Genomic DNA, 56,927 nt, shown 5'->3' on the forward strand with positions numbered 1-56,927 from the left:
GTCCGGGGGCAGCGCCCCCGGCCTCTCCACCAAACGGAGACGCCGGTTATGTCCGACATGATGACCACACAGGCCGGAGACGCCGGTGCCTTCCGCAATTTCAACCTCTCCCGTGTACCCAGCCCTTGCTTTGTGGTCGACGAAAAAGCGGTTGAACGGAACCTGAAAATCCTCGCTGATGTCGGAACCCGTTCCGGCGCGCATGTTCTCAGCGCGCTCAAGGCGTTTTCAATGTTCTCACTGGCCCCGTTGGTGCGCCGACACCTTGTGGGCACCTGCGCCTCGGGTATCTATGAGGCCCGGCTGGGCCGCGAGGAATATGGCGGAGAGGTCGCCACCTTCTGCGCCGGGTACAAAGACGCGGATTTCGACGAAATCCTGTCGTTGTCCGATCACGTCATATTCAACTCCCCTGCCCAAAAGGATCGGTTTCTCGCCAAAGCCCAAGCCGCCAAAGTGCACGTTGGCCTGCGCATTAATCCGGAACATTCCGAAGGCGAGGTTCCGAAATACGATCCCTGCGCCCCGTGCTCGCGCCTTGGCACACCGGTCAGCCAACTGACCGCCGACACCCTGCGCGGTGTTGACGGGTTGCACATGCATACGCTTTGTGAACAAGGGTTTGCGCCTTTGCAGCGCACCTGGGACGCTGTCGAACCGAAGCTCAAACCGTACCTTGATCAGCTCAAGTGGCTGAACTTCGGCGGTGGCCACCACATCACCCGCGACGATTATGACCGCGACGGGCTGGTGGCCTTCATCCAAACCACCCGAGAAACTTACGGTATAGATGTCTATCTCGAACCCGGCGAGGCTGTGGCGCTGGACGCAGGTGTTCTGATCGGTGAAATCCTCGACCTGCCGACCAACGGCATGAACCTCGCGATCACCGATATTTCGGCCACATGCCACATGCCCGACGTGATCGAGGCCCCCTATCGCCCTGCCCTGATGGATGAGGCCGAAACAGGCCATACCTATCGCCTTGGCGGCCCGTCCTGCCTGGCGGGTGACGTTATTGGCGACTACACCTGGGACAAGCCGCTGGAGATCGGGCAACGTTTTGCCTTCCTCGATCAGGCGCACTACTCGATGGTCAAGACGAACACTTTCAATGGCGTCCCCCTGCCCACAATCGCCCTGTGGAACAGCGAAACGGACGAGCTGAAGATCATCCGGCAGTTCGGATATGACGACTTCAAGGACAGACTCTCATGAGCATTTTTCTCGACAGCGAATTGACCACATCCGAACGCACCGAAGATGCCCGCTTTCGCGTGATCCCGGTGCCTTTGGAGCGCACGGTCTCTTACGGTTCCGGCACGGCCAAAGGCCCCGAAGCGATTATCGAGGCCAGCAATGAACTGGAACGCATCACCGGTCACGCGGAGCCCTGTGTCGAAGGGATTTTCACCGAAGAACCGCTGAATTGTGACGGCCCGTTGCCCGAGGTGATGGAACGCCTTGCGCACCGCACCGAGGCTGCAATTCGGGCCGGAAAGGTGCCGGTCACTTTGGGCGGCGAGCATTCCCTCAGCTATGGCGCAGTGATAGGTGTAGCCCGTGCACTAAACCAACCCATCGGCATCGTCCAGATCGACGCCCATGCCGACCTGCGCAACGCCTATCAGGGCGAAAAACACTCTCACGCCTCAGTGATGCACCTGCTTGCCGAAGAAGGCGTGCGGCTGGCCCAGTTCGGTGTCCGCGCTTTTTCAACTGAAGAGGCCCAAAGCCGACTGAAAAACCACGTTTTTCACGTGGATGCCGAGGAACTGGTGACAGGTAACATCCATTCGGTTGACCTGCCTGCAGACTTCCCCGAGCTGGTCTATGTCAGCTTCGACGTTGATGGGTTGGATCCATCGCTGATGCCCGCCACCGGAACACCGGTGCCCGGTGGGTTGGGCTATTATCAGGCACTGCGACTGGTCGAACACGCGCTCAAGGGGCGCAGATGCGTGGGCTTCGACGTGGTTGAGCTGGCCCCGGACGGCAATGCCGCCTGGGACTTCACCACAGCTCAGATTGTCTATCGCCTGATGGCCGCCTGTTAATCTTCGGCAGTTTCGTTCAGCTCCATATGGCCTTCGCCCTTGCTCAGGATGCGGCGCAGCATGGGTTCAAAAAACTCCAGCGGTTTCGTCGGATAGTCTGGGTCAAACGCCTTCTGATCATATTCATGGCAGAAATAGCGACAGTCTTCCCAATGGGGGCTGTCGCGATACTTGTCGCGCGCGTCGCGGTCGCCGCCAAGGTGGTGGTTGTAGTAGTAACCCTGAAACACGCAATGGTGTTTGAGTATCCAATAGGTTTTCTCGCTGACATACGGCTTCATCATCGCCGCTGACAGCTCTCCATGGTTGTAGGGTGACAGAATATCGCCGGTATCGTGGATCAGAGCGGCGACCACCAACTCCTCATCCGCGCCATCCTCATAAGCCCGGGTCGCGGCCTGAAGGCTGTGCTGATACCGGTTGACCGGATAGGGTGTCCATTCCTCGTCCAACGACCGAATAGCGTCGAGGATGCGATCCGGCAGAGCCGCATTATACGCCTCTTCATAATCCATAACGGCGTCCCAGTCGGCCTTGGTGGCATTCTCAAAACTGGTCCAGGTCGGTTTGTGGCTTTTGTCCAGCATGGCTGATCCCTTGGCGTGTTTCCTGAAGTCGACAATATTACGAGTCGCAACTTCAAAAAAATAAATTGATTTCATCACAATGATCAAAAAATACTCTCGGTATGCGAACCAAAGCTTTGGAAACCTTTCTATGTGTGGCTGAAACGGGTGGTTTTCATGCCGCTGCCCGTAAGCTGAATGTGACTCAAACGGCCGTCAGCGCGCGCATTCATCTGATCGAAGAAGAAACCGGCAGACCACTGTTTACCCGCGGCGCCGGTGGTACAGCGCTGACCGAATTTGGCAGACAATTCAAACCGTATGCAGAACAAATATTGTCCCTTTGGGCCTTCGCGTCGCGCGACTTACCGTTGCAGACGCAAAACCGCCCGGCACTTCGGTTGGGTGGTCAGCTCAGCATCTGGGACCCTTTGCTTGTGGATCTGGCTGTTCGGTTCGAACAGCGCTTTGACAAACTGCTGCTGACACTGAATTACGATCACGATCTGAACATGGTTGAAGCTGTGGCGACCCATGTGCTGGACGTGGCGGTCACGCATGAAACGCCATCAGACCGACGCGTCACCTATCACGAACTGGAACCGGAGCTTCTAACCCTCGTCAGAACCCCGCAAGCAGCAACGGCAGAAAACGATTTGGTCTTCGTCAATCTTGAACTTGGAGAGATCTACCAGGATCACGTTAGATCGGCTGTGCGACGCGCCTCAGGGCAGACCTTGTTTCTTGGCAATTGCATGATGGCGCTACGATATGTCCTGCAAAGAGGCGGATGCGGCTACTTCCCCGACTACGTCATTTCGCAACATCTGGCTTCGGGTGCGCTCGAACGGGTCGAAGACAGTGTAAGCCTGCCGTTGCCGATGTGTTTGGTCGCCCGTGGCGATCGCGAAGAATTCGACGACATTCGTTGTTGTCTGGAAGAACTTCGAACCTGAAATCAAGCGGGTGTTGGGATGACCTCGGACCCGCGCGCACGTTTCCGCAAAAGCGGACGACCTGCGACAAGCAGAAAACAGCACGAGATCAACACACCCATAACGGCAGGAAGGTAAAGCAGTGCCCAAAGCTTCGGGTCATCGATCACAACCGGGGACACAAACCCGCGTACGCCTTCAAGCAGCACAAGAATGGTAAAGGCACCCAAAATCTGAGGCCACAATCCAAACCGTGAAAAGCTGCCCAGCATCAGGGTTGAATACCCCGCCAGCGACACGGCGATGCAAATGGCTATCCAGGAAAATCGCTGATGCAGTTCTTCGATCAACTTACCCTGGCTGAACCCCTCGGTTTCTGAAATCGTATCCCGGTTGAGGATCAAATCAGAGGTCGGAATGGCTTCGAGGCTGCGGTTTGCCAACGGGCTTGAGTTCGTCAGTTGCGAAATGTCGTATGATGCGTCCTGAAACAGGGTCGAGGAGAGAACTCTGCCCGCCTTGTTCAAGCGCAGCGCCACCCCGTCGACCATCACCAGATGAATTCCCGCGTCGTTATTGACCAGATAGGCCGTCACACTGGAATAGCTGACTGCGTTTTCCGGGTCGCGCCGATCGGATACGAACACCTCGTGCAACGTACCGTCCAAATCGATGCCACCGATGTAAACCGTAACATCTTCGGCGGGGTGCAGAAATTCGCCTTCATTCAACAACTGCGCTGTCACATCTCCTGCTACTTCGGCTTGCCGGTATTCCAGTTGTTGGACCGATGCAGGGCGCAGGAACACACTGATGGCAGCCATCATCAGACCGGTGATCACACCGAACAAAACAACGGCCCGCGCCAGTCGCCACGGGCTTGACCCGGTTGCCAGCATCACTGTCATCTCGCTTTCGCGACTCAATCTGTTAGTCGCATAGACGGCAGCCGCAAATACCGCCATCGGCATAACCGTACGAACAAGCGTTGGCAGGGTAAGCGCGGTGAATTCAAGAAACACCATAGCGGACTGGCCACCGCTGATGACTTTGTCAAACAGGCTGACAGAACGGGTGATCCAGAAGACACCCACCAGGACGAGGGTGAAGAAGCCGAATAAAACCAGCAATTGCCGCAGAAAATATCCATCAAAACGCGACATTTATCCTCATCCGGCTGATTGCGTCGTGGCCGGACAATAAGTCAATCGCCCACCCAAGGAAACCTCGATTACCGCCTCAGAACCGGCATCGGCGGCAACCTAGTTATTCGGACATAGGAAGGGCGCGCTCAACCACAAGCGCGCCCCGGCCACAGGAGGGAAAAACAAAACAGCGTCATGTACCGAACGTGAGCGCCAACTCGTAACAGTTGTAAGTAAAGCGGGATTCTAGTGATTGGTCTGTGATTTAGTTCACCTTTGAACCGGTCACATGAACACTCTTATGGACAAGAACCCCAGCAAAAAGTTAACGACACGTTAACGCCTTGTTTCCAGCCCATTCACTGTTCTACCCACATAATGATACCTGTCGGTTTTGGTGAATGTCCGTGACAGGACGATTGCAAATAACAGTATCAGTTGGCACAAGGGGTCCGATGGCAATGCATAAACCTTCGACATCAGAAGCCGCTGCACTGAATGCGCAATTACTGAAAAAGACCGACTCGGATTACGATGTCGCTATGTGGGCCGCGTGTGCATTGATGGCGCTCCACTCAGACAAACCAGCGGTGTTTCAAGAATATCAGAATATGTGGGCTGAAAAACTGGATGCGGTACGCCCGCACGAAAAAACAGGTGCCAACAAAAGATAACAACAGGTCACGATGGCCTCGCGCCATTGTAGCAGTGTTGTCGAAGCCAATGCTGCGACTAGTATTGATCCAAGCGCGAAATAGCTGAAGACAGGTATAGCGAACTCAAAGGCTGAAACCCGTTCATCCTTGGAAATCACAACTTAGTATTCGGACAATTTCAATGGCAGGGGCAGCAGGGTTCGAACCCGCGACCTACGGTTTTGGAGACCGTCGCTCTACCAACTGAGCTATACCCCTGTAGTGAGCCCCAGATATGCCAGCCGCGCGGCGGACTCAAGAGGCTTTTTCAGATTCCGATCCACGAAATGTCCGGACAAACAAGTTGCGCAAAATGCGTGGTGCGCTAAGACAAGGACCGGTTAGCAGAAGGAACCCGGCGTGAACCTCCGTAAGAAGATTGCAGACAGCGAAGCTGTGCTAAACTGGGTGGCGCGTCGGATTGCAAATTATATTCGGCTGGTACACCGCAACACACGTTGGCAGCGCATCGGCTATGAAGAACTGGACCAGTTGGCTGAACAGGGTGAGCCGGTCATCGTTGTTCTCTGGCATCAACGGCTGGCGCAGTCGCCTTATTTTTTCCCGCTGGACAAGGGGCGCATCTGTTCGATTACATCTTCTGCGCGGGCTGGCAGCATGGTGGGTCGCGTGCAAAAGTTGTTTGGAATGGACACCATTGCCATGGCCAGCAAGGCACGCCATGTCGCCCTGTCGCGACAGGTATTAGGCAAAATGAAACAGGGGATATCCATTGGCATAGCGGCGGACGGCCCCCGTGGGCCAGAGCGGGTTTTGTCGACGGTTCCGCTGGTTTGGGCGCGAACATCGGGTAAACGTGTTTTTGGTATTACCTTTTCGGCGAAACATGGGCGAGAAGCAGGAACATGGGATCATCTTTTGATGCCCCGCCCATGGGGTAACGAGGGGGTTTTTCTGTGCCGAGAATGGACAGAAACAGTTCCGCGGAAAGCCAGCGAAGACGAAATAGAAACGCTGCGTTTGAGTCTCGAACAACACATGAACGATATCACGGCCGAAGCAGACCGAATGGTCGGGCGCGAGCCTTGGTCGCCTGACGCTTAACCGCCCCTCAGCCTTTGCATCAAATAGACTTCACTGCCTTCGGGAATCGGTTCGGTCAGCCCGGTCGCGATCACGCGCCCGTCGACAGCGATAGATACGCCAGCGTCGATGGGTGCTTGAAGCTGCGGATACGCACGCACGAGCGCACGCAGCAACTCTCCGGTGGTTTTGGCCTCGACCTCAACCACCTGCTGGCCCCCGGTCAGTGACCGGAGGCCGGACCAGAGGTGAACCTCAACCATTGCCCTTGAGAGCGGCCAGAATGCGTGGCGGCGACATCGGCAGCCGCTTCATTCGCACGCCAGCCGCGTTGGACACAGCGTTGGCGATGGCGGCCAGTGGCGGCACGATACCCGTTTCGCCCACACCGCGAACTCCAAATGGGTGGCCCGGATTCGGAACCTCGACGATCACGGTGTCGATCATCGGCAGGTCGCTGGCCACCGGGATGCGGTAGTCGAGAAAGATCGAGTTCTGCAATCGACCGTCTTCGCCGTAGATATATTCCTCGTTCAGGGCCCAGCCGATACCTTGCGCGGCACCGCCCTGATACTGGCCTTCGACATAGGTCGGGTGGATCGCTTTGCCCGCGTCCTGAATGACCGTGTAGCGGGTCACACTGGTCTTACCGGTTTCCGGGTCAACCTCGGCATCGACGATGTGGGTGCCAAAGGACACGCCAGCACCTTCGGGGGTTGCCTCGAAATGGCCCGAGATCGGACCACCGGTTCGGCCCATATCAGCGGTGATATCGGCCAGCGGCATCGGATCGAAATCGCCTGCATTCGGGCCTGAGGGCACCGCACAGCCGTTTTCCCATTTCACCGCATCAACCGGGATGCCCCATTTGGCCGCAGCCCGTTCGCACAGTTTCTCGACCGCGTGCCTCGCAGCCTTGATAGTTGCCAGCCCTGACGCATAGGTCACGCGAGAGCCATGGCTTACGTCATTGTAGCCCAGTGTGGCCGTATCGGCGATGGTCACCCGGATATTCTCATACGGGATGCCCAGAACCTCGGCCGCCATCAGGGCCATCGATGCGCGCGAACCACCGATATCAGGCGTTCCGACCATCACCTGAGCCGAGCCATCCTCGGACAAGGCAAGCGACACGCTGGTCTCGCCACCATGGTTGAACCAGAAGCCACAGGAAATACCGCGCCCCTGCCCCGGCTTCAGCGGAGCCGAATAATGAGGATGCGCCTTGGCTGCTTCTAGCGTTTCGACAAGACCGATGCGCTCGTAGGTCGGTCCATAGCTGGCCTTCGTGCCCTCATGCGCGGCGTTTTTCAGGCGTACCTCAACGGGGTCGAGACCCAGCTTGTTGCACAACTCGTCAATCACCGACTCGACCGCAAAGGCACCCATCGGTGCACCCGGCGCGCGGTACGCTGCCTGCTTTGGGCGGTTGGCCATAACGTCATAGCCGATCTGCTTGACGTTGGTCAGGTTGTACGGCGCAAAGGCACACATGGCAGTCATGTCGCCCGGCGCGCCGGGAAAGGCTCCGCCCTGAAGGCGGAAGATGCCCTGAGCCGCCGAGATCGTGCCGTCTTTCTTCATGCCGATTTTGACGTCCATCGAGGCAGACGAAGTCGGACCAGTAGCCCGGAACACCTCGGACCGGGTCATCACAAGCTTGACCGGGCGATTGGCCTTACGGCTGAGCGCTAATGCGACGGGTTCGATGAAAACGGTTGTCTTACCGCCAAACCCTCCGCCGATCTCAGACGCAGTGACACGCAACTGCGAGGTTTCGATCCCCAGAAGCGCGGCACAGGTTTTCTGCGCAATCCAATGCCCCTGCGTCGTGCACCACAACTCACCCTTACCGTCATTACCCAATATGGCCAAACAAGCGTGCGGTTCGATATAACCCTGATGCGTCGCTTCGGTGACGAAACTGTCTTCGATGACCAGATCAGCTTCGGCAAATCCGGCCTCGACATCGCCGTGACCGCTTTCATGGTAGCGGACAACGTTCGGGTGCATTCCTTCCGGCACGGAATAATCCGCAGCTCCTTCGCGGATGACAGGCGCATCCGGTGCCATCGCCTTATCCACATCGGTGACGTGGGGCAGCACTTCGTACTCGACCTCGATCAGCTTGAGCGCGTCACGAGCCGCCAATGCCGAAGTCGCAGCAACCGCTGCAACCGCGTGCCCGTCATATAGCGCTTTCTCACCGGCCATAACGTTTTCCAGAACGTTATAGAATTCGCCTTCCAGACCGGGTTTGAACGGCACGTCAGCAAAGTCGGCACGCGTTACAACAGCTTTGACATCCTTATGCGCCTCGGCTTTCGACGCGTCGATCTTCACAATCCGCGCATGAGCATGAGGTGAGCGCAGGATCGCGCCATGCAGCATTCCCGGGGCGTAGGCATCCGCACCGAATTTGGCGCGACCTGTCACCTTGTCCAGACCGTCCGGGCGGTTGGGGCGGGTGCCGACAAAAGTGAAATCTGATTTACGATCGTCCAGAGCCATTACGACGCCTCCCGCATCTCAGCCGCCGTATCCATCACGGCGCGAATGATCTTGTCATATCCAGTACAACGGCAGAGGTTGCCTGCCAGCCAATACCGCGTTTCTTCCTCGGTCGGGTTCGGGTTTTTCTCCAGCAGAGACTTGGCCGCCACCAGAATGCCTGGCGTGCAGATGCCGCATTGCAGGGCGGCGTATTCGATCATCTTCTTTTGCAGCGGATGCAGAATATCACCGTCGGCAATGCCTTCGACGGTTTCGATCTGCTTACCCTCGGCCTCGACACCCAGCATCAGACATGAACAGACCAGACGGCCATCAACGGTGACCGAGCATGCGCCGCAATCGCCGGTGCCACACCCCTCTTTCGCGCCTGTCAGGTTCAACTTGTCACGCAGACAATCCAGCAGGGTTTCACGCGGATCACACAGGTATTCGACCGCATCGCCATTCACGGTGGTGGTTACGTGGAACTTTTTCATGCGTCTTCTCCCTTCGCGCGGGCATAAGCAATTTTTGCGGCGCGCTTGGCCAGAACGCCTGCGACCTCGGTACGGAACGCGATCGTGCCGCGCTTGTCGTCAATCGGGTTACAGGCGGCAGAGGCGGCGGCGGCCAGCGCTTCCAGGGCTGCATCATCCAGCGTGCTGCCGATAATGGCCTTGGCACAGTCTTCGACCAGCAGAACGGTCGGGGCCACAGCGCCCAGTGATACACGGGCCTCGGTGATGGTGTCGCCGTCAAGACGCAGGTTCACGCCAACGCCAACCACAGCGATGTCCATTTCGGTGCGGGGGATGAACCGCAGATAGGCATCGCCGCCGTTTTCTCCACGTGCCGGGATATTGACCGCCGAGATCAGCTCGCCTTTGGCCAGCGAGGTTTTGCCGGGGCCGGTCGGAATATGCTCGACCGCGACTTCGCGAGTACCGTCCGGACCGGTCACGGTGACGGTCACACTAGCTGCGACCATGGCGGGCACGGAATCAGCCGCAGGTGAGCCGTTACACAGGTTACCGGTCGGTGTTGCGCGCCCCTGCACCTGGGTTGATCCGATCAGGTCCATCGCCTCGACCACACCGGGCCAGTCACGACCCAACTCAGGATGCTCGCTCATTTCGGCACCGGTTGCGGCAATTCCCAACGTCCAGCTTCCATCAGCGTTGCGGGTGATGTCGTGTACACCGTTGATTTTCTTGATGTCGATCAGCGTATCAGGCGTCACCAACTCCGAGCGCAGCTGCACCAATACGTCAGTGCCGCCCGCCAGAAAGCGCGTGATGCCCGTCGCATTTGCGGCCAGAGCCGAAGCCTCGGCAAAGCTGGCGGGGCTGTGATAATCCATAATGCTACCTCGCACCTGTTGGTCAGGGATATCTGGGTTCCGGGCGACGTTAATTCACCACCCACCTGACGTCCATGGGCCGAGCGACCAAATTTCACCGTCCAAAGGTCGCTTTCTGACCATGCTTACAGATCGAGCTCGATCACACCATCCGGCGCCACAGCGCGGCTTTGGCACAGAATCATGGCCCCTTGGCGCTGCTTTTTGGACAGCACGAAATCCCGATGCTCGACCTCGCCCGAAAGGACACCACATTTGCACACACCACAGATACCATCGGCACATTTCACATCCACGTGGAAACCCGCCTCGTTCAGAACCTGCGCGGCATCCTTGTCTGCGGGCACCGGCAGCGTTCTACCAGAACGCGCGAGTTTCAGGGTAAATGGGTGATTTTCGTATTCCGGGGTTTCCGGGACAGAGAAATATTCAAGATGTCGGGCCTCTTCGGGGAAACCCTGATGTTCGGCCGCCTGCATGACGCCATCCATGAACCGATCAGGCCCGCACGTATAGACGTGCCATCCCTGCTGATACCCCGAAAGGATCGCATCCAGATCAGCGCGCGTGCCTTCATCCGAGAAATGGTAGTGGACGCGGTTCGCCCAGGGCATCCCCGCCAGATCATCCAGATACCCCGCACCGCCCCGCGTCCTGGCCGAGTAGTGCAACTCGAAATCCATGCCCAATGCATGCAGGCGATGAGCAAATGCGATCATCGGAGTGATACCGATACCACCCCCCATCAAAATGGTTCTGGACGCCTCTTCGTCCAGTTCGAAATGGTTGATCGGTTTCGATATGAAAACCTTGCGCCCTACGTTGAAAATTCGGTGCAGCAATGCCGAGCCACCCCGCCCTTCATCCTCGCGCAGAACACCGATCTGATAGGTTCCCCGTTCTGACGGGTCGCCGGACATGGAGTATTGTCGCAGGAACTCTGGCGCGACAAGCACATCCAGATGCGCGCCTGCGGACCATTCCGGAAGCGGCGCACCGTCAAGGGAGGCAAATTCATACTTGGTGACGTCAGCGGTCATCTTGTCGACCTTAGTCACAGCGACCCTCATCACCGGCGCATCACCTGCGACCTGATAGCGATGAATGATCGACATATCCCCCGCAGCTTTGCGCGCCTTGTACTCTTTGGCTGTCACCAAAGCCTCATAGGCGGCAATTCCTGCCTCGCGATCCATTGCAAACGGATAGGGCCAAGGGTGCGGGGCCAAATAGGCCGGGTAGACCGCCAATGTCTGATCCTCGTATCTAAGGTCCAGATCCTTTTGCAGATCGCGCCGGTTCAAAGGGTGTGTTGTTGGCCGATACGCCCCGTCGGGCTGCAACTCGATATCCCACCACCATTTCTTGGTGTCGTTCAGACCGCCATTGCCAACCGCATCATCCAGCTTGGCCAATGCAGGCGCCGCAGAGGGGATGTTCATCGCGGCCCAGCGGAACGGGCGTTCCTTGAAGATACCCTCAAGGTTCCAGGGGCAGGTCTTCATGCACCGCCCGCACATCGCGCCGCCCGGAGTGGTCACGCGGTAGGTCGCGCATTTCTGGCTGTCGGATTTCCAGATTTCATAGCCGTTGAACATCAGCTTTGGCCCGGCCGTGATCGCGCCCGATGGGCATTCGCGCGCGCATTTGTTGCAAGACTCACAAAAGCTTTGCAGACCGAAATCAATGGGCCTGTCATGCGCGATCGGCATATCGGTGGTCACCACGCCTGATTTCAGGCGGGGCCCCAGATAGGGGTTCAGGATCACTTCGCCGATCCGGCTGACTTCGCCCAGACCGGACAACAACAAAAGCGGAGGTTGCAGAACTTCGCCATCCATCACCGTGTGCGCCTTGGCCTTGTAGCCCAGATTGCGGATCTGCTGTGCAATCACGCCGCCCAGCAAGGAGAATCTCAGATAGGCGCGCATCGATTGGGCGACGCTGATCCAGTCGTCGCCGCTGGCACCCGCCATAGTCTCATATCCCTGATCGATGATCATGCTGACGGCCTGATCATGGGGCGGTACGATTTCTTCGCCGGTCGCGTCATGGGAATACCAGGCCCATTCCGGGCAGCGGCTGAGACCCACCGCATCGACCCCCAGAAAATAAGTCGCAGCCTTGATGTTTGCTGCGTTGCGTTGCGCGTCAGATTGCTTGGACGCGTCAGCGCTTTCACCGTCCTGCAACAGCACAAACGCACCCAAAGCGCGGCGTTGGGCAAAACTCGGTGCTGCCTTGCGTACGTAGTACCCACCTTTGGCCGCGTCCTGTAGCGGCTTGCCCATATCTCCGAACTGCGCCCGGGCAAACATATCCGCACGCTTGGGCACGCGAGCGACATTCTCTTCGTCAATAAAGGTCGTAGGTGTCTCGACCCGTTTGAGTTTCTCAAACGGATGTGCCCCGTCCACATAGCGCCGCTTGGCATAGGGGTCACGGTTGAGGGCGTTCTTGGCAAAGCCCGTTCCCAACCACCATGCCGGCCCCTGCGTCCGGAACCAGGGCTGATCGGCCATAGGCTTGAGCGGTTTGTCATGGGCGATCGGCATCTCAGTCGTCACAGCGGCCAAACAAAAGCGCTTGCCCAGCCAGGGCACGACGACCTCGCCATTCTCGACCGAAGCCAGCCCAGCGGCAACCGCCAGCTTGCCCAAATCAATGTCGGTCGACATCATGCTGTGCGCCCGCGCGTCAAAGCCCAATAGGCGGATGTAATTGGCGATGACCACCGCGTTCTCGGTCGCCAGCAGACAGGCACGATGATCCTGGGCGTCGACAATCCAATCAGCTCCGGGTTCGGACAGGTCGGGGTCGCGGTTGTGTTCGTAAAGAAAGACAATGCTGTGCCGATGGCTGTCGATTGGCTTGGGCGCGGCCTCCATACTGTCTTTCAGATCAGCCATGATGACGTCGATCCCGGATGCCAGCGTTTTGGTCTGACGGGTGCGCAAAGCGTGGGCAAGCCGGTCAATATCGGGATTGCGGCGGGCCTCGGGCAACAGCGCATCAGATGGCAGCGGTCCGCACCCCATCATCGACGCATCGTTGAAATAGCCGAATGCTTTAATGTGGTTGGCCCGTTCCTGCGGGTTCGATGGAATCTCCGAGGCAACCGGGTTCACCATTCCGTCGCGGATGGCGTCCATCATCGCCTGAAACTCACCCATCGCATTGACGATGCTGTCAGGGTGTTCCGGTCGGCGGAAACTCAGCTCGGCCAAAGGGAGCACAAGCGACAGATCCGGCATGTCATTTTGCCGTGCCAAACGCTCCAGCGGGTAACCGCCCATATGAACGGGCCGGTTTCTGTCCGAGAATAAACGGATCCCCATCGAATATCTCCTGTTGATTCCCGTCCCGTACCCCTCCTTGGACAGCAAAACCATTCATGATTAATCATAAATAGTATGAGCAAAATTGATTTCACTGACCTTGATGGCAAGGTTCTACGCATTTTTTTGACGATACTCGAGGAAAGCTCGGTCTCGAAAGCCGCAGATCGGCTGGGGGTTACGCAATCTGCGATCAGCCATACACTGGCCAAACTGCGGCAGGTTCTGGGCGACCCGCTCTTTGTTCGTTCAGGTCAGGGTCTAACGCCTACCGAACGCGCCCTGTCCCTGAAGGAGCCTGCGCAAAAGGTACTGGACGGGATGCGCGCGCTGACCGACGGCCGACCGTTCGATCCGTTGTCGGAACAGATCAACATCCGCATCGCCTCCAATGACATGCCACGCGAGCTGATCTTTCCACAGCTGCTGCGTGACACCCGCGCCGAAGGCGTGCGCCTGCGGTTGGAATTCATCCCATCGGGTGTGCCCGATCCCGAGTTGTTGCGCAGCGACCGGTGCCAGTTGATGCTAACCCCGCTGCCGCCCGACGGACCGGATATTTTCCAGAAAAGACTGATCGAAAGCCCGCTGATGGTGTTCTACGACGCCACGCAACGCCGACCACCGGGCAGCTGGCAGGACTATTGCCACAGCGACCATGTCGAGGTGCGATTTGCCGATGGCCGAAACGCCCGTGCCGTGATGCGCGGCGTTGATCAAAGCCAGATCAATCCTGCGGTTGTAACCCTGCCGCATTTCAACGCGATCCCGGCCTTTGTGCAGGGCAGCGACCTGATCTCGACAGATACGGCACTGATGAAACAGGGCCCACTTGCCGCGCTGGATTGCGCACCGTTACCTTTCGCCTGCCCGCCTGTGTCCATCTATATGGTCTGGCATCAAAGATCGACCAATGACCCCGCCCATCGCTGGTTACGCGGCCGGATAGAAGCCATCGCAGCGTCCCTTCAGACCTGAGACAGCCGTCAGCTGCGCATGACCCGGGCCAGGTTCGGCTGCGGGACACGGTCACGAGTACTCAACAAAACTGATTGGTCAAACCGCAAATCATTCGCCATCCTGAAACCAAATGAAAACGGAGACGTCAGATGGAGAAAGTAGCACTTATCACCGCAGGCGGCAGCGGCATGGGCGCAGATTCCGCTCGGCGGCTGGCCGCGGACGGTTTCAAGGTCGGGATATTGTCATCCTCGGGCAAGGGCGAAGCGCTGGCGCATAAGTTGGGAGGCGTCGGTGTAACCGGCTCGAACCAGTCCACGGTGGATCTGCAAAAGCTTGTTGATACGGCCATGGCCCATTGGGGGCGCATTGACGTCTTGGTCAATTCCGCCGGCCACGGCCCCCGTGCTCCGATCCTTGAGTTGACGGACGAGGATTGGCACACCGGTATGGACGTCTACTTTATGAATGCGGTCCGCCCCACGCGGCTTGTGACACCGATCATGCAGGCGCAGGGCGGTGGATCGATCATCAATATCTCGACCTTCGCTGCATTCGAACCTGACCCGGTTTTCCCGACCTCAGGTGTGTTTCGCGCCGGGCTGGCCGCGTTCACCAAACTGTTCTCGGACAAATACGCTGCCGAAAACATCCGCATGAACAACATCCTGCCCGGTTTCATTGACAGCCTGCCCGAAAAAGAAGAATTCCGCGCTCGCATTCCCATGGGGCGCTATGGGCGCAGTTATGACGAGGTCGCCTCGGTCGTGGCCCTGCTGGCATCCGAAGGCGGTGGCTACATCACCGGGCAGAATATCCGGGTTGATGGTGGCATTACCCGCTCGGTCTGAATTCAGATCCGCGCCTTTATCAGATGCGTCAGCGCCGCGCCGGATTCAAAAAAGGCGCGGCGCACGCGCGTCCAGCTTTCGCGATGCTCATGCACCGCAGGAACGGGCAAAAGCGAAAGCTCACCTGCAAGAAGACTTTCGGCCATCATTCGCCCGAACACCGTGCCAGGGCCGATACCACGGCCGGAATATCCGTGCGCGGCCAGAGCGTTGGGGCCAATCTGCGTGATTTTCGGGATATGGTCCGAGGTCATGGCAATCCGCCCGTGCCAACCCTGTTCAAACGGCTGATCGGCAAGCTGAGGATAAAGCTCAGCCAGTTTGCGTCGGACCCATCCGGTATGCGCGCTGCGTCCTGCATTCCCCAGATCACCCATGCCGCCAATGATCATCCGCCCCGCCTGATCCAGCCGGAAGGACGTCATGATCAGCCCGGTATCCCAGCATCCTTCTGCCTGCGGCAGAATGCTGGCGCGCAGATTATGCGACAGCGGGGCCGTAGCGTATTGAAAGTAATAAACGGGAACATAGGCAGGCGCAGTATCTGGCAAGCCAAGGTGATAGGCGTTGGTTGCCTGAATGACGGACTTGGCCCTTACAGTCCCGCTCGGTGTGGTCAACACCCATTGCCCACCTTCGTGCCGAAGGGTCTGCACCGCGCTTTGTTCATGGATCTGCACCCCGGCCTGAGACGCGGCACGCGCCAATCCCATGACATAAGCCAAGGGTTGTATTGTTCCTGCGCGAGGGTCGAACAACGCCCCATGAAAAGCATCGCTGCCGGTCCGGTCACGGGCCTGATCCGCCGACAGCAGCGCTACCGGCGCGCCAGACCCGCTTAGCTGCGCATGTCGCGTTTGCAGGTCCTTCAGGCCCGAGGCGGAATGCGCGCAATGCAGGGTTCCGTTGCGAATGGGCTCACATGTGATGCCGTGTTCTTCGATCAGGGAAAAAACGTCTGACGGTGCTTTGCCCAGCAGATCGATCAGGCGATCACCAGCCTCTGCACCGATATGCGCGCGGATCTCATCCGGTGGCAGCCACAGCCCGGCATTGACCAGACCGACATTGCGCCCTGACCCGCCAAACCCGATCTTCTGCGCTTCAAGCAAACAGACCGAAGCGCCGGTACGGGCTGCCGTCAAGGCAGCTGAACACCCGGTATATCCGCCACCTATAATGGCCAGATCGACAGTTTTGTCACTGCTCAGCGGCAGAGCAGTGACTGCTTCGGTACATGTAGTCCGCCACAAGGCTTGTTCGGGATCGTTCACGTCAGACCTCTGAGTCTTTTCGGCGGATCATCATACCGCTGCACGTCCTTTGCAAGTGGGCAACTGTGGTCGGGTCAACAACGAAAAAACCCCGCAAGCACGGGCCTGCGAGGTCCAACAGAAGCGAGCATTCCGTCAGGAATGATGACATCAGGCAAGAGGCCGCCCGGATACCTTCAAACGTCAAGCGACCGTGCGATCACCTCTTTCATGACCTCGTTGGTGCCGCCGTAAATCATCTGCACGCGGGCGTCTGCGTAGAGACGGGCAATTGGGTACTCCATCATAAAACCGTATCCGCCGAACAGTTGCAGGCACTCGTGCATGATTTCGTTCTGCACCTCCGAGCCCCAGTATTTGGCCATCGAGGCGGTGGCCGCGTCCAGTTCGCCTGCCTCCAGTTTGCCGATACAGTCATTGACGAAACTGCGCAGAACCTCGGCCTTGGTCTTGCATTCTGCAAGTTTGAAACGCGTGTTCTGGAAATCCATCACCCGCTGACCGAACGCTTTGCGCTCCTGCACGTACTTTACCGTTTCGGCAATGGCAAAATCGATCGAACCCAGCGCCATGATCGCGATATTCAGCCGTTCCCATGGCAGTTGCTTCATCAGCTGATAAAACCCCTGACCTTCCTCAGCCCCCAGCAGGTTCGTCATCGGTACTTTGACATCTTCAAAAAACAGCTCGGCCGTGTCGTTGCCCTTCATCCCCAGTTTTTTGAGGTTGCGCCCCCTGCGAAACCCCTCGGCCCCTTCGGTTTCGACCACGATCAATGACACACCCCGCGCGCCCTCGGACTTGTCAGTCTTGGCGGCCACGATGATCAGATCCGCCGTCTGGCCATTCGTGATGAAGATTTTCGAGCCATTCAGCCGGTAGGAGTTTCCGTCTTTCTCGGCCGTTGTGCGCACAGCCTGAACATCCGAGCCGGTGCTGGGTTCCGTCATGGCAAGTGCACCGACCATTTCGCCCGAAGCCAGTTTGGGCAGCCATTTCCGTTTTTGATCTTCGCTGCCATAAGCGGTAAGATAATGGGTCACGATCGACTGAATACCATAGCCCCAGCCGGCGTCGCCCCGTGCGCCCTGTTCGTACGCGGTGATGGCGTCAAAGCCCATACCACCGCCGACGCCGCCATATTCTTCGGGGATTGCACCAGCCATCAGGCCGGTTTCACCCGCTTTGCGCCAGAAGTCGCGATCAACGGCCCCGTTTTCAACCCAGGTTTCGATATTCGGCGACAGTTCGTCATCCATGAACCGGCCAGCCATATCCGCGAACATGCGGTGTTCGTCGGTGACCCATGCCGCGGTCGAAGTGAAAAGTGACATCAAAGGCTCTCCAAACAGTCTTTCGCAAAAGCCTAACGGTCGGCCCGATTCCCGCCAATCCACGTGACGTGGCGTTCCGACTTCGAACAACGCAACGTTTCTTTGCTAAGTAACTAAAAGAACCTGCTTGTTTTTAAGGAAATTAACTCAGCGCCAATGCCAGCAATTGCTGTGCTGCATCCCTGGCGTCTTCCGCAGGATCACAATTCTTGAGCAAAACCGCGGACACGATTGCCCCTTCCTGCAACAACACGATCTGGCTGGCGAGTTTCTGAGGATCACGCGCACTAGCCTGTTCAGCGACGGACGTGAAATGCTCCAGCAACAGCTGCTTATGTTCGGCAGCCTGCACATGGATCGGATGATCTGTATCCTGATATTCAGCCCCGGCCTTGATGAACATGCAGCCCCGGAACCCATCCTCCTCGAACCATTCCTTCAAGGCATCAAAACTAGCGATGAGTTGCTCGGCCGGTGTTTCTGCCATCTCTTCGATGCGCCGATAGAACCACTCGCGAAAATTCTCATCCCGCAGGCGCAGAGCGGCTACGATCAGGTCTTCCTTGGTGCGGAAATGTTTGTACATCGACGTTTTCGACACGCCCGTTTCCGCCACCAGCTTATCCATGCCGGTCGCGTGAAACCCGTCGCGGTAAAAAACCTTCAGGGCTTTGCTGACAAGTTCATCCCGTTTGTTTGGACGCATGATTCGGCTCCATGGTGTACCGTTCTGTACATATTACCCCGAAACATGAAGTACAACCGACCTAACACAAATCATTGTTTTCATTAGGATTCATTGCTCGCCTTGAAACGCGCGGAAAATTTTCTGCTTTTCCCCTTGCAAAAGTTAACAGATCGGTACACCTTATTAGAAAGTTAACCGATCAGTACACCAGAGGATTTGACCGATGAAACGTCGCGCCAGCATATTCCCCCCTCAGTACGTTCCATTTCTTTTGACACTGGCCATCCTTGCCGCCTCTCTGACCTGAAAGCCCCCTGCACCATGTCCCGCCCCCCACTTCCCCCCTTCACGTTCGAAACTGCCACACAAAAAGTACGCATGGCCGAAAACGCCTGGAACAGCCGCGATCCCGACCGCGTCACCCCCGCATACACAGATGACAGTCAGTGGCGTAACCGGGCGGAATTTCTGTCAGGACATGGCGAAATTCACGCCTTCCTAAGCCGTAAATGGCACAAGGAGCTGGACTATCGACTGATCAAGGAACTCTGGGCCTTTACCGGTAATCGCATCGCCGTTCGTTACGCTTACGAGTGGCACGACGATAGCGGTCAGTGGTTCCGGTCTTATGGCAACGAGAATTGGGAATTTGCCGAAGACGGGCGCATGTCGCATCGGCATGCCTCGCTGAACGATCACCCCATAGCCGAAAGCGACCGCTTGTTCCATTGGCCATTGGGTGAACGCCCCGATGACCATCTCGGGCTTTCTGATCTGGGTCTTTGAAAGGACATACCGTGCCGCGTGCGTTTTCCGAACTGACCTTCACCCCTACCGTCCGTGCCCATCAGGAGCGGATGGGATCGGCAAAAACCTATGCCAAATTCATTGAAAGTGGCCCGCAACAGGGCCATTTGATCGGCGAGCCGGAAAAACAGTTCATTCAGGCGCGCGACGGGTTTTATCAATCCTCGGTGTCTGAAACAGGCTGGCCTTATGTGCAGTATCGCGGCGGGCCGGTCGGGTTTCTGAAAGTACTGGGGCCGCAAACCATCGGATATGCCGATTTTTCGGGTAACAAACAGTATATCTCGCGCGGGAATCTGGACGGCAACGATCGGGTCGCGTTGATCCTGATGGATTACGCCAATCAACGTCGTTTAAAGATCCTGGGGCGTGTCGAATTCACGGAGGGTCAAGCCGCCGCTGCCAGCTTGTATCCAGAAGAGGCCGAAGCCCCTGCAGAGCGGGCGGTGATCATACGTGTTGAGGCGCTTGACTGGAACTGCCCGCGCCACATCACGCCGCGTTTCACCGAAGCCGAACTGCGACCGCATCTGAACAGTTTGGGCCAGCAACTCGCGCAGTTGCAGGCTGAAAATGAAAGGCTGAAACAAGAGCTGTCAAAGCTCTCGTGACGCGTAAGACACCACAGATTTTATTGAGTATAAACAGGGAATAAGCCAATGGTTCGTTCGGTCTTTCAGCTTTCTGCGGCGTGCCTTGCCGGAGCGGCCCTGATCCTTATGATAATGATGTTTGGTTTTTTTGCTTCGCCTAGCGCCGTCCGAACATCACCACCTTCTGTGTTCAGCACCATCCTGTTCAACCATTTGCAGCAATAGCAATGCCGCGCGTTCAACCGCGACTGGTCTGAACCATCGCTTCGATACCGGCTGCACAAAAATCGATCAGGCGTTCCACTTCTGACACCCTGCCGCCTTGCGACAGGGCCCCGACCCGCCAGCCACTGTTGAGATGCGCCAGCATTGCCGAAACGGAATAGACCTGGCCGCTGGCCAGCAGCGCAGGGTCAACATCTGGATAAAGAGCAGCGATTTCGTCGATAAAAAGCCGGGCGGTCGGATCGAAACACTCTGCCGCGATTTCGCGCCAGCGGGGATCGACCGAGACATGCGCCACAAGGCGCCCATAGGCCATCCATCCCGAACCGCCTGTTTCTGCCAATTCCACATAAGGCCGGATAAAGCTGTCCAAAATGCTGCGCAGTGTCAGTGGACCCGCCCCTTTGGCCCTGTTCAGCGCATCGGTTCTGATCTGTGCCAGCTTGCCAGCACGACGTGCTATGGCGCGAAAAAACAGCTCCTCCTTGCCGCCGCCATGGTGATGAACAAGGCCAACCTGAACGCCTGCAAGCGCAGCGATATCGCGGATCGACGCACCTTCGAATCCGCGTTCAGCAAAGACTGTTTCGGCGGCATCCATGATCCGCGCTTTGGTTTCCAAAGACCGCTTGGACGGTGCCCTTTGTCTTGGTTTTTCTACGTTTTTCAGCGTCATGAATTTCATCTTGCCTTATTTTGGTCGTTCGTTCAATTTAAACCTCACGAACTTTGGGAGGGTTCATGACAGAAACGCGCGACGAATTCGCCCTGATCGGGGCGGGACCAATGGGTTTGGCCGCGGCCAAGGTGCTGAAAGAACAGGGGATCGCATTCCAGGGGTTTGAGTTGCATTCGGATGTTGGCGGTCTGTGGGATATCGATGCCCCAAGATCAACCATGTACGAGTCGGCGCACCTGATCTCTTCCAAACGCATGACCGAATTTGCGGATTTCCCCATGGATGACGCAGTCGCCGAGTACCCCTCGCACCGGGCGATGCGCGACTATTTCCGCGCATTTGCGGATCGTTTCGGGTTGCGTGAGAATTACAAATTCCATGCAGAAGTCACTCAGGTCTCTCCGCTGGGCAATCCGGGTGACGGTTGGCGCGTGTGCTGGCGGGATCAGGATGGCGACCATCAGGCCGAATATGCCGGCGTACTCATTGCGAACGGCACCCTGTCGGAACCGAATGTACCCAGCTTTCCGGGTACGTTTGACGGCGAGTTGATCCATGCCTCACAATACCGGTACCCCAGTCAGTTCGACGGCAAGCGTATGTTGGTCGTGGGCGCAGGTAATTCCGGCTGTGACATCGCAGTGGACGCGATCCATCACGCGAAACGCTGCGATCTGTCGATGCGGCGCGGGTACTATTTCGTCCCGAAATACGTCTTTGGCAAACCCGCTGACACAATGGGCGGAAAGATCCGTCTGCCGATGTGGCTGAAGCGTAAGGTCGACAGCCTGATCCTTGGCTGGTTTGTCGGCGATCCGCAGAAGTACGGCTTTCCCAAACCGGATTACAGGCTGTACGAAAGCCACCCCGTGGTGAATTCGCTGGTTCTGTATCACGCAGGCCATGGCGATCTGAGAATCCGCCCGGACATTAAACGGCTGGAAGGCCACACCGTGCATTTCAAGGACGGCTCCTGCGACGACTATGACATGATCCTCGCCGCGACCGGATACAAACTGCACTACCCGTTTATCGACAAGGACCTGCTGAACTGGCAAGGCGATGCCCCGCATCTGTATCTGAACACGATACATCCCGAACGGGACGATCTGTTCGTGCTGGGCATGGTCGAGGCCACAGGTCTGGGCTGGCAGGGCAGGCACGAGCAAGCCGAGATGGTGGCGCGCTACATCAAGGGGCTTCGACACGGCTGCCCCGTGGCAGCCGATCTGCAAGCAGAAAAGCAAAAAGACTATACGCGCGCCACCGGAGGCATGAACTATATCGACCTGCCCCGCATGGCCTATTACGTGGACAAGAATACGTACAGAAAGGCTGTCACCGGCTGGATCGACCGGCTGCGGAAGGCCATCGCATGAGTGGCATTGACCAGATCACACTGAATTTCAGTCCGGCGTCTCTGACGCTGTTGAATGCCATTCTGGCAATCGTGATGTTCTCGATCGCCATCGACCTGACGCCTCGGGATTTTGACCGTTTAAGGCGCGCGCCCAAACCAGTGGTTGTCGGATTGATTTCACAACTCGTCGTCCTGCCTGCGCTGACCTTTGTGATGGTGTGGATTACCGCACCGCAACCTTCAGTTGCGCTTGGCCTGATCCTTGCCGCGGCCTGCCCAGGGGGCAATATCTCGAACTTCATCACCCACCGCGCGGGCGGGAATGCAGCGCTTTCGGTGTCGATGACAGCCTTCGCCACCATCGGTGCAATCTTTATGACACCATTCAACATTGCGCTTTGGGGCGGGCTTTACCCACCGACCCGCGCAATCCTGCAACAGACCCAGATCGACCCAATGCAGATCGCAATCCTGGTCGGTTTGATGCTGATCCTGCCGCTGGTTCTGGGAATTACGCTGAATCAACGCCTCGCCGCCTTGACGGCACGGTTGCGCACACCGCTGCAACTTCTGTCGATGGGTATCTTTGCTGGGTTTATCGTACTTGCTCTGGCTGCCAACTGGGGGTTTTTCCTTGGGTTTGCCGAGGCTGTTGCCGGGCTTGTAATCCTTCACAATGCCCTGGCGCTGGGGGGCGGTTGGGTTGTGGCCACTCTGACCGGGCTGTCCCCCTTTGACCGCCGCGCCATCACCATTGAGACCGGAATTCAGAACTCTGGACTTGGGCTTGTCCTAATCTTTGCATTTTTCAACGGTCTTGGCGGCATGGCCGTGGTCGCCGCATTCTGGGGAGTGTGGCACGCTATCTCGGGCCTGGCTTTGGCGTCGGTCATGGCACGAACCGAGGCCGCACGATGACCCGCATCCTGATTACCGGTGCTGCCGGGATGGTCGGGCAAACGCTGTTGCCCGAACTTGTGGGGAACGAGGTTTTTGCAACCGATCTGAAACGCCCGGTTAACCTGCCGCAAGACGCCTCATTTTTGTCCATGGATGTTACAAGCGACGCTCCTGCACGTGTGATAGCCAAGGTGAATCCGGATGTGATTGTGCATTTGGCTTCTGTCGTGACGCCGCCGCCGAAGATGGGGCGCGCCGCAGTCTATGCTGTCGATGTCGAAGGCACGCGCAATGTGGTGAATGCCGCCATCGCAAACGGGGTGCGCAGATTGGTCGTCACATCTTCCGGTGCCGCTTATGGCTATCATGCAGACAATCCTGTAGCGTTGCGCGAAGACGACCCATTGCGCGGCAACCCCGAGTTTCCTTATTCAGATCACAAGCGTCAGGTCGAAGAGATTTTGGCCGAAGCCCGCAGCGCCGCCCCCGATCTTGAGCAGGTTGTTCTGCGCGTGGGCACGGTTCTGGGGGCTGGAACCGAAAACCAGATCACCGCCCTGTTTCTCAAGCCACGTTTGCTGGCGGTATCCGGCAGCGAAAGCCCGTTTGTCTTTATCTGGACCCGGGATCTGGCACGCATCCTTCAGCGTGCAGCAACCGACGGGCCAACCGGGATTTACAACGTCGCCGGTGACGGCACGATGGGCGTGACCGACTTGGCCCGCGCCATGGGAAAACCGGTTCTGCGCCTGCCCGCATGGGTGTTGAAAGCGGCCCTAGCCGTGGCGCGCCCACTGGGTTTATCTCGCTATGGGCCGGAACAGGTACGGTTCCTTCAATATCGGCCAGTTCTGGACAACTCCGCCCTGAAATCTGAATTCGGTTATGTGCCCGAAAAAACCAGCGCCGAGGTTTTTGCGCTCTGGCAACAGCAGGCCGGGTTATGAAAACCGCGGTCATCTCCGGCGGTGCGGGCGGTTTGGGACAGGCTCTAAGCCGCGCATTGCAAGCCCGTGGGTGGCGGGTGGTGCTGTTGGATCTTGATGTGTCCGGTCTCCAAACAGAACCGAACCAACTGCCAATTACCTGTGATCTGACAGACCCCGAACAGCTTGCCAACGCAATTCAAAGGGCGATCACGTCAAGCGACAGCATTGATCTGGTCATCTACAACGCCGGGGTTACGCAAATTCGGGGGTTTGACCAGTCTGACACGGCCAGTCACCGTGCACTGTTCGATATCAACTATTTTGCAGCCGTTGAGATGGCTCGTGCATTCTTGCAGCCTCTCCGCGTGTCAAAGGGAACGCATCTGGCTATCTCGTCGGTGGCTGGTTTCGCTCCGCTTTGCCATCGCACGGCTTATGCAGCCTCGAAACACGCGCTTGAGGGTTTTTTCAAATCGCTTCGATCCGAAGAAAAGCCACATGGTGTTCAGGTTCAGATTGCAGCGCCGTCTTTTGTGGCCACCAACCCTGACAACGCAATGGAGCAACCCGACGGAACCGCGCGCCCCGGATCGGCCAAGGACGGAATGGACGAAATGAGCCCCGAGAGCGCCGCCGTGGCGATCCTGCGCGGACTGGACAAATCGCAGCCCATGATCCCGGTCGGACGCGTTGCACACATGTCGTGGTGGCTCAACCGTCTGTCACCACGCCTGTATCAGCGCTTAATGGAGCGTAACATGCGCGGGCCGGGATCGTAGAATTTTGCCGCGACCCCCTTGACCTTCCTGTCACTGGAACCCCCATCTGGAGGGCAGAAACCACGTGGGATGAGTCGCATGGCGCAAAAAGCACTGACAGAACTGAAAGTCACCGGCATGGGATGCGCGTCCTGTGTGGGCCGTGTCGAGGCTGCGCTGCGTAATGTATCTGGTGTTGATGCGGCCTCGGTCAATTTCGCGACCAAGACGGCGCAGGTGGAATTTGACGGGCCGGTTTCGTCCCTGACTGCGGCGCTGGATGCAGCCGGCTATCCGGCTGAAACAAGTCATGCGGATCTGAGCATCGAGGGCATGAGCTGCGCATCCTGCGTTGGCAAGATCGAGCGCGCGTTGGCGTCCACCGCTGGCGTGATCGAAGCGCAGGTCAATCTGGCAACTCGGACGGCTTCGGTGACTTACGCCACAGCTGCAACTACGCCCGAGGCGCTGGCTCAGGTTGTTACCGGAATTGGATACCCTGCGCGTATCCAAGGCGTTGCCGAACCAGAAAGCCGGGAAGACAATGAAATTCAGCGGCTGGTTCGTTCCACAATACTGGCAGCGGCACTGGCCCTGCCCGTATTCATTCTTGAGATGGGCGGGCACGTGATCCCCGCCTTCCACCATTGGATACAGGCGACCATGGGAACGCAGACGAGCCATTTGATTCAATTTGCCCTGACCTCGGCTCTGCTGATCGGACCGGGTCGTGTGTTTTACCGCAAAGGTATCCCGTCGCTGATGCAGGGCACGCCGGACATGAACGCGTTGGTAGCACTTGGGACCGGCGCGGCTTATCTGTATTCGGTCACGGCCACTTTCGCGCCCGACCTGCTGCCGCAGGGTACGGCCAATGTCTATTTCGAAGCGGCCGCGGTGATCGTGGTTCTGATCCTTCTCGGCCGGTTGATGGAGGCACGCGCCAAAGGCAAAACAGGGGCTGCGATCCGAAAACTGGTGGGTTTGCAACCAAAAACCGCACGGGTCGAACTAGACGGACAGATACAGGACCGGCCAATCGCCGAAATCGTTGTCGGAGATATCCTGCACATCCGCCCCGGCGAGCGTGTACCGGTGGATGCCGAAGTGCTTGAAGGCACCTCTTACGTTGATGAGAGCATGATCACCGGCGAGCCTGAGCCTGTTGGCAAGTCGGTGGGAGCGCCTGTTGTCGGCGGCACCGTGAATGGCACCGGCGCTCTACGGGTAAGCGCCACCCGGGTCGGTGGCGACACGGCTCTGGCACAGATCATTCGTATGGTGCAGCAGGCGCAGGGCGCGAAACTGCCTATTCAGGGGTTGGTGGATCGGATTACCTATCGCTTTGTTCCTGCGGTCATCGCTGTTGCGGTGATCACCGTCGCGCTCTGGCTGATCTTCGGCCCCAGCCCGGCCCTTCCCCTTGCGCTTGTCGCAGGTGTTTCAGTTCTGATCATCGCCTGCCCCTGCGCAATGGGGTTGGCGACCCCAACCTCGATCATGGTGGGCACCGGGCGTGCGGCAGAAATGGGCGTTTTGTTCCGCAAGGGGGATGCGTTGCAACAGCTTCAGCAGGCGCGCGTCGTCGCGTTGGACAAGACCGGAACCCTGACGCTGGGGCGCCCCGAACTGGACAGCGTGACAACGGCTAAGGGGTTTGACCGGGAGGAGGTTCTACGGCTGACCGCAGCCCTTGAGGCAAGGTCGGAACACCCGATCGCTTCCGCCATCACCCGAGCGGGGCCCGCGACACTGCCAGAGGCATCGGATGTCCGTTCGCTTACCGGGCTTGGCCTGCAAGGGTTGGTCGAAGGCCGCGACGTGTTAATCGGGTCGCACCGGTTGATGCAGCAGAGTGGGATCACCCTTGGAGCTCTGACGGATGAGGCCGAAACCCGTGCCGCTCAAGGGGCAACTCCTCTGTTCGTGGCTCTGGATGGGCAGGCGGCGGCCACTTTGTCCGTTTCTGACCCGATCAAGCCCGGCACAGTGGAGGCGCTGGACCGGTTGCACCAAATGGGGCTAACCGTGGCCATGATCACCGGTGACAACGCGCGCACGGCGCAGGCTCTGGCCGACCGGCTGGGGATTGATCATGTCACTGCCGAGGTACTGCCTGATGGCAAGGTAGATGCAATAACGGCTTTGCGGGACCGGTTCGGAGTGCTGGCCTTTGTCGGTGACGGGATCAACGATGCCCCCGCTCTTGCGGCGGCTGATATCGGCATCGCCATCGGTACCGGCACGGATGTGGCCATCGAAACAGCCGACGTTGTCCTCATGTCCGGTGATTTGCGGGGCGTCGCGAATGCGACCGAGATCAGCCGCCGGACAATGAAGAATATTCGCCAGAATTTGGGCTGGGCCTTCGGATACAATGTCCTTCTGATACCGGTGGCTGCCGGTGCGCTGTACCCGTTTGGCGGCTATCTGCTATCCCCTGCACTGGCGGCTGGTGCAATGGCACTGTCGAGCGTTTTTGTGGTCTCGAATGCGCTGCGCCTGCGCCGCATTCGCGCCAGCCTGCCGGAAACATCAGGTACGGCCACCAAAGAGGTGCACGCATGAACATCGGAGATGTTTCCGCCCGCACTGGCCTGCCCGCCAAGACGATCCGGTATTATGAGGACATTAACCTGATCAAACCAATGCGCGACGACAATGGCTATCGCCGGTTTCGCGACCAGGACGTGCATAAGCTGAACTTTCTGGGTCGCGCCCGGGCGCTTGGGTTCACCATCGAGGATTGCCGGACCCTGCTGGCACTCTACGAAGATGAGACCCGTGCCAGTGCCGACGTGAAACAGGTTGCACGCGACCATCTTGTTCAGATCGAAACCAAGATCGCAGACCTGAACGCCATGCGCGATACGCTAAGTCACTTGATCGACGCCTGCGCCGGGGACGACCGGCCCGATTGCCCAATCCTACGAGATCTGGGTGGGAAAGGCTGACTTGGGGTTGCCCTTTGGGCGCAGCTTTGCTTTGTCTTCGCCAGAGATTTCGGTCAGGCCTGTTTCGCTGAAGCCGACCGAACAGCGGAGAGGATCACAAAATGGCAAAAGTCGCGTTCCTTGGCCTTGGTGTCATGGGCTATCCCATGGCCGGACATCTGCAAGCCGCAGGCCATGACGTCACCGTTTACAACCGTACGACTACCAAGGCCGAGGCCTGGGTCGCGCAGCATGGCGGCGCGATGGCGACCACTCCGGAAGACGCCGTCACGGGCGCTGAGTTTGTCATGGCCTGCGTCGGTAATGACGACGACCTTCGCGCGGTTTGCACCGGCGAGGGCGGCGCGTTTCAGGGCATGTCCGACGGGGCCATTTTTGTCGACCACACGACAGTTTCGGCAAAGGTCACGCGCGAACTTTATGCGGCTGGCCAATCTGAGGGTATCGCTTTTGTGGATGCCCCCGTTTCGGGCGGTCAGGCGGGCGCTGAAAACGGCGTTCTCTCAATTATGTGTGGCGGCGATCAGGCAGCTTATGATGCGGCTGAACCGGTGATGAACGTCTATTCCAAAATCTGCCGTCGACTCGGAGCCAGCGGCGCGGGCCAGATGACCAAGATGTGCAACCAGATCGCGATTGCCGGACTGGTTCAGGGTCTCAGTGAAGCATTGCACTTTGCCGAAAAAGCGGGCTTGGACGGAAAGGCCGTTGTTGAGGTGATCAGCCAGGGTGCGGCGGGCAGCTGGCAGATGGCAAACCGGTATGAAACCATGCTGGATGATCAGTTCGAACATGGCTTTGCTGTTGACTGGATGCGCAAGGATCTGGGGATTTGTCTGGATACGGCCAATGAAACCGGTGCGTCTCTGCCGGTGACCGCTCTGGTCGATCAGTTCTACAAGGACGTGCAGAAACTGGGCGGCGGACGATGGGATACGTCATCGCTGTTCAAACGTTTGCGTGCCTTGGATTGAGGGGCCAGGGGGCTGTCTGCCCCCTCTTGTCCCTTTGGGCCAATTCACCCCCGAGGATATTTCCGGCCAGATGAAGAGGATCCCGGATGAGCGGGACGGAGAAAAAAATGAGCGATTTGGTGAACTTCTGGGCAGACGCGCTGCGCCAACACTGGGGGCTGGACGCACGGTTGACCCGGCTGGATGGCGAGTATGACCTAAACTTTCTGGCGCAGGCCAGAAATGGCCAGGACTATGTGCTGAAAGTCATGCGCGCGGGGTGTGACGCGGGCCTGGTAGATCTTCAAATCGAAGCGCTTGCGCATATCGCCTCGGAAGCACCGGGGTTGCCGTTTCCCAAGGTGTTCCCGGCGTTGAACGGCGCAATGTTGCCGGAAATTTCCGATTCCGAAGGGAAATCGCGGCTGGTGTGGTTGCAGGAACGCCTGCCCGGGCGCTGCTATGCACAAGCGAACCCGAAATCCGAAGAGCTGATCCTGAAATTGGGTCGTGTTGTGGGCGCAACAGATCGCGCGCTGGAGGGGTTTCAGCATGAAGCTTTGCACCGCCCAGATTTCAAATGGGACCTGACGCAAGCGAGTTGGATCAATGACAAGCTGGGCGCCATCAGCGATCCCGCGCGTCGGGCGTTGCTTCGGGATATCTGCAACGAATTCACGGCGATCACGGATAGGCTTGAGGGCCTGCCGAAACAGGCCATTCACAACGACGCCAATGATTATAACGTTCTGGTTGAAGGCGAATTGGGCGAGCGGAGGCGGGTTTCCGGCCTGATTGATCTGGGTGACATGTGTGCAGCACCGCGCGTCTGTGACCTTGCGATCGCCGGGGCCTATGTGGTGCTAGATCATGCCAGACCCGAGCGGGCATTAACTGCTCTCATACGGGGGTACCATGCCGCAAACCGACTGCAAGCCGAGGAGATCGACCTGATCTGGCCTCTGCTGCGGATGCGACTGGCAGTATCTGTCCTCAACTCGACCCTGATGGCGGTCGAAAACCCGGACGATCCATATGTGACAATCTCGCAGGCACCTGCGTGGCGGTTTCTTGAGAATGCATCCGTCAACGGCGGACTGATGTCTGCGCGTCTTCGGGCAGCGTGCGGGCTGCCGGTCGTGGACGGCGCAGAACGCATCCATGCGTATCTGCAAGAACATCGCGGCCGGTTTTCCCAACTGTTCGGTCAGGACCTAAGCGATGTTCCTATGGGGTCGTTGTCGGTTGAAAATTGTGTGTGGCCCCAGAACCCTTTCCACATGCCATTGGCCGAGGCCGCACATGTTGGTGAAGAATACGGCGAAGGGCTGTGGCTGGGCTATTACAACGAACCCCGCCTGATCTATGCCGAGCCGGGATTTCGCAAAGGGCCTTGGAAAGCCTCGGATCGGCGAACAGTGCATCTGGCGGTAGATGTGTTTGCACCTGCCGGGACAGTGCTGCATGCGCCAATGAGCGGGCGGGTCGAAGTGGTCGAGAACCGAGATCAGCACCTCGATTACGGTGCGGTGATAATCCTGCACCATGGAACGCCGGATGGCGATCCGTTCTACACGCTCTATGGTCATCTGGACCCGGAATGCTGTGACCGGTTGAAACCCGGCGATCCGGTGGCACAGGGGGCGGCGTTCGCCCGGTTGGGCGACGCCAGCCAGAATGGCGGATGGGCACCGCATGTGCATTTCCAGCTGGCGCTGACAACCAATGGCATGGAGGCGGATTGGCCCGGTGTCGGCGATCCGGATGAGATGGAGTTGTGGCACGCAGTCTGCCCGAACCCGGCGGCCTTACTGAACCTGCCGGATGACAAGGTTTTCTACCAACCCACCGACAAACAGGCGATCCTGCAGGGTCGCCGCGATCACTTTGGCGGCAACCTGTCGCTGACTTATGATGACCCTGTCATGCTCGTACGCGGGTGGAAACATCACCTGTTTGACGAATGGGGCCGCCCCTATCTGGACGCCTATAACAACGTCCCTCATGTGGGTCATGCGCATCCCCGCATTCAAGCTGTAGCGGCGGATCAGTTGAAGCGGATGAACTCGAATACCCGCTACCTGCATCCGGCACAGACAACTTTTGCTGACAAGATCCTGTCCAAACTGCCCGATCACTTCGAGGTCTGCTTCTTCGTCAATTCCGGAACTGAAGCGAACGAACTGGCCCTGCGGCTTGCCCGTGCCCATACCGGCGCCAAGGGGATCGTGACGCCAGACCATGGCTATCACGGCAATACGAATGCGGCTGTGGCGATATCGGCCTACAAGTTCAACAAACCCGGTGGCATCGGGAAAGCCGACTGGGTCGAACTGGTCGAGGTTGCGGACGACTATCGCGGTTCGTTCAAGCGTGACGATGCGGATCGGGCGCAGAAGTTTGCCGATCTTGTGGACCCGGCCATTGCTGCCTTGCAGGACCGGGGTCAGGGTCTGGCCGGGTTCATCGCTGAAACTTTCCCGTCTGTCGGTGGACAGATCATTCCGCCCAAGGGTTACCTGCCTGCGGTTTATGAAAAAATCCGTGCCGCCGGGGGTGTCTGCATTGCAGATGAGGTGCAAACGGGTCTGGGTCGCCTGGGTGAATATTACTTTGGCTTTGAACATCAGGGCGCGCTTCCTGATATCGTGGTGATGGGTAAGCCAATTGGTAACGGGCACCCTCTGGGTGTGCTGGTCACGACGCGGGCGATTGCCGACAGCTTCAATAACGGGATTGAATTCTTCTCGACCTTTGGCGGATCGACGCTGTCTTGCCGGATCGGCAAGGAAGTATTGGATATCGTCGATGACGAGGGCCTGCAGGACAATGCACGTCAGATGGGTGACCGCCTGATGACCGGGCTGCGCCAGATCGAAAGCGACTTTGGTTGTGTTGGCGATGTACGGGGCATGGGGCTGTTTCTGGGTGTTGAGCTGATCAATCCCGACGGAACCGAAGGAACTGAGATTTGCAGCTATGTCAAAAACCGGATGCGCGATCATCGAATTCTGATCGGCAGTGAGGGACCAAGGGACAACATCCTGAAAATCCGCCCACCGCTGACGATTGAGGCCGAGGATGTGGACATGATCCTGTGGGCGCTAACGGACGTGCTGTCCGAGGTCGGTGACTTCTCTCCTGCTCCGGTTTGCGATCACGACCATCACCATGCGGGATGCGGGTGCTGCTGAAGGATTGACCCCGGCGCTTTGCCGGGGTTTGACCGTCCTGCAAGCACAGTCAATGCAAAACGGCAGTGCGGGTATCGTGGCCTGTCGTCGGAATCGCATTTCCCGTTGTCATACGTCAGAGCGTCAGGCCCAGTTCCTCCGACAGGGATGCCAGAGCAGGCGCAAAATCCGGGCGCACGATCAGTGACGCCATCATCATCGCATCTTCGCGTGCCCCTTCAGATGCAGCCGCAACCATTTGGGCAAAACAATTCTCATCCGCGCCCAAACATGCACACCCCAGACCGTGCCTGATTAACGGACGTCGACAATGCGTAGCGCAAAGCGAACACAGACGATCCAGCGTCAGCATGGCGGCACGCCCATAATCTGATCCCAGCGCTATGCGAAAATCGCTCGCGACATCAGCGCGACCCCTTTCGCCCTGACTCCACATCCGCAGATACATCACCGCACCCGCTTCGACTGGATCAAGGTCCGCCAGACGGCCGACCGCGGCACCTCCGCGCATTGAATGCGCGCTCATTTCGTCAGGATCAGTTTACCTGCACGGGTGATGCGCAGGGTATACAATTGGTCGCCCAACTCGATATGTGCCAGGTGGCCACCCTTGGTCAAATCCTCGGCCTTGTGCGCAGGCAGCATCGAGACAGCATAACCTTGGGTTGGGGTCGGGTTCTGTGCATTCATCGGGGGCATCTCCAGAGCGAGTCGGCATGGTGCCATACCTGTTGCGTTTCGTTTGATCTGGCTGACCCGAGAGGGTTGGCTTTCCGTTTCTGACATTAAATCTGATTGTTTTAGTAAGGTAAGTCAAGCGCTGTTTCAAATCAGGTGTCATTGAGCCGATTGCGCCCCTGAAAACGACGGGTTAAGACTTGGGACAAGTAATGAAAGGCAAGCAAAACGTGACCGCAGCAGTTGTTTTTGATCTGGATGGAACGTTGGTCGACAGCGTCGGGGACCTGGCAGCAGCGGCCAATAAAACGCTGAATGGCGTCGGTCACGATCCTATACCCGTTGATGTGGTCAGAGGGTTTGTTGGCAATGGCCTTCCCAAACTGGTCGAGCGCCTGATGCGACACTGTGATTTGCCCATGGATCGCCACGCGGAACTCACACAACAGACACTGAAGCATTATAATGCGGCCGTCAGTGCAACGACCGTGCCTTATCCCGGAGTTCCCGAAGCCCTGGAAAAACTGAAACAGATGGGGTGCGTTCTTGGTATCTGCACCAACAAACCCGAAGCACCCGCACGTCACGTGCTGGAGGCGCTCAACCTATCCCGGTTCTTCGACGTTGTTTTCGGCGGTGATACATTGCCAATTCGCAAACCGGATCCGGGCCACCTGCTGGAAAGCTTCAAAGCACTTGGGACCTCGGGCACACGCTTGTATGTCGGCGACAGCGAAGTCGATGCAGAAACAGCTGTAAACGCCAGGATACCGTTTCTGTTGTTCACGGAAGGGTACCGCAAAACCCCGGTGGCCAGTATACCGCACACCGTTGCGTACAGTGCGTCCGAAACACTGCCGACACTCGTAACCAAATTGATCCAAAACTAAGTACGTTCACACGATGTCAGTTATCAAACGAATGGCTTGGGCTTTCGCGAACCCCTAAAAGTTAAGAGGGGCCGGTCGAGGGGGTGTGACCAGCCCCTCATCGGGGAAAGTATATACCGTGTTTGTGTGTGGTAAGTACGGTAAGTCATGTGTACCCCCGATCGGCAGCCAGCGAAATTGGGGGATTCCCGTAGTTCGGCGAAAATAACTGTAAGACTGGAAAAAACAGCAATTCAGGCCACCCAATTTACCTGTGAAAATTTGCCTATAAGATGGCTTGACGGTTCGAACATTCAGTTCGCAAGCTGAATGCGGGTGAAAGGTAACCCATGGAAAAACAGGCCAGAAATCAGAGAGCGGCGCATCTGCAAGTCCTGCAGGGCATTCTGCCTTTTGACTGTGCGCGCCTTCCGGCGGAAATGCTGGCTGGTCTGAGTTTTGCCTGTCTCGCGATCCCCGAAGTCATGGGTTACACCAAAATCGCCGGCACACCGGTCATGTCCGGGCTGTATACAATCCTGATTCCCATGGCTCTGTTTGCGCTGTTCGGCTCGTCCCGACACCTTGTTGTCGGTGCCGATTCGGCGACAGCAGCCATCACCGCCTCGGGGCTGGCGGGCTTGGCGGTGTCCGGAACCTCCGAGTATCTGGCACTTGCGTCCTTGCTGGCACTTATGGCTGCCATGCTTTTGATAGGTGCGCGTGTCATAGGACTAGGGTTTCTGGCCGATTTCCTGTCCAGAACGGTATTGGTCGGCTTTCTGACCGGCGTAGGCATTCAGGTTGCGACAGGTCAAATCCCCGGATTGTTGGGCATCGAATCCGCTGGGCACGGAACACTTGCGAGATTGAAGGACGTTTATTTCAACATATCCAACATCAACTGGCCAACCGTGATTGTCTCATCAGCCGTGCTGGGCATTGTCCTAGGATGCACAAGACTGTCGCGCAAAATCCCGGGGCCATTGGTTGCCATAGTCGGGGTGGTCCTGTGCAGTTGGGCCTTTTCATTCGGCACTTCCGGAATCTCGGTGTTGGGAGAGGTTGCCGGCGGTTTGCCCTCCTTCTCGATCCCGGACGTGCAGTGGAGCTGGACCTTGTTCAAACAACTGCTTCCCACGGCCCTGTCCATCTTCGTTGTCATTCTGGCACAAAGCGCAGCCACATCGCGGGCATACGCCTCAAGATATGATGAGACATTCAACGAAAACACGGACCTGATCGGACTGGGTCTTGCAAATTTCGGGGCTGCATTCATGGGAACATTTGTGGTCAATGGCAGCCCCACAAAGACCGAGATGGTCACCAGCGCCGGAGGGCGCAGCCAGGTAGCGCAGCTGACAACAGTGGTAATAGTTCTGTTGGTTATCCTGTTTCTGACCAAGCCTTTAGCCTATCTCCCCACAGCAGCACTGTCGGCCATCGTTTTCCTGATCGGTCTCAAGCTGATCGACCTGCACGGAATGGCAACAATTTACAGGCAGGCCCGGTCCGAGTTCTGGGTTGCCACGGCAACTGCCACCGTGGTCGTTCTGGTTGGGGTCGAGCAAGGCGTCATTTTTGCCATGGTCCTGTCTCTGGTCGACCACACGCGCAGGGGATATCACCCAAAGAATTCGGTAGTATTGCGCACCGAGTCCGGTGGCTGGCGTTCAAAGGGATTGGAAGCGCCAAACCAGTTCGAACCCGGTCTGGTAATCTACCGGTTTTCACACGGTATGTACTACGCGAACATGCAGATTTTCACCGAGGAAGTGACAACAATCGTTCAGAACGCAGACGGCAAACTGACATGGTTCTGCATCGACGCCTCGGCAATTGACGTTGTCGATTTCACAGCCGGGTTCACTTTGTGCAGTATCGCCAATTTCCTGCGATCCAAGAGGATACGGCTGGTTTTCACGCTGGTCGAGCCAGATGTGAAAGCCGAGCTGGATCGCTACGGCATCACAGAACTGATTGGTGAAACTGCGTTTTATGAAAACGGCAAAGCCCTGCTGGATGCCTATCACACGCGCCCAAATCCCATGTGACCGTTAATCACCTGCAGCTTCACGCCCTGGACATCTTCCCGTTCCTCGGATTGAAAGAGTTGGCCGGATCGCGGCATTTGTAATGCGCAGCCAAATCGGGTTTGGCTTTGTACATGTGCCCCACATATTTTTCGGCAGAATTTTCCGCACCGCACTCGTCAAACAGGGCCAGCATTGCCGCCTTCAGCGCGCTCGGTCGCGTGCCCCTATCGGGTAGTCCGGTTTGTTTGTTAGTGCATCGTGGGCCTCTGGTCTATCGGGACGATGCTTTCGGGCGCAGGCGGGCAGGAGCCCAACGCGCTGTGCGGCCTGACGGTGTTGTAGTGGATACGAGATTGCTCGATCAGAGTTTGCGCCTCCTTTAGGCTTTAGAAGATTTCGCCGTTGAGCAGCTCGTCCCGGAACCGGGCGTTGAAGCTTTCGCAATGACTGTTCTCCTAGGGTGATCCCGGTTCGATGTAAGCCGTCTTCGCCCCGACAGCTGCAATCCACTCCCGCACCTTCTGGGCGATAAATTCCGGCCCATTGTCGGATCTTATGAATGCCGGCGGGCTGCGGAGGATGAACAGGTCAGTCAATGCATTCAGCACATCTGTTGAGTTGAGCTTACGATCGACGCGGATCATCAGCGCCTCGCTGGTGTATTCGTCAATGATGTTCAGCGTCCGATACACGCCCACGCCAGTCAGAACCCATACCACTGGATAGCCAGCCAACAACTCCGAAGGGGTCCAACACAACCAGTTTGCCCGCAAAAAGGTTCGGTTTCCCTTGCGGTTCTTTCGAAAACCCTGCGTCAGATATCTTGACCGGGCGGTTCCAAAAGACCGCCGGGTTCTAACAATGCCCGCTCTGACAGCCATGGGTTAAGTTCTAGCGCCTCGGCAAGGGCAGAGCGCGCGTCGTCAAGGCGCTTCAGACCCAACAATGACAAGGCGCGACCGCTCAGCGCACCTATGTGGTTCGGCGACAACTCGATCGTGACATTCAGATCCTGCAAGGCAGCAGCGAAGTCTTGTCTGAGATAGTTCACAAATGCGCGCTGATTGTAGCCTTCGGCGTAGTTCGGGCAGTAATCGACAAGCTGGTCAAGCTCTTCCAACGCGCCCAGTAAATCCCAAGCCTCCCGCCGTGCCATTCCCCGGTCCAGCAAGCCTTGCGCACGCGCATCCGGCGCGTCCGTCCAAAGCTCCCACATCTGGTTGGAAATGGCGCGCGCATCATTTTGCGATTCTGCCTTCTGAACCTGATTGATTAGCGCATCCACACCTTCTGAATGATCCGGAGCATCAGGGCAGGACTGGGCGTGCGCCGCACAAGACAAGGCAACAACAGAAAGAGCAGAGAGGAAAGCGTGTGTCATGTACCAAGGATGGCTCGTAATCCTGATCCGTCAAGCCTGATGCTCGAACCCACCCAAACTGCCGGCTTCCTTAACCGCCTCCATCGCCACAAAGGTCGAGGTGCTGGCGACATGCGGCATGGATGAAATCTTTTCGGCCAGAACACGACGATACTCTGACATCGTGGCTGTGCGGACCTTCAACAAATAGTCGAAATTCGAAGCAATCATATGGGCTTGCTCGACCTCGGCAGTTTTTCGGACAGCCGCATTGAACTCGGCCAGTGCCTTTTCGCGGGTATCGGTCAGGCGCACTTCGACAAAGGCAACGTGGTCCAGCCCCAGTCTGATCGGATCCAGCATCGCCCGGTATCCTTTGATCACCCCGCTTGCTTCAAGCCGTTTCAGGCGCGCCTGTGTCGGTGATTTCGACAGACCAATTTCGCGCGCAAGATCGGCGACCGAAATGCGCCCATCCTCGGCCAGAATTCTCAGAATCGACCGGTCAAACCGGTCCAGGTCAGGAAAGTTCATTTGTGCTGCTCTCTGGCGAAATTTCAGGTGTTCCGCCTTCAATTATCGTAAACTCAGGCGATTGTCCTGAGTTTTCGCAGGTATATTGGCACAAAGACCGGAGGACTCATGTCTCATACCCTGCGTACATTAATCGACACCTCAACCTATGCTGACCAGTCGGCGATCCTTGAAACCCTGATCTCTCAGGCCAGCCTGAGCGCCACAGACCGCGCCGCCATCAGCGCCGCCGCCGCGCAGCTTGTGCGCGACATCCGCTCCAGCACGTCTCCGGGGTTGATGGAGGTGTTTTTGGCCGAATACGGCCTGTCCACCGACGAAGGCGTCGCCCTGATGTGCCTGGCCGAAGCGCTGTTGCGCGTGCCGGATGCCGACACGATTGACGCGTTGATTGAAGACAAAATTGCCCCTTCGGACTGGGGCAAGCATCTTGGGCACTCGTCTTCATCCTTGGTGAACGCCTCAACTTGGGCGCTGATGCTGACGGGCAAGGTTCTGGACGAAGGCAAGGCCTCGCCTGTTGGCGCCCTGCGCGGGGCCATCAAGCGATTGGGTGAACCCGTGATCCGTACCGCCGTGTCGCGGGCGATGAAGGAAATGGGGCGGCAATTCGTGTTAGGTGAATCCATCAACGCCGCGATGGAGCGTGCGCGCGGGATGGAAAACAAGGGATATACCTACTCCTACGACATGCTGGGAGAGGCCGCGCGAACCGAGGCGGACGCCGCGCGATATCACCTGTCGTATTCACGCGCCATCTCGGTCATCGCCGAAGCCTGCACCCATGAGGATATCCGCGCCAACCCGGGAATTTCAGTCAAGTTGTCAGCCCTGCATCCCCGTTATGAATTGGCGCAGGAAAAGCGCGTGATGGATGAACTGGTTCCCCGACTGCGGGCGCTGGCCCTTTTGGCCAAGGCCGCTGGTATGGGGCTAAACGTCGACGCCGAAGAGGCGGATCGCCTGTCTTTGTCACTGCAGGTGATTGAAGCGGTGATGTCCGATCCGGCGCTGGCCGGCTGGGATGGGTTCGGCATCGTGGTTCAGGCTTATGGGCCACGCGCGTCGCTGGTTCTGGACACGCTCTATGACATGGCGGAACGCCACGATCGCAAGCTGATGGTCCGTCTGGTCAAAGGCGCCTATTGGGATACCGAGATCAAACGCGCGCAGGTCGAAGGTGTGGACGGCTTTCCCGTCTTCACCCACAAGGCGGTCACCGATGTGTCCTATATCGCCAATGCGCGCAAATTGCTGGGCATGACAGACCGGATCTATCCGCAATTCGCCACCCACAACGCCCATACAGTCAGCGCCATCCTGCACATGGCCGAAGGTCAGCCTTTTGAATTTCAGCGCCTGCATGGCATGGGCGAGACATTGCATCAGCTTGTGATGAACAGGCAGAAGACCCGCTGCCGCATTTATGCACCGGTTGGCGCACATCGTGACCTGCTGGCCTACCTTGTGCGGCGTCTGCTGGAAAACGGAGCGAACTCATCCTTCGTCAACCAGATTGTCGACGATAACGTCCCGCCGGAAGTGGTTGCCGCAGATCCGTTTGTTACTGTTCAAACGCCTCCGCCCCCGCTGCCCACCGGCCCCGAACTGTTCCAGCCGGATCGCCCCAATTCCAAGGGCTTCGATCTGCACCACACCCCGACGCTGGACAAGGTTGACGCAGCGCGGGACCAGTTCCGCGCGTATCACTGGTATGCACAACCCTTGCTGGCTGACGCTGCCAAACCCCAAGCGGATGAGCAGGTAATCAACCCGGCGAATCCTGCCGACAAGCCCGGCGCGGTGGCTCCGGCGAGTGAAGCAGATGTGGAACTGGCGCTGGCTTCGGCAAAGCCATGGCAGGCCCCGGCAGTCGAACGTGCCCGTATCCTGAACTCTGCCGCCGATCTTTATGAAACACATTACGGCGAGTTGTTCGCCCTGCTGACGCGTGAGGCTGGCAAGTCGCTGCCCGACGCGGTGGCGGAACTGCGTGAGGCGGTGGATTTCCTACGTTACTACGCCGCCAACATTCCTGATGCCGAGCCCGCTGGCATATTTACCTGCATCAGCCCGTGGAACTTCCCGCTGGCGATTTTTTCCGGGCAGATTTCGGCTGCTTTGGCGACCGGGAACGCCGTTTTGGCCAAGCCTGCGCCGCAGACACCCCTGATCGCGCACCGCGCCATTCAATTGCTGCATGAGGCTGGTGTGCCGCGCGACGCGCTGCAATTGCTGCCGGGTGGTCCGGCCGTGGGCGCGGCGCTGACATCGGATGCGCGCGTCTCGGGCGTGGCCTTCACCGGTTCAACGGCAACCGCTCTCAGGATACGGTCGGCAATGGCTGGGTCCATGCGCCCCGGCACCCCGCTGATCGCGGAAACCGGCGGCCTGAACGCCATGATCGTTGACAGCACTGCACTTCCGGAACAGGCCGTGCAATCGATCATTGAAAGTGCCTTTCAATCCGCAGGCCAGCGGTGTTCGGCACTGCGATGCCTGTACCTGCAACAGGATATCGCAGATGACGTGCTGACCATGCTCAAAGGGGCAATGGATGCCCTGCGCATCGGGGACCCCTGGCTGATCTCTACCGATTGCGGCCCGGTGATCGACGCGCAGGCCCAGCAGGTCATCGCCGATCACGTCGCTACGGCACGGGCCGAAGGGCGCGTTCTGAAAGAGCTGCCGCTGCCGCCCGAAGGCATCTTTGTTGCCCCAACGTTGATCGAAATCTCGGGCATTGCCGCGCTGAAGCGTGAGATTTTTGGCCCCGTGTTGCACGTGGTAAGATTCAAAGCGCAGGAGATCGACAAGGTCATCGCGGATATCAACGCAACCGGATACGGGCTGACCTTTGGCCTGCAAACCCGGATCGACGACCGGGTGCAGCATGTGACCGAAGCTATCCATGCCGGAAACATCTATGTAAACCGCAATCAGATCGGTGCCATCGTTGGCTCCCAACCTTTTGGCGGTGAAGGGCTGTCAGGCACCGGTCCGAAGGCGGGCGGCCCGAATTACATGGCCCGGTTCTGTGCACCGGATCGGCAAACCACGACAGAAACCTGGGAGCATTTGGGAGACCTACCTGCTCCTCAGGGCCAGCCTGCCCCAATCCGGACCCGTTCTCTGCCCGGCCCAACCGGAGAATCGAACCGGCTGAGCGAATATCCCCGCCCGCCTCTTCTGTGCATGGGGCCGGGGGAAACGGCAGCGCGCGCGCAGGCTGACGCCGTACTGGCGCTGGGTGGCACGGCCATTCAGGCAACCGGAATGCTTGACCTTCACCGGTTGGAGAACCTGACCGGTATCTCGGGTGTCCTTTGGTGGGGCGACGCTGAAACCGCGCAGCAGATCGAACAGCACCTGGCCCGCCGGAACGGTCCCATTGTGCCCCTGATTCCGGGCAGACCCGACCGCGCGCGTGTGCTGGGTGAACGCCATGTGTGTGTCGATACGACCGCAGCCGGTGGAAACGCTGCGTTGTTGGGAGGTGCGGCATAAGCTTGCCTTGACGCTGGGCGCGCAAAAGCCCAGCGTCACCTCATGTTTCCGATCCGCGACCATAACCCCTCAGGGCGCACGCCTTATGTTGTCTACGCCTTATTGGCGGCCAACATCCTGATCTTCCTCAGCTATGTGGGGATCATGAATGATGCGCCACTTATCAACCGGCTGTTCTTCGACTATGCTATCATCCCGGCGCGGGTCAGTGATGGGGTTGGTCTGGAAACCCTTGTGACATCCATGTTCCTGCATGGGGGATGGATGCATCTGGCCGGGAACATGCTGTTCTTATGGATATTCGGCGACAATCTGGAAGACGAAATGGGCCATCTGCCCTTTTTGCTGTTCTATCTGGTCGCAGGTATCGGCGCAGGTCTGATCCATGTGGTTACAGGGCCGGACTCTCAGGTGCCTACCGTCGGCGCCTCGGGCGCGATTGCAGGTGTCATGGGTGGATACCTGCTGCTGTTTCCCAAGGCGCGTGTGGATATTCTGCTGATCCTGGTTGTCTATTTCAGGGTCTTTACCATCCCCGCCTTCATCATGCTGGGCGTATGGCTGGCGATTCAGTTCTTTGGCAGCGTCACCAGCAACCCGGACGAAGGCGGTATCGCCTATTGGGCCCATACCGGCGGGTTTGCCGTGGGCCTGATCCTATGCGTGCCATTGTGGCTGCGGCGCGGCGGCGTGCAGTTTTGGAACCGCACGCACGGGCACCCGCCCCACCCAGAGGCAACGTACAAGCTGTCGCAGTCACGTATTCCGCGCGTTCCGCGTCGATAAAGCTAGGCTAAGAGGCGATCAGCCTCGGATGACTTTGGCGAATTGATCAAAGATCGGTTCATTCGAACAGATCACTTCACCATCTTCCAGCACGTTGTCTTCGGGGTTCAGGGCCTGTACGAAGCCGCCCGCCTCTTTCACGATGATGATACCGGCGGCAACATCCCACGCGTTCAGGCGGCGTTCCCAGAAACCTTCGTACCGACCCGCGGCCACATATGCCATGTCAAGCGCCGCAGCCCCCCAACGGCGCACACCGGCGCAGACGGGCATCAGACGCGCCAGATCCTGCAGGGTTGCAGGCAGGTCAGAACGACCCCCAAAGGGCAGGCCGGTTGCAAAGATCGATTCAATCATGCGGTGACGCCCCGACACACGAATTCGGGTGTCGTTCATCCACGCACCTTCGCCTTTTTCAGCAAAGAACATCTCATCCTTGGCAGCATCATAGATCACGCCAGCAACGATCTTGCCCTTATGTTCCAGTGCAATCGAAATTGCCCAATGCGGCAGGCCATGCAGAAAATTGGTGGTGCCGTCCAGCGGATCGACGATCCAGCGGCGGGTCGGGTCTTCTCCGTCGATGAAACCGCCCTCTTCGGCCAGCCAGCCATAGGTCGGGCGTGCGCCCAGCAATTCGTCCTTCAGGATGGCCTCGGCCGCGATATCGGCCTTGGAAACAAAGTCGCCCGCGCCTTTCATCGACACCTGCAGATTCTCGACTTCACGAAAGTCCTTGACCAAAGAACGCCCGGCCTTGCGCGCGGCCTTGATCATGATGTTGAGATTTGCACTGCCAACCATTGTAAAAGGGCTCCTGTCCGGTCAAACCGCGCGTATACTGCCGCAAGGCTTCCTTGCCAAGAGGAATGATACGCATAACAGACCCGCAGAAAACGCCTCTACCGGGATTGCAGCTTGCGCGCCTCTTCGCGGGCCAGTTTCACCAGTTCCTGCACGTAGGGTTTATCCAGATCATCTGATCGGACCGCTGCATAAAGGCGACGCGTGATCCCCTCTTTGGTCAGGGGCCGGGTCACATAGTCCGAGTTGTATTTGACCTCGCGCACGACCCAATCCGGCAGAACCGAGATGCCTCGGTTTGATGCCACCAGAAGCAGGATGACAGCTGTCAGTTCCACCTGCCTGATCGAGGCAGGTTCGACCCGTGCAGGGATCAACAATTGGCTGAACACGTCCAGACGTGTGCGCTCCACCGGGTAGGTGATCAGAGTCTGGCCTCGGAAATCCTCAGCCTCGATATAGGCTTTTTCCGCCAGTGGATGGGCTGATGCAGCGACAAAGACGGGGTTGTAGTCAAACAGTTCCACAAACTCGACACCCGGCAGATCTTCGGGATCGGATGAGACCACCAGATCAACCTCTTCCTTCTGCAAGGCTGGAAGGGCGTCGAAGGCCAGACCGGGTCGAATATCTACATCCACGTCGCCCCAGGATTTCCTGAAGGATTCGAGAACCGGAAACAGCCATTCGAAACATGCGTGACATTCGATGGCGATATGCATCCGTCCGGTACGCCCGTCCCGCAGCGATGAAAACTCATTCTGTGCCGCCTCGACCTGCGGCAGGATCTGCTCGGCCAACCGCAGCAGACGCAAACCGGCGGCTGACAGCTTCATCGGCTTTGAACGTCGCAGAAAAAGCTCGACCCCGGCCTGATCCTCCAACCCTTTGACCTGATGACTCAATGCGGATTGGGTGATGTTCAATTGGTCGGCAGCGCGTGCCAACCCACCACATTCATGGATCGCCTTGATGGTTCGCAGGTGCCGGAATTCAATGTGCATCTCAAGTATCGTTCATGTTGTTGTTGAATAATATGAGTTTGTCTCACAATGCCTGTCATGGCACAAGATAGTCAGTTGATCCAGTGAGGCAGCCATGTCCAAACCCGAAATTTCATTCGAGTTCTTTCCGCCCAAAACTCTGGAGGCTTCTTTCCGCCTTTGGGATACGGTCCAGACATTGGCACCGCTGGAGCCTCGTTTTGTTTCCGTCACCTACGGTGCAGGCGGTACGACCCGGGAACTGACGCGCGACGCGGTCGCAACCCTGCATAAATCGTCTGGCCTGAACGTCGCCGCGCATCTGACCTGTGTCGACGCTTCGCGGCAGGAAACGCTGGAAATCGCCGACACATTCGCACGTGCGGGCGTGCAGGACATCGTGGCCCTGCGGGGCGACCCGCCGAAAGGGCACGACCGGTTCGTACCGCACCCAGAAGGCTTTAACAGTTCGATTGAGTTAATTGAGGCGCTGGCTGAAACCGAAATGTTCAGCATCCGTGTCGGGGCCTATCCTGACAAACACCCTGAAGCTGCGGACATGTCAGCAGACGTGGACTGGCTGAAGGCCAAACTTGACGCGGGCGCTGACGAAGCCCTGACGCAGTTCTTTTTCGAGGCCGAAACCTTCTTCCGTTTCCGTGACGCCTGCGCCAAGGCGGGCATCGACAAACCGATCGTTCCGGGCATTCTGCCTATAGAAAACTGGGCAGGCGCGCGCAAGTTCGCCAAAAGCTGCGACACGCATATTCCCGATTGGGTCGAACAAGCCTTTGAAAAGGCCGTGCGCGACGGGCGTGAGGATCTGCTGGCAACTGCGATCTGCACCGAGTTGTGCTCAGACCTGATCGAAGGTGGCGTGGACAAGCTGCATTTCTATACCCTGAACCGTCCCGAACTGACGCGCGATGTGTGCTTTGCCCTTGGGATTACACCACAAGTCGATCTGCAAAACGTCGCCTGACATCTGAAAAATCCAATGATTCGCCCGAGTTACGAACATGCCCGGGCGTTTTCCTTTTCTTATGCGCGACCTGTTTCACAGTCGCATCCGCGAATTCACGCCTTTGCGGAACAATGGAATCTTCGCATCGCGATTGTTGTCAGCTTTCCTCTCAATCAAACGTGAGATTTGACAAAACCATGCCCTCGGCAACACTAGGGGTGTGTAGTTTTTAATGAGTGTTTTGAGTATGGAACCTGTCGATAAGGTCAGAGCACGCACGGATGCCCTGGCAGATCTGGGCCTGAACCCGTCTGCCAATTCCAGTGAAATACGAGAGGCTTGGCGTCACATCGCCTTTCACACGCATCCTGATCATAAGGAAGGCGACAGTTCCGGGTTTTCGCGCGCCAAGGCAGCCTATGATTTTCTGCGCAAAGAAGGGCTGGCGACAAAGGGCGGTACCACTACTGGCCCGCCACAACCACGTCGGCCGCGGCTGAAAAAACGTATCATCGAGCTTCCGCAGGAGGATATTGCCGCCTGCGAGGCGATGCTGAATCCTGGGCAAGCGCTGTCGCATATGAACAGTCAGCCTGGTATTCAACCTAAATGCTGCAGTAGTGTTGCTGACCATGTTCCCGACGCGGTCGGATGCTATGGGCGACACCTGACTTACTTCGTCACAACACCGGTCAATCAGGGCGCAAATCGTGTGGCTTTGCCAACGACCGTTCTGACCAGTGCGCGGCACACCACAGCGGAAATCCTGAGCTTTCAGTCCAGCGACACGGGCGCCGGGGAAGTAGTCATTCCCGATACGATCCGCGAACGCAAATTCCCAGGTGCCAAAAGCGTCAGGATCCGGTTTGATGCAGATCAGGCGATACGGGATCAGTTCTGGCTTGCTGGCTGAACGAAAAGCCCGGCTGGTTAAGCCGGGCTTTGTGCATTTGCGGCCGGGTCAGTTTTTCACCGGACCTTCCGAGGTAAATTTCGGGATAACGCTGGTCGAGGCGTCAGACGGCTCGATACCCGGCCAGTTGCCTTCAGCAAGGTTGATGTTGCCCGGAATGTCTTCTTCGAAGAACCCGACAACCACATCCGTGATGTTTAGATACAGCTTGTCGTCAACGATCCGCCACAAGTTCGGGTTTGCCGGAACCTTGCCGCCGCGCGACACACCATAGGCGCAGTGCCCATCATATTGCGGGGCATAATAGGCCGGGTTTTCCAGAAATTTGTCGCGGTTTTCCTCGGACGAGAATGCCCAGGTTGCACCATTGTACTCGGCAGTGATGCTGGCATTGCCACGCACGCCTTCGTGCTGTGGCTGACCTACGGGGACCTGATCCAGGTTGCGATAGGCAACAACATCATACCCCGAGACGGCAAACCCCGTGCCGTCAATATATTGCGGTCCGGCAAATGCCGGAACGGCCAGGGCCAGGGCCGCAGCAAAGGTCAAAGCAAAGCGTTTCATGTAGTTTATCCTTTTCGTACCAGCGGTATCGGTGACGCCGTGATGGCAGGTCTGGCAAAACAATATGCGATTCCCATTCTGTTCGTAGCCCTCCTCGCGCCGCTGTGACCCCTCTCGAGCAAACGTGAGAGTTTGGTCGCGGATTATTACAAATTAAGCCGGAAAAGCTGGGTTGGACTCGGCGGATTGCAACACTACCTGTAAGACTGCACCGAACGCGGCCCGGACAAAGGCATGAAAGGCAAGACATGAGCGACCAATCTTCGTATACCCCCCCAGCAGTCTGGACATGGGACAGTGAAAGTGGCGGACAGTTCGCCAACATTAACCGACCTATTGCCGGCGCAACTCATGACAAGGACTTGCCGGTTGGACGCCACCCTTTGCAGTTGTATTCCCTTGCCACGCCCAACGGTGTCAAAGTCACCGTAATGCTGGAAGAGTTGCTGGCATTGGGTCACGAAGGCGCTGAATACAACGCTTGGCTGATCAACATCAGCGATGGCGACCAGTTCGGTTCAGGGTTTGTCGAGGTCAACCCAAACTCGAAAATCCCCGCCCTTTGGGATCGCTCTGGCGACAAGCCGGTTCGGGTGTTTGAAAGCGCCTCGATCCTGTTTCATCTGGCTGAGAAGTTCGGAGAGTTTCTGCCCGGGTCCGGGCCGGAACGGACCGAAGTCATGAACTGGCTATTCTGGCAAATGGGCAGCGCCCCTTATCTGGGCGGCGGGTTTGGCCATTTCTACGCCTACGCGCCTGAAAAGTGGGAATACCCGATCAACCGCTTTGCGATGGAGGCAAAACGCCAGTTGGACGTTCTGGACAGGGAATTGGCGAACAAGACCTATATCGCGGGCGAGGAATATACGATTGCCGACATGGCGATCTGGCCGTGGTACGGTCAGCTGGTTCTGGGCCGCCTTTATAGCGCGGCAGAGTTCCTTGACGCGGAATCCTACAAGAACGTGGTGCGTTGGGCCAAGGCGATTGACGCGCGGCCTGCGGTTCAGCGTGGCCGTATGGTCAACCGCGCCTTTGGCGAGCCGCACACGCAGCTTCAAGAGCGCCACGACGCCAGCGATTTCGAAACACGAACGCAAGACAAACTGGAAGCTGCTGCGGAATAGCAGCGTCCCATCTTAGTGCCACGCGTTGCAATATGCGCCGCGTGTTTGCGTTTTGGTGGTTACTTCAGAATTGGTGGTTTCGCGGGATTGCTGCCCGGTACCTCGCGCACCAGATCTGCAACCTGCGGTTCGGGCAGGTCAAAGCGAAGCCCCGTCTTCGCCAGCAGCGCGGCAGCGGCGTCATCTGTGGCAAAGAACCCGACATCCATCGCCCCCGCCTCGATCCCTGAAAACGTCAACGCCTCCGAAGCTGCCTTGGCCAGCGCTGGCTCGGCCCCATCAACCGCTCCGACAAACCCCAGCAAATGACCCTGAGCGCCCGCTTCTGATTTCGTGGCGACCAGATAGGCCGCACTGGCAAGGCCGCCAGCAGTTGCCAGCTTTGCATCAAGGGCGGTCAACAGGCTGTCCGGCAAACCGGCGGGCGGCATGAACTCGGCAAGCTTTTCCTCGACCTCTTCCGGGCCATGCAACAACGTTTCGGCCAGCCAGCCCAAGGCCTCGGCAGGCACCAGCATGGATGATGGGGCAGTTTCCAGGTTCAGGCCCAGCCCGATCTCCTGCCCTGCCAGCATCGCCGACAACACACGCCCCGACAGCGCAACATAACGCACAGGCCTCCCCGCAAACTGCGCCAATCGTTCCTCGCGGTCGAAAGCCAACACAAAGCGCCCGTCGGCCACATCGAACACTTCGGGCGAGATGTTTTCGCCCACCGTTTCTTCGGTCAGCATCAAAAACAGCTCACTATCAGCAAGCCGTTCAAAAAACCGCAGACGGGCAGCATCGTTCTGCGGATCTGCCAGCATCGCGGCATGCGCCGTGTCCAACGCTGTGGTTTCAGTCATTCAGCACCTCTTGGACCCGCGCGCGCAGAACCGGCAGCAGTTCTGCCTCGAACCACGGGTTTTTCTTTACCCATGCCGTATTCCGCCAGGACGGATGAGGCAAGGCAAAGACCCGCGGCGCATGGTCCTGCCAGTTCCGAACGGTGTCCGTCACCGACCCCCGCGCCCCCAGATGATATTTATGCGCATGACCACCGACCAACACCGTCAACGGCACCTGCCCCAGTTCCTGCATCACCCTGTCATGCCAAGTTTTACCGCATATCGCGGGCGGAGGAAGGTCAGAACCGCGGGCATCATAGCCGGGGAAACAGAATGCCATGGGCACAATCGACACGAGGTCACGATCATAAAAAACAGGTTCATTGACCCCAAGCCATTGGCGAAGCCTGTCGCCTGACGGGTCTGTAAAGGGCCGCCCTGACTCGTGCACGCGCGCACCCGGGGCCTGCCCCGCGATCAGGATGGGTGTTCCGCGCCGAAACCAGACCACCGGGCGGGGTTCATGAGCAGTTTTGGTTTGCGCAAAGGACGCAGCGCACAGGCGGCACGCGCGGATTTCGCCATCTAGATTTACCATCTGGTTGCGTAAGCTCCCAAAGCTGTTTTGCAAAGATCAGGTGTGAAACCACATAATAAAGGTGCGGAAGATTACCAGAAGTGCAGCGGAATTGCCGACAACCGATCAGTTGTTTGCGGGTTTGGCAGCAACGCATTGAACATTTGTTTCATAATTCGACATAATGTAGCCAACATGGATCGGTAAAAACCATCCTTTCTGACCGCCTGAAAGCGCGGCGACACAACGGAAACGAGCAGCAGGCCCCGAATGCTAGAGTTCGACAATGTCAGCAAGTCCTTCTGGACCGGGACGCGACGCAAGGTGATCCTGGACAGGGTCTCGTTCCGTGTCGAACTGGGTACGTCGCTGGGCGTTCTGGCCCCGAATGGTACTGGCAAAACCACACTGATCAACATGATGGCCGGTCTGGAAAAGCCCGACGAAGGTGTGATCCGCCGCGAATGCCGGGTCTCTTTTCCCATGGGTTTTACCGGGGGTGTAACCGGCAAGTTGTCAGCGCTTGAGAACGCGCGATACATCGCCAAGATTTACGGCATGGACCCGGACTATGTTGAGGCGTATTGCAAATGGCTCTGCGGCTTGGGTGAATATTTCGAACAGCCGTTGTCCACCTATTCTTCGGGGATGCGATCACGATTCACGTTTTCTTTGATGCTGGCGCTGGATTTCGACATGTATCTTGTCGATGAAGGGATGCCAGCATCTACCGATGTTGAATTCAACGAAAAGGCAGGGGCGATCCTGAAGGAAAGGTTGCGCACTACGACTTTGGTGATCGTGTCGCACAGCCCGACTGTATTGGAGAAATTCGCTCAGCAAGCCGCCGTTCTGCTGGACGGGCAATTGTACATGTTTGACTCCTTGGAAGAGGCAAAGCAGCTATATGACTACGAAACCCAAGGTTAGAAAGTACAACTGGCGCAACAATCGTCAGGTGGAAGATTCGGCCGAGGCGCGTGCGGATGCAATCTCTCGCATACGGGGCGCGACGCAAGGCCAGGCACCAGCGGCCGAGGCTCAGCCAGGCACGCAAATTGACGACATCAAGCGCGAAGGCCTGACAGGCCGCCAGTTGCGCATCGCGCGAAAACTGGCGCAGAAACACGGACTGGCAGCAACATCGGACTATGATGCGGTGCGCTTGCTGCGCAAGAAAGGCATTGATCCGTTTCAGCGCACGAACCTTCTTGATCTTGCCGCGGCAAAGCCCTCGGCACAGGGCGACAGTTCGAAGGTCAAAGACAAGATCAGCATTCAGTTGCCGCAATCCATTGGCGCAAGCACACCGAACCTTCCGGGACCCGAGCTCAGCCCGGCTGAGCGGCGCAACCTTGAAATCGGTCAGATTCAGAAGGACATCGCGCGTCGACGCAGGCGTAAGCTGTTTGGCCTTTTCGCACGTTTGGCCGCTTTTGTGTTCCTGCCGACCTTTGTTGTGGGGTTCTATTTCTATCGCATCGCCACCCCGATGTATGCCAGCGATTCCGAGTTTCTGATCCTGCAAGCCGATGGCGGGCCAGGCTCTATCGGCGGGCTGCTTGCCGGGACGCAATTCGCCACCACGCAGGATTCCATCTCGGTTCAGTCTTTCCTGGAGTCGAAAGAGGCTTTGTTGCTGCTGGATCGGGACGCAGGGTTTTCCGATGTCTTCAGGCAGGAAAAGATTGATCCGATTCAAAGGCTGTCGCCCGACGCCACGCTGGAAGACGCATACAAGCTGTTCAAACGCATGATCACCATCGGGTATGACCCAACCGAAGGGGTCATTCGGATGGAGGTTGTAGCACCGGACGCACAGACCTCGACCGAGTTCTCGGAGCGTTTGATCTCTTACGCCGAAGATCGGGTGAATGCCCTGTCCGGCAAGAAGCGCGAAGACCAGATGCGCGATGCATTGGAAAGCTTTGAAGCGGCGCAGGAGGCGCGGCGGCAGGCGCAGGAGGAATTGATCGAGCTTCAGCTTCAAGGGGCGGTGCTGGACCCCGAGAATGTCATTGCCAGCCTGCGCGCCCGCATCAACGAGATCGAGATATTGGTGCAGGACAAAGAGCTTGAACTTGCCGCCCTGCAGGACAACCTGCGCCCGAACAAAGCCAAGGTTGACGGTGTCAAGGCTGACATTGCCCGGCTTGAAAAGGTGCTGGAACAACTGAATGCCGAGATGCAGGATGCTTCCGATGGCGAAAATTCGCTGGCGCGGTTGAGCGTGCGCATCCAGATCGCTCAGGCGGATCTGGCGGCGCGGGACATGATGCTGCAAACGGCAATGCAGCAAATGGAATCGACCCGATCCGAAGCCAATCGGCAGGTGCGTTATCTGACCGTCTCGGTGAACCCGATCCCCAGTCAGGAACCCAGCTATCCGCGCAAGTTCGAAAATACGATTTTGGCATTCCTGTTGTTTGCTGGTATCTACCTCATGATCTCGCTTACCGCGTCGGTCCTTCGTGAACAGGTATCCTCATAAGACTCATGAAACATGTAAAAATCTCCGACCTGACAGTCGGCAACGACCTTCCGCTGACCATCATTGCAGGCCCCTGCCAGCTTGAAACGGCAGACCACGCGCAGATGATTGCTGGCAAGATGAAAGAGGCCTGCGACGCAGCCGGTGCGCAATATGTCTTCAAAGCATCTTATGACAAGGCAAACCGGACCTCGCTGTCCGGCAAGCGCGGCATGGGCATTGATGCGGGGTTGCAGGTTCTGGATAGCATCCGCAAATCGATGGGCATTCCGGTCCTGACCGATGTTCATACCGAAGCGCAGTGCGCCATCGCCGCCGAGGCGGTAGACGTCCTGCAAATCCCGGCGTTTTTGTGCCGCCAGACGGATATGCTGCTCGCTGCGGGCAATACCGGCGCAGTGGTCAATGTAAAAAAGGGTCAGTTTCTCGCGCCGTGGGAGATGCCCAATATCGTGTCCAAGATCGAAAGCACGGGGAATCATAATATCTTGCTGACCGAACGTGGCACTTCTTTCGGCTATAACACGCTGGTGGCTGATATGCGGTCCCTGCCGCAAATGGCCCAAACCGGTTATCCGGTGGTGATGGATGCGACCCATTCCGTGCAGCAACCGGGTGGAAAAGGTGGATCCTCGGGCGGGCAACGCGAATTTGCTCCGGTCATGGCGCGCGCCGCCGTGTCGCTGGGTATTGGCGCGGTGTTCATTGAAACACACCAAGATCCGGACAATGCCCCTTCGGATGGGCCCAACATGATTCCGTTGGATCAGATGCCCCAACTCATTGACACTTTGATGCGCTTCGATGCGCTGGCCAAAGCTGATCCTATTCAGATTTAACGATTGAGACTTGTTATGACCAAACCGATTCCCGAGGTAACACCAAACACCTGGAGCTTTCTCCGCGACGCAATGATCAAACCCACCGGGTTTCGCGAATACGACGCCCGATGGAAATATCCGGAAGAGATTAACCTGCCGGGCATGACGGCGCTTGGCCTAGGACTTGGCACGCAAATGCGCAGGCGCGGGATCGAGCCCGTGATCGCTGTAGGAAACGATTACCGTGACTATTCACTGGCGATCAAAAACGCCCTGATCCTGGGTTTGATACAGGCCGGTATCCGCGTGAAAGACATTGGCCCTGCGCTTAGCCCGATGGCCTATTTCGCACAGTTTCATCTGGATGTACCGGCCGTGGCGATGGTTACGGCGAGCCACAATCCAAACGGCTGGACTGGGGTCAAAATGGGCTTTGACCGCCCTTTGACACACGGCCCCGACGAGATGTCTGAATTGCGCGACATCGTTCTGAATGGCGAAGGTCAGACGCATGCGGGTGGATCTTGGGAATTCGTCGAGGGCGTGAAAGAAGCGTATATCGACGACCTCGTCGGCGATTTCAAAGTGTCCCGCCCGCTAAAGGTTGTCTGCGCAACCGGAAACGGCACCGCTTCGGCCTTTGCGCCCGAAATCTTCGAACGGATGGGGGTTGAGGTCGTCCCCAGCCATAACCGGCTGGATTACACTTTCCCGAATTACAACCCGAACCCCGAAGCGATGGAAATGCTGCATGACATGGCGGCAACGGTAAAATCCAGCGGTGCCGATCTGGCACTTGGGTTTGACGGTGACGGTGATCGTTGCGGCGTCGTCGATGATGAAGGTGAAGAAATCTTTGCCGACAAGGTGGGCGTGATCATGGCCCGCGATCTGGCCAAGCTGCACCCCGGATCGACCTTTGTCGCAGATGTGAAATCTACCGGCCTGTTTGCCAGCGATCCCGAGCTACAGGCCCTTGGCGTCAAGGTAGATTACTGGAAAACCGGCCACAGCCACATGAAACGGCGCGTCAAGGAAATCGGTGCGCTGGCTGGGTTTGAAAAGTCGGGCCATTACTTTCTGGCCGAGCCGGTCGGGCGCGGTTATGACTGCGGAATGCGCGTCGCGGTCGAGATCTGTAAACTGATGGACCGCAACCCGGATCAAAGCATGTCCGACCTGCGCAAAGCTCTGCCCAAGACCTGGTCGACGCCCACCATGTCACCCTATGCGGCAGATACCGAAAAATACGATATCCTGCAGCGACTGGTCGACAAGCTGGTTGCCAAAAGCGAAGCTAATGAGACATTTGCTGGCCGCGCGATCAAGGAGGTCGTTACGGTGAACGGCGCACGTGTGATTCTGGACAATGGCAGCTGGGGGCTGGTGCGGGCTTCATCCAACACACCCAATCTGGTGGTCGTGTGTGAAAGCAGCGAAAGCGAAGCTGAGATGCGTGCGATCTTTGCCGATATCGATGCGGTGATCCGAACCGAACCCAGTGTTGGCGATTACGACCAGACCATCTGAAGAAAACTGCTTGGGACATATCTGATTGCCCCAAGCGCAACACTTGCTCAGTTGCCGCCAAACAGTTTGAGCAGCCCTTTCTTCGCCTCTTCTTCAAGCTTGTTCTTGAGCGCATCTTCGATCTGATCGCTGTCCGTGATGGTGGTGTCCAGCTCGTTTCCAACCTTCTCGAAAACTTTATGTTTCGCGTCGTTTTCCAGCTCTTTGACCTTCACATCTGCCGCCGCTTCGATGACCTTGGACAGGTCCGGCTTGATTGACGGGTTGCTCCACGAGCCAACGATGCGCACAGGCACCGAGATGCCCTGCCCCGAATTGGCACGCAAAGCTACAGGCGTGAACAGATAATCGATATTGCGCGCACCCAGCCCCACGACCCCCTGACCATCGGCACGGTAATTCTTGAGCGACATAAGCAGATCGTTATTCGTCAACACACCCTGATCAATGGTAAAGCTGGCCGACAGGCTGTTGAACACGGTTGTCCCGCCCGATCCGGTCCCCTGCCCCATAAGTCGATCCAGATCGAAACCGGATATTACCCCCGTCCCGACATCCAGATTTCCCTTACCGCTGAGAGACCGCATGATTTGATCCTCAGACTGACCGACACCCAGAAACTCAATGGTTCCTGCCGCGCTTCCCGACAGGCGTTCGACACCGGCCAACGTTGACAATGCCTGTTTCAGATCAATCTCACTTGCCGTCACCTTGCCGCCAACGGACAGGCCATTGCGATTGTTGGCAACCACCTGCCCGTTCAACTGACCCGAAAACAACGTCGCCGGATGCATCGCAAGAACCGCCCGCGCGTGATCCAGTGTCAGCGTCAGGTCACTTTTCCCAAACGTCATGCCGGGAACTGCGATTGAGTTGGCCGTCAGGCGAATATTGCCATTCGCCAAAGCCAACGCGGATGCGTCGATTGGGTCTTTTGACCAGCCCTCCTGAACTGGTGAGGCAGATTGAGACGCGCCACCCAGCCCAGCGCCGGTTTCAGATATCTTCGACAGGTCCAGATCGCCCGCATCCAGGCGTGCGACGATCTGAGGGGGATCGGAAATGGTGATATCCGCCTCTCCGACAAACCGGTTGCCATCCAACTGCGCTGTCATATTTCGCAGGGAAATCCGACCGTCCCGCGTATAGGTCATTTGCGCAGAGATATCGGCAACGTTACCCAATCCAGACGGCACAGTCACGCCCGCCTGACCGAAGGCCGCCAGCATCTTTTCTGTATCTTGGGTGATGATCTTTGTGGTTCCGTCCATCTCTCCGGCCAGATTGACGTGGCCGTCAAAGCCGATCTTGCCGCCCGGTGCAGTCAGGGCCAATTCAAGCGCGGTTACGGACCCTGCGGCAAAGGCTGGCAAGTCCGGAATCTTCAGATCGACCTGAGCAGCACCTCCGGGTACAGGCATTGATGCCTCCATTACCATCGGTGCAGTGACCTGAGGCCAACTGGCCGACAAGGTTACATCAGGAAAGTCCATCTGCGTGGCACCGTCTTCCACATAGATCAGTCGCGCATTATTAAGCTGCAACTCTTCCAAAGTTACGGCCGACGATGCGCTGGCCGGAACCGTCCCTGCAGACGGTGTGGCCGTCGCGGTGGTCACAGGCGCGCTCAGCTCCCAGTTTCCGCGCCCTTGCGAACGCTCCAGCCGCAGCACCGGGTTTTCCGCGAAAACGCGTTTGATCCGCAGATCCCCATTCAAAAGCGCAGCAGCATCCACGCCCACGGCAAGGCTATCAGCGCTCAGCATCGGCTCTGGCCCGGCCCAGCTGGCGTTCCCAAAACGCACGGGCCCGGTTTCCATCCCCAGCACCGGCCAGAACGACAGGCGCACGTCGCCGCTCAATCTCAGTTCGCGCCCGGTCTGGGCTTTGACCTGCTCAGCCAGAATCGCGCCAAGCTTGTCTCCGGGCATCAGCAAAAGCGCGCCAATTACCAGCGCAATCACTGCCACAACAATAAACAGGATGCGTATCAGCCATTTCATGATCTGCTCTCCGCCTTTTGGCTTGTCTTTGCCGCGATCATTCAAATCGCACGTCACATTTGCAAGAGGAAGCTTTCCCCACTATATGCCGCGCCATGACGACGAACCCGCCAAACCTCCGCCCCGACCTGGCTCCGGCCGCCCGGATCACCGAGACACCCCGTTCAAACCAGCCGACGATCGGCATGGTGTCGCTGGGCTGTCCAAAAGCTTTGGTCGACAGCGAACGCATTCTGACCCGGCTTCGTGCTGAAGGATACGGCATTTCGCCCGATTATGCCGGGGCCGATGCCGTCATTGTGAACACTTGCGGGTTCCTCGACAGCGCCAAGGCAGAATCGCTGGATGCGATCGGAGAGGCGCTGGTTGAAAACGGCAAGGTCATCGTCACCGGCTGTCTGGGCGCCGAACCGGATTACATCCGCGAGCACCACCCCCGCATCATGGCGGTCACCGGTCCGCATCAGTACGAACAGGTGCTGGATGCGGTTCACGCCGCCGTTCCCCCTGACCCTGACCCGTTCGTTGATCTGCTGCCCGCCAGCAGCGTTCGATTGACCCCCCGCCACTACAGTTATCTGAAAATCTCAGAGGGCTGTAACCACAAATGCAAGTTCTGCATCATCCCCGATATGCGAGGAAAACTGGCCAGCCGTCCGGCCCATGCGGTTCTGCGCGAGGCGGAAAAGCTGGTCGAAAACGGCGTGCGCGAACTGTTGGTGATCTCGCAGGATACTTCGGCCTATGGGCTGGACCGGAAATACGATGTGAACCCGTGGAAAGACCGCGAGGTCCGCAGCCACATCACCGATCTGGCCCGTGAACTGGGTCAGATGGATGCCTGGGTGCGGCTGCACTATGTCTATCCCTATCCACATGTGCGCGAGTTGATCCCCCTGATGGCGGATGCCGGGTCCAACATATTGCCGTATCTGGATATCCCGTTCCAGCACGCCCACCCGGATGTTCTGAAACGGATGGCCCGCCCCGCCGCAGCGGCCAAAACTCTGGACGAAATCCAAGCCTGGCGCGCAATCTGCCCCGATATCACCCTGCGTTCTACCTTTATCGTTGGCTATCCGGGTGAGTCCGAGGCCGAATTCCAAGCCCTGCTGGACTGGATGGACGAGGCGCAACTGGATCGTGTCGGCTGTTTTCAATACGAAAACGTGGACGGTGCGCGCTCAAACGACCTGCCCGATCACGTCCCGGCCGAAGTCAAGCAAGAGCGGTGGGATCGCTTCATGGAAAAGGCTCAGGCCATTTCAGAAGCCAAGTTGCAAGCTAAAGTCGGACAAACGCTTCAAGTAATCGTCGACGACGTGGATGACGAAGCCGCCACCTGCCGCACCAAATCGGACGCTCCCGAGATCGACGGCAACCTGTTCATTGACGAGGGCTTCGAAGGCTTCAAACCCGGCGATATCGTCACCGTCGAAGTGGACGAGGCGGGGG

General features: G+C 57.8%; 49 protein-coding genes, 1 tRNA gene and 3 pseudogenes (1 of these 53 running past the window's edge). 29 read left to right on the forward strand and 24 right to left on the reverse strand.

All coding sequences use genetic code 11. From position 1 onward, the window contains the following. Positions 1-48 precede the first annotated feature (48 nt). Both nspC and speB read left to right on the forward strand, forming a co-directional pair. Positions 49-1,218, forward strand: coding sequence for a carboxynorspermidine decarboxylase (gene nspC / locus AC2FNC_RS10205; RefSeq protein ID WP_496715232.1), 1,170 nt, complete (start codon positions 49-51; stop codon positions 1,216-1,218). Further along, positions 1,215-2,057, forward strand: coding sequence for an agmatinase (speB, locus tag AC2FNC_RS10210; protein WP_480519037.1), 843 nt, complete (start codon positions 1,215-1,217; stop codon positions 2,055-2,057). Before nspC ends, speB begins: the two co-directional genes overlap by 4 nt. On the opposite strand, the gene AC2FNC_RS10215 is transcribed toward speB, so the two are convergent. Further along, positions 2,054-2,644 carry an HD domain-containing protein gene (locus AC2FNC_RS10215; RefSeq protein ID WP_496715233.1) on the reverse strand — a complete coding sequence of 197 codons (591 nt, stop codon included), beginning with the start codon at positions 2,642-2,644 and terminating at the stop codon, positions 2,054-2,056. The two genes, speB and AC2FNC_RS10215, sit on opposite strands and share 4 nt — an antisense overlap. A 101-nt stretch (positions 2,645-2,745) precedes the next feature. Here AC2FNC_RS10215 and AC2FNC_RS10220 point away from each other — a divergent pair, with 101 nt between their 5' ends. Beyond that, on the forward strand, positions 2,746-3,579 hold the full coding sequence (locus AC2FNC_RS10220) for a LysR family transcriptional regulator (RefSeq protein WP_496715235.1): 834 nt from the start codon (positions 2,746-2,748) through the stop codon (positions 3,577-3,579). A gap of 2 nt (positions 3,580-3,581) precedes the next feature. Here the strand turns inward: AC2FNC_RS10220 and lptF are convergent, their stop codons facing one another. Next, on the reverse strand, positions 3,582-4,721 hold the full coding sequence (lptF, locus tag AC2FNC_RS10225) for an LPS export ABC transporter permease LptF (RefSeq protein WP_496715237.1): 1,140 nt from the start codon (positions 4,719-4,721) through the stop codon (positions 3,582-3,584). 443 nt (positions 4,722-5,164) lie between these two features. Between lptF and AC2FNC_RS10230 the strand changes: the two genes are divergently transcribed. After that, positions 5,165-5,377: a hypothetical protein gene (locus AC2FNC_RS10230; protein ID WP_480493678.1), complete on the forward strand. Its 213-nt coding sequence runs from the start codon at positions 5,165-5,167 to the stop codon at positions 5,375-5,377. Positions 5,378-5,541: 164 nt separating this feature from the next. Here AC2FNC_RS10230 and AC2FNC_RS10235 read toward each other — a convergent pair. Further along, positions 5,542-5,617, reverse strand: a tRNA-Trp gene (locus tag AC2FNC_RS10235). Positions 5,618-5,758: 141 nt separating this feature from the next. Between AC2FNC_RS10235 and AC2FNC_RS10240 the strand changes: the two genes are divergently transcribed. Next, a complete protein-coding gene (locus AC2FNC_RS10240) occupies positions 5,759-6,463 on the forward strand; it encodes a lysophospholipid acyltransferase family protein (RefSeq protein ID WP_480475628.1) in 705 nt (234 codons plus the stop codon). Here the strand turns inward: AC2FNC_RS10240 and AC2FNC_RS10245 are convergent. The 5 genes from AC2FNC_RS10245 to AC2FNC_RS10265 all read right to left on the reverse strand — a co-directional run bounded on the left by AC2FNC_RS10245 (position 6,460) and on the right by AC2FNC_RS10265 (position 13,633). Then, positions 6,460-6,705, reverse strand: coding sequence for a MoaD/ThiS family protein (locus AC2FNC_RS10245; RefSeq protein WP_480519045.1), 246 nt, complete (start codon positions 6,703-6,705; stop codon positions 6,460-6,462). The two genes, AC2FNC_RS10240 and AC2FNC_RS10245, sit on opposite strands and share 4 nt — an antisense overlap. Then, positions 6,698-8,953, reverse strand: a complete 2,256-nt coding sequence (locus AC2FNC_RS10250; protein ID WP_480519047.1) for a xanthine dehydrogenase family protein molybdopterin-binding subunit — start codon at positions 8,951-8,953, stop codon at positions 6,698-6,700. Before AC2FNC_RS10250 ends, AC2FNC_RS10245 begins: the two co-directional genes overlap by 8 nt. Then, positions 8,953-9,432, reverse strand: coding sequence for a (2Fe-2S)-binding protein (locus tag AC2FNC_RS10255; RefSeq protein ID WP_209504694.1), 480 nt, complete (start codon positions 9,430-9,432; stop codon positions 8,953-8,955). The genes AC2FNC_RS10250 and AC2FNC_RS10255 overlap by 1 nt, the downstream gene beginning before the upstream one ends. Next, complete coding sequence (locus AC2FNC_RS10260) at positions 9,429-10,295, reverse strand: FAD binding domain-containing protein (RefSeq protein WP_480493673.1); 867 nt, start codon at positions 10,293-10,295, stop codon at positions 9,429-9,431. Before AC2FNC_RS10260 ends, AC2FNC_RS10255 begins: the two co-directional genes overlap by 4 nt. A 125-nt stretch (positions 10,296-10,420) precedes the next feature. Further along, complete coding sequence (locus tag AC2FNC_RS10265) at positions 10,421-13,633, reverse strand: reductive dehalogenase (RefSeq protein WP_496715241.1); 3,213 nt, start codon at positions 13,631-13,633, stop codon at positions 10,421-10,423. A 75-nt stretch (positions 13,634-13,708) separates the two neighbouring features. On the opposite strand from AC2FNC_RS10265, the gene AC2FNC_RS10270 reads away from it, so the two are divergent. Continuing rightward, positions 13,709-14,611 carry a LysR family transcriptional regulator gene (locus tag AC2FNC_RS10270; RefSeq protein WP_496715243.1) on the forward strand — a complete coding sequence of 301 codons (903 nt, stop codon included), beginning with the start codon at positions 13,709-13,711 and terminating at the stop codon, positions 14,609-14,611. Positions 14,612-14,742: 131 nt separating this feature from the next. After that, positions 14,743-15,444, forward strand: coding sequence for an SDR family oxidoreductase (locus tag AC2FNC_RS10275; RefSeq protein ID WP_496715245.1), 702 nt, complete (start codon positions 14,743-14,745; stop codon positions 15,442-15,444). A 2-nt stretch (positions 15,445-15,446) separates the two neighbouring features. Here the strand turns inward: AC2FNC_RS10275 and AC2FNC_RS10280 are convergent, their stop codons facing one another. The 3 genes from AC2FNC_RS10280 to AC2FNC_RS10290 all read right to left on the reverse strand — a co-directional run bounded on the left by AC2FNC_RS10280 (position 15,447) and on the right by AC2FNC_RS10290 (position 18,758). Continuing rightward, a complete protein-coding gene (locus AC2FNC_RS10280) occupies positions 15,447-16,718 on the reverse strand; it encodes an NAD(P)/FAD-dependent oxidoreductase (protein ID WP_480519053.1) in 1,272 nt (423 codons plus the stop codon). Positions 16,719-16,894: 176 nt separating this feature from the next. Then, positions 16,895-18,052, reverse strand: coding sequence for an acyl-CoA dehydrogenase family protein (locus AC2FNC_RS10285; RefSeq protein ID WP_480482138.1), 1,158 nt, complete (start codon positions 18,050-18,052; stop codon positions 16,895-16,897). Positions 18,053-18,194: 142 nt separating this feature from the next. Continuing rightward, on the reverse strand, positions 18,195-18,758 hold the full coding sequence (locus tag AC2FNC_RS10290) for a TetR/AcrR family transcriptional regulator (protein WP_480493663.1): 564 nt from the start codon (positions 18,756-18,758) through the stop codon (positions 18,195-18,197). Between the two features lie 303 nt (positions 18,759-19,061). On the opposite strand from AC2FNC_RS10290, the gene AC2FNC_RS10295 reads away from it, so the two are divergent. After that, complete coding sequence (locus AC2FNC_RS10295) at positions 19,062-19,526, forward strand: nuclear transport factor 2 family protein (RefSeq protein WP_480475610.1); 465 nt, start codon at positions 19,062-19,064, stop codon at positions 19,524-19,526. A gap of 11 nt (positions 19,527-19,537) precedes the next feature. Continuing rightward, positions 19,538-20,158, forward strand: a complete 621-nt coding sequence (locus AC2FNC_RS10300) for a pyridoxamine 5'-phosphate oxidase family protein (protein ID WP_480475608.1) — start codon at positions 19,538-19,540, stop codon at positions 20,156-20,158. Positions 20,159-20,378: 220 nt separating this feature from the next. Here the strand turns inward: AC2FNC_RS10300 and AC2FNC_RS10305 are convergent, their stop codons facing one another. Next, complete coding sequence (locus AC2FNC_RS10305) at positions 20,379-21,041, reverse strand: TetR/AcrR family transcriptional regulator (protein ID WP_480622158.1); 663 nt, start codon at positions 21,039-21,041, stop codon at positions 20,379-20,381. A 65-nt stretch (positions 21,042-21,106) separates the two neighbouring features. Between AC2FNC_RS10305 and AC2FNC_RS10310 the strand changes: the two genes are divergently transcribed. From AC2FNC_RS10310 to AC2FNC_RS10345, 8 genes and pseudogenes are all read left to right on the forward strand, one after another. Beyond that, the gene (locus tag AC2FNC_RS10310; RefSeq protein ID WP_496715249.1) at positions 21,107-22,423 is read left to right on the forward strand and encodes a flavin-containing monooxygenase; all 1,317 of its coding nucleotides are present in this window, start codon (positions 21,107-21,109) and stop codon (positions 22,421-22,423) included. Next, positions 22,420-23,322: a bile acid:sodium symporter family protein gene (locus AC2FNC_RS10315; RefSeq protein WP_496715251.1), complete on the forward strand. Its 903-nt coding sequence runs from the start codon at positions 22,420-22,422 to the stop codon at positions 23,320-23,322. The genes AC2FNC_RS10310 and AC2FNC_RS10315 overlap by 4 nt, the downstream gene beginning before the upstream one ends. Next, positions 23,319-24,251 carry an SDR family oxidoreductase gene (locus tag AC2FNC_RS10320; protein WP_496715253.1) on the forward strand — a complete coding sequence of 311 codons (933 nt, stop codon included), beginning with the start codon at positions 23,319-23,321 and terminating at the stop codon, positions 24,249-24,251. The genes AC2FNC_RS10315 and AC2FNC_RS10320 overlap by 4 nt, the downstream gene beginning before the upstream one ends. Next, positions 24,248-25,012, forward strand: a complete 765-nt coding sequence (locus tag AC2FNC_RS10325) for an SDR family NAD(P)-dependent oxidoreductase (RefSeq protein ID WP_480475597.1) — start codon at positions 24,248-24,250, stop codon at positions 25,010-25,012. Before AC2FNC_RS10320 ends, AC2FNC_RS10325 begins: the two co-directional genes overlap by 4 nt. Before the next feature lie 78 nt (positions 25,013-25,090). After that, positions 25,091-27,559, forward strand: coding sequence for a heavy metal translocating P-type ATPase (locus AC2FNC_RS10330; protein ID WP_496715255.1), 2,469 nt, complete (start codon positions 25,091-25,093; stop codon positions 27,557-27,559). Further along, positions 27,556-27,945 carry a Cu(I)-responsive transcriptional regulator gene (cueR, locus tag AC2FNC_RS10335; RefSeq protein ID WP_209504709.1) on the forward strand — a complete coding sequence of 130 codons (390 nt, stop codon included), beginning with the start codon at positions 27,556-27,558 and terminating at the stop codon, positions 27,943-27,945. The genes AC2FNC_RS10330 and cueR overlap by 4 nt, the downstream gene beginning before the upstream one ends. Before the next feature lie 95 nt (positions 27,946-28,040). Continuing rightward, positions 28,041-28,919: pseudogene (locus AC2FNC_RS10340) on the forward strand (NAD(P)-dependent oxidoreductase); the annotation flags it as partial. Between the two features lie 107 nt (positions 28,920-29,026). After that, on the forward strand, positions 29,027-32,092 hold the full coding sequence (locus AC2FNC_RS10345) for an aminotransferase class III-fold pyridoxal phosphate-dependent enzyme (protein ID WP_496715258.1): 3,066 nt from the start codon (positions 29,027-29,029) through the stop codon (positions 32,090-32,092). Positions 32,093-32,207: 115 nt separating this feature from the next. Here AC2FNC_RS10345 and AC2FNC_RS10350 read toward each other — a convergent pair whose 3' ends face one another. Both AC2FNC_RS10350 and hemP read right to left on the reverse strand, forming a co-directional pair. Continuing rightward, positions 32,208-32,618 carry a hypothetical protein gene (locus AC2FNC_RS10350; RefSeq protein WP_496715260.1) on the reverse strand — a complete coding sequence of 137 codons (411 nt, stop codon included), beginning with the start codon at positions 32,616-32,618 and terminating at the stop codon, positions 32,208-32,210. Further along, positions 32,615-32,782 (reverse strand): hemin uptake protein HemP, encoded by a 168-nt coding sequence (hemP, locus tag AC2FNC_RS10355; RefSeq protein ID WP_480554139.1) that lies wholly within the window; start codon positions 32,780-32,782, stop codon positions 32,615-32,617. Before hemP ends, AC2FNC_RS10350 begins: the two co-directional genes overlap by 4 nt. A 200-nt stretch (positions 32,783-32,982) precedes the next feature. Between hemP and gph the strand changes: the two genes are divergently transcribed. After that, entirely contained in the window at positions 32,983-33,660 is a 678-nt protein-coding gene (gene gph, locus AC2FNC_RS10360) for a phosphoglycolate phosphatase (RefSeq protein WP_496715262.1), read from the forward strand. A 329-nt stretch (positions 33,661-33,989) separates the two neighbouring features. After that, positions 33,990-35,693 carry a SulP family inorganic anion transporter gene (locus AC2FNC_RS10365; protein WP_496715264.1) on the forward strand — a complete coding sequence of 568 codons (1,704 nt, stop codon included), beginning with the start codon at positions 33,990-33,992 and terminating at the stop codon, positions 35,691-35,693. Between the two features lie 19 nt (positions 35,694-35,712). On the opposite strand, the pseudogene AC2FNC_RS10370 reads toward AC2FNC_RS10365, so the two are convergent. The 4 genes and pseudogenes from AC2FNC_RS10370 to AC2FNC_RS10385 all read right to left on the reverse strand — a co-directional run. Further along, a pseudogene (locus AC2FNC_RS10370) lies at positions 35,713-35,889 on the reverse strand (D-lactate dehydrogenase); the annotation flags it as partial. Between the two features lie 34 nt (positions 35,890-35,923). Then, positions 35,924-36,370: pseudogene (locus AC2FNC_RS10375) on the reverse strand (integrase core domain-containing protein); the annotation flags it as partial. 119 nt (positions 36,371-36,489) lie between these two features. Continuing rightward, positions 36,490-37,056, reverse strand: a complete 567-nt coding sequence (locus AC2FNC_RS10380; protein ID WP_496715266.1) for a tetratricopeptide repeat protein — start codon at positions 37,054-37,056, stop codon at positions 36,490-36,492. 30 nt (positions 37,057-37,086) lie between these two features. Continuing rightward, positions 37,087-37,569, reverse strand: a complete 483-nt coding sequence (locus AC2FNC_RS10385; protein WP_480475581.1) for an Lrp/AsnC family transcriptional regulator — start codon at positions 37,567-37,569, stop codon at positions 37,087-37,089. A 108-nt stretch (positions 37,570-37,677) separates the two neighbouring features. On the opposite strand from AC2FNC_RS10385, the gene putA reads away from it, so the two are divergent. Beyond that, complete coding sequence (gene putA / locus AC2FNC_RS10390) at positions 37,678-41,076, forward strand: bifunctional proline dehydrogenase/L-glutamate gamma-semialdehyde dehydrogenase PutA (RefSeq protein WP_496715268.1); 3,399 nt, start codon at positions 37,678-37,680, stop codon at positions 41,074-41,076. A gap of 42 nt (positions 41,077-41,118) precedes the next feature. Next, complete coding sequence (locus tag AC2FNC_RS10395) at positions 41,119-41,862, forward strand: rhomboid family intramembrane serine protease (protein WP_496715270.1); 744 nt, start codon at positions 41,119-41,121, stop codon at positions 41,860-41,862. Positions 41,863-41,880: 18 nt separating this feature from the next. On the opposite strand, the gene AC2FNC_RS10400 is transcribed toward AC2FNC_RS10395, so the two are convergent. Beyond that, complete coding sequence (locus tag AC2FNC_RS10400; RefSeq protein ID WP_496715272.1) at positions 41,881-42,666, reverse strand: inositol monophosphatase family protein; 786 nt, start codon at positions 42,664-42,666, stop codon at positions 41,881-41,883. 98 nt (positions 42,667-42,764) lie between these two features. Beyond that, positions 42,765-43,670: a LysR family transcriptional regulator gene (locus AC2FNC_RS10405; protein WP_480553958.1), complete on the reverse strand. Its 906-nt coding sequence runs from the start codon at positions 43,668-43,670 to the stop codon at positions 42,765-42,767. 94 nt (positions 43,671-43,764) lie between these two features. Between AC2FNC_RS10405 and metF the strand changes: the two genes are divergently transcribed. Together metF and AC2FNC_RS10415 are read left to right on the forward strand one after the other, a co-directional pair. Then, entirely contained in the window at positions 43,765-44,631 is an 867-nt protein-coding gene (gene metF, locus AC2FNC_RS10410) for a methylenetetrahydrofolate reductase [NAD(P)H] (protein WP_480553957.1), read from the forward strand. Between the two features lie 229 nt (positions 44,632-44,860). Continuing rightward, entirely contained in the window at positions 44,861-45,526 is a 666-nt protein-coding gene (locus tag AC2FNC_RS10415; RefSeq protein ID WP_480625218.1) for a DnaJ domain-containing protein, read from the forward strand. Positions 45,527-45,574: 48 nt separating this feature from the next. On the opposite strand, the gene AC2FNC_RS10420 is transcribed toward AC2FNC_RS10415, so the two are convergent. After that, on the reverse strand, positions 45,575-46,093 hold the full coding sequence (locus AC2FNC_RS10420) for a YHS domain-containing (seleno)protein (RefSeq protein WP_480553955.1): 519 nt from the start codon (positions 46,091-46,093) through the stop codon (positions 45,575-45,577). A gap of 248 nt (positions 46,094-46,341) precedes the next feature. Here AC2FNC_RS10420 and yghU point away from each other — a divergent pair, with 248 nt between their 5' ends. Then, the gene (gene yghU, locus AC2FNC_RS10425; protein WP_496715275.1) at positions 46,342-47,220 is read left to right on the forward strand and encodes a glutathione-dependent disulfide-bond oxidoreductase; all 879 of its coding nucleotides are present in this window, start codon (positions 46,342-46,344) and stop codon (positions 47,218-47,220) included. A gap of 59 nt (positions 47,221-47,279) precedes the next feature. Here the strand turns inward: yghU and AC2FNC_RS10430 are convergent, their stop codons facing one another. Further along, positions 47,280-48,068, reverse strand: coding sequence for an SseB family protein (locus AC2FNC_RS10430; RefSeq protein WP_496715277.1), 789 nt, complete (start codon positions 48,066-48,068; stop codon positions 47,280-47,282). Further along, positions 48,061-48,648 carry a uracil-DNA glycosylase family protein gene (locus AC2FNC_RS10435; RefSeq protein ID WP_496715279.1) on the reverse strand — a complete coding sequence of 196 codons (588 nt, stop codon included), beginning with the start codon at positions 48,646-48,648 and terminating at the stop codon, positions 48,061-48,063. The genes AC2FNC_RS10430 and AC2FNC_RS10435 overlap by 8 nt, the downstream gene beginning before the upstream one ends. Before the next feature lie 249 nt (positions 48,649-48,897). On the opposite strand from AC2FNC_RS10435, the gene AC2FNC_RS10440 reads away from it, so the two are divergent. From AC2FNC_RS10440 to AC2FNC_RS10455, 4 genes are read left to right on the forward strand one after another with little or no spacing between them, the layout of a single operon-like run. Next, positions 48,898-49,557: an ABC transporter ATP-binding protein gene (locus AC2FNC_RS10440; protein ID WP_209504732.1), complete on the forward strand. Its 660-nt coding sequence runs from the start codon at positions 48,898-48,900 to the stop codon at positions 49,555-49,557. Then, a complete protein-coding gene (locus AC2FNC_RS10445; protein ID WP_480475559.1) occupies positions 49,535-51,118 on the forward strand; it encodes a capsule biosynthesis protein in 1,584 nt (527 codons plus the stop codon). The genes AC2FNC_RS10440 and AC2FNC_RS10445 overlap by 23 nt, the downstream gene beginning before the upstream one ends. Before the next feature lie 5 nt (positions 51,119-51,123). Continuing rightward, positions 51,124-51,957, forward strand: coding sequence for a 3-deoxy-8-phosphooctulonate synthase (kdsA, locus tag AC2FNC_RS10450; RefSeq protein WP_480475557.1), 834 nt, complete (start codon positions 51,124-51,126; stop codon positions 51,955-51,957). A gap of 15 nt (positions 51,958-51,972) precedes the next feature. Continuing rightward, complete coding sequence (locus AC2FNC_RS10455) at positions 51,973-53,469, forward strand: phosphomannomutase/phosphoglucomutase (protein WP_480605264.1); 1,497 nt, start codon at positions 51,973-51,975, stop codon at positions 53,467-53,469. Positions 53,470-53,516: 47 nt separating this feature from the next. On the opposite strand, the gene AC2FNC_RS10460 is transcribed toward AC2FNC_RS10455, so the two are convergent. Beyond that, positions 53,517-55,472 carry an AsmA family protein gene (locus tag AC2FNC_RS10460; protein ID WP_496715282.1) on the reverse strand — a complete coding sequence of 652 codons (1,956 nt, stop codon included), beginning with the start codon at positions 55,470-55,472 and terminating at the stop codon, positions 53,517-53,519. A gap of 95 nt (positions 55,473-55,567) precedes the next feature. Between AC2FNC_RS10460 and rimO the strand changes: the two genes are divergently transcribed. After that, positions 55,568-56,927, forward strand: partial view of a 30S ribosomal protein S12 methylthiotransferase RimO gene (gene rimO, locus AC2FNC_RS10465; protein WP_480553950.1) — the 5' portion only. It continues 29 nt past the right edge of the window; 1,360 of the gene's 1,389 nt are visible here — the first part of the coding sequence; its start codon is at positions 55,568-55,570; its stop codon lies beyond the right edge, outside the window.

It is taken from the genome of Ruegeria sp. BHSA123 (assembly GCF_059613425.1).

What these genes read in the sequence shown, in the direction of transcription:
- AC2FNC_RS10350 (WP_496715260.1), bottom strand. Translation starts at nt 32,618, where the DNA reads ATGAGCGCGCATTCAATGCGCGGAGGTGCCGCGGTCGGCCGTCTGGCG.
- AC2FNC_RS10245 (WP_480519045.1), bottom strand. Translation starts at nt 6,705, where the DNA reads ATGGTTGAGGTTCACCTCTGGTCCGGCCTCCGGTCACTGACCGGGGGC.
- AC2FNC_RS10325 (WP_480475597.1), top strand. Translation starts at nt 24,248, where the DNA reads ATGAAAACCGCGGTCATCTCCGGCGGTGCGGGCGGTTTGGGACAGGCT.
- lptF (WP_496715237.1), bottom strand. Translation starts at nt 4,721, where the DNA reads ATGTCGCGTTTTGATGGATATTTTCTGCGGCAATTGCTGGTTTTATTC.
- AC2FNC_RS10230 (WP_480493678.1), top strand. Translation starts at nt 5,165, where the DNA reads ATGCATAAACCTTCGACATCAGAAGCCGCTGCACTGAATGCGCAATTA.
- AC2FNC_RS10330 (WP_496715255.1), top strand. Translation starts at nt 25,091, where the DNA reads ATGGCGCAAAAAGCACTGACAGAACTGAAAGTCACCGGCATGGGATGC.
- nspC (WP_496715232.1), top strand. Translation starts at nt 49, where the DNA reads ATGTCCGACATGATGACCACACAGGCCGGAGACGCCGGTGCCTTCCGC.
- metF (WP_480553957.1), top strand. Translation starts at nt 43,765, where the DNA reads ATGTCCAAACCCGAAATTTCATTCGAGTTCTTTCCGCCCAAAACTCTG.
- hemP (WP_480554139.1), bottom strand. Translation starts at nt 32,782, where the DNA reads ATGAATGCACAGAACCCGACCCCAACCCAAGGTTATGCTGTCTCGATG.
- AC2FNC_RS10385 (WP_480475581.1), bottom strand. Translation starts at nt 37,569, where the DNA reads ATGAACTTTCCTGACCTGGACCGGTTTGACCGGTCGATTCTGAGAATT.
- AC2FNC_RS10315 (WP_496715251.1), top strand. Translation starts at nt 22,420, where the DNA reads ATGAGTGGCATTGACCAGATCACACTGAATTTCAGTCCGGCGTCTCTG.
- AC2FNC_RS10295 (WP_480475610.1), top strand. Translation starts at nt 19,062, where the DNA reads ATGTCCCGCCCCCCACTTCCCCCCTTCACGTTCGAAACTGCCACACAA.
- AC2FNC_RS10460 (WP_496715282.1), bottom strand. Translation starts at nt 55,472, where the DNA reads ATGAAATGGCTGATACGCATCCTGTTTATTGTTGTGGCAGTGATTGCG.
- AC2FNC_RS10380 (WP_496715266.1), bottom strand. Translation starts at nt 37,056, where the DNA reads ATGACACACGCTTTCCTCTCTGCTCTTTCTGTTGTTGCCTTGTCTTGT.
- kdsA (WP_480475557.1), top strand. Translation starts at nt 51,124, where the DNA reads ATGAAACATGTAAAAATCTCCGACCTGACAGTCGGCAACGACCTTCCG.
- cueR (WP_209504709.1), top strand. Translation starts at nt 27,556, where the DNA reads ATGAACATCGGAGATGTTTCCGCCCGCACTGGCCTGCCCGCCAAGACG.
- AC2FNC_RS10220 (WP_496715235.1), top strand. Translation starts at nt 2,746, where the DNA reads ATGCGAACCAAAGCTTTGGAAACCTTTCTATGTGTGGCTGAAACGGGT.
- AC2FNC_RS10455 (WP_480605264.1), top strand. Translation starts at nt 51,973, where the DNA reads ATGACCAAACCGATTCCCGAGGTAACACCAAACACCTGGAGCTTTCTC.
- AC2FNC_RS10415 (WP_480625218.1), top strand. Translation starts at nt 44,861, where the DNA reads ATGGAACCTGTCGATAAGGTCAGAGCACGCACGGATGCCCTGGCAGAT.
- AC2FNC_RS10345 (WP_496715258.1), top strand. Translation starts at nt 29,027, where the DNA reads ATGAGCGATTTGGTGAACTTCTGGGCAGACGCGCTGCGCCAACACTGG.
- AC2FNC_RS10260 (WP_480493673.1), bottom strand. Translation starts at nt 10,295, where the DNA reads ATGGATTATCACAGCCCCGCCAGCTTTGCCGAGGCTTCGGCTCTGGCC.
- AC2FNC_RS10405 (WP_480553958.1), bottom strand. Translation starts at nt 43,670, where the DNA reads ATGCACATTGAATTCCGGCACCTGCGAACCATCAAGGCGATCCATGAA.
- AC2FNC_RS10215 (WP_496715233.1), bottom strand. Translation starts at nt 2,644, where the DNA reads ATGCTGGACAAAAGCCACAAACCGACCTGGACCAGTTTTGAGAATGCC.
- AC2FNC_RS10320 (WP_496715253.1), top strand. Translation starts at nt 23,319, where the DNA reads ATGACCCGCATCCTGATTACCGGTGCTGCCGGGATGGTCGGGCAAACG.
- yghU (WP_496715275.1), top strand. Translation starts at nt 46,342, where the DNA reads ATGAGCGACCAATCTTCGTATACCCCCCCAGCAGTCTGGACATGGGAC.
- AC2FNC_RS10290 (WP_480493663.1), bottom strand. Translation starts at nt 18,758, where the DNA reads ATGCGTCCAAACAAACGGGATGAACTTGTCAGCAAAGCCCTGAAGGTT.
- AC2FNC_RS10305 (WP_480622158.1), bottom strand. Translation starts at nt 21,041, where the DNA reads ATGACGCTGAAAAACGTAGAAAAACCAAGACAAAGGGCACCGTCCAAG.
- AC2FNC_RS10265 (WP_496715241.1), bottom strand. Translation starts at nt 13,633, where the DNA reads ATGGGGATCCGTTTATTCTCGGACAGAAACCGGCCCGTTCATATGGGC.
- AC2FNC_RS10270 (WP_496715243.1), top strand. Translation starts at nt 13,709, where the DNA reads ATGAGCAAAATTGATTTCACTGACCTTGATGGCAAGGTTCTACGCATT.
- gph (WP_496715262.1), top strand. Translation starts at nt 32,983, where the DNA reads ATGAAAGGCAAGCAAAACGTGACCGCAGCAGTTGTTTTTGATCTGGAT.
- AC2FNC_RS10435 (WP_496715279.1), bottom strand. Translation starts at nt 48,648, where the DNA reads ATGGTAAATCTAGATGGCGAAATCCGCGCGTGCCGCCTGTGCGCTGCG.
- AC2FNC_RS10420 (WP_480553955.1), bottom strand. Translation starts at nt 46,093, where the DNA reads ATGAAACGCTTTGCTTTGACCTTTGCTGCGGCCCTGGCCCTGGCCGTT.
- AC2FNC_RS10440 (WP_209504732.1), top strand. Translation starts at nt 48,898, where the DNA reads ATGCTAGAGTTCGACAATGTCAGCAAGTCCTTCTGGACCGGGACGCGA.
- AC2FNC_RS10250 (WP_480519047.1), bottom strand. Translation starts at nt 8,953, where the DNA reads ATGGCTCTGGACGATCGTAAATCAGATTTCACTTTTGTCGGCACCCGC.
- putA (WP_496715268.1), top strand. Translation starts at nt 37,678, where the DNA reads ATGTCTCATACCCTGCGTACATTAATCGACACCTCAACCTATGCTGAC.
- AC2FNC_RS10445 (WP_480475559.1), top strand. Translation starts at nt 49,535, where the DNA reads ATGACTACGAAACCCAAGGTTAGAAAGTACAACTGGCGCAACAATCGT.
- AC2FNC_RS10275 (WP_496715245.1), top strand. Translation starts at nt 14,743, where the DNA reads ATGGAGAAAGTAGCACTTATCACCGCAGGCGGCAGCGGCATGGGCGCA.
- speB (WP_480519037.1), top strand. Translation starts at nt 1,215, where the DNA reads ATGAGCATTTTTCTCGACAGCGAATTGACCACATCCGAACGCACCGAA.
- AC2FNC_RS10310 (WP_496715249.1), top strand. Translation starts at nt 21,107, where the DNA reads ATGACAGAAACGCGCGACGAATTCGCCCTGATCGGGGCGGGACCAATG.
- AC2FNC_RS10400 (WP_496715272.1), bottom strand. Translation starts at nt 42,666, where the DNA reads ATGGTTGGCAGTGCAAATCTCAACATCATGATCAAGGCCGCGCGCAAG.
- AC2FNC_RS10255 (WP_209504694.1), bottom strand. Translation starts at nt 9,432, where the DNA reads ATGAAAAAGTTCCACGTAACCACCACCGTGAATGGCGATGCGGTCGAA.
- AC2FNC_RS10395 (WP_496715270.1), top strand. Translation starts at nt 41,119, where the DNA reads ATGTTTCCGATCCGCGACCATAACCCCTCAGGGCGCACGCCTTATGTT.
- AC2FNC_RS10430 (WP_496715277.1), bottom strand. Translation starts at nt 48,068, where the DNA reads ATGACTGAAACCACAGCGTTGGACACGGCGCATGCCGCGATGCTGGCA.
- AC2FNC_RS10285 (WP_480482138.1), bottom strand. Translation starts at nt 18,052, where the DNA reads ATGTCACTTTTCACTTCGACCGCGGCATGGGTCACCGACGAACACCGC.
- AC2FNC_RS10365 (WP_496715264.1), top strand. Translation starts at nt 33,990, where the DNA reads ATGGAAAAACAGGCCAGAAATCAGAGAGCGGCGCATCTGCAAGTCCTG.